The following is a 46,165-nucleotide window of genomic DNA, read 5'->3' as shown; positions in this document are numbered from 1 at the left end:
GAGCGGTAGTTCAGTTGGTTAGAATACCGGCCTGTCACGCCGGGGGTCGCGGGTTCGAGTCCCGTCCGCTCCGCCAAATAAGAAAAAAGCCTCTACAGAAATGTAGGGGCTTTTTTCTGTTCAAAAATCAACAGAATGTGTTATTCAGCCTAGAATGCAATACCTGCTAGATTATCAAATTTCAGCTCATTAGTGTTATTCCATCGCAGATCAATAGAAACCGGCCTGTCACGCCGGAGGTCGCGGGTTCACTGTCTTAACATCAGTAAAATTGCTGTTTTAGCCTAGCCAATAATGTGGTACACATTACTGGCCATATGCTTTATGACTTATAGCTGATTAACTAGAACGCGTAACTGACATTCAATTCGAGTGAGCGACCCGCACCAGCGATTTGTTGAAAACCGTTACTGTTATCAGCCTTATATTCAGCAATACTGATACCGCCAAGTGGCAATTGATAATACTCATCAAGCAGATTTTTCACTGCTATAGTCATTGTGGCATCTTGCCATTGGATACTGCTGCTTAAGTTAAGCAGTGTGTAACTGTCAGTTGTGTTTTCTAAACGCTGTTCATCCACGCGGTCTTTACTCGCAACCCATAGCCAACTGAGACTATTTTGCCAATCGCCTAGCTGTTGTTGTAAAGCTAGCTTAGTTTGCAAAGGTTTTATTTGATACAGCGCTTGGTCATTGTCATCTCTTTCGCCGCGCGTGGCACTGATATTAGCGTTAAGGAGCCATTTACCACTGCGGTTTTCTGTTATTTGATATTCAGCATCTATGCGTGCACCAAACAAGGTCACGTCCACATTTGCAAACTGTAAAATATGACGACGATTACTATCGATGCTTGTGCGATTAAAGCTGCTGACCACATTAGCATCAATATAATTATTGATGTCGCTATACCAAGCTGTTGCACTAAATGCTAAATCATCTTGTACTCGCTTGTAAGCCATACTCAATGTATGTGCAGTTTCTGCACTAAGGTCTGGGTTACCTATGTAGCCGTTTGCATCGCCGTACCAGCCAATCATAGTCGTCGACATGGTGCTTTGGCCCCAACTGTATCGCTCATATAAATTTGGGGCGCGGTTCTTTCGGGCTAAACCAAGTTCTATCACTTCAGTATCACTGAGTTGATAGCGAGCTAGAAGGGTGGCATCGATGTTATTGTCATTGTGCTTTCGATATAGGCTATTAAATTCATCTGCGGCCATGGCATTAACATTGGTCATGCCCATCATACTCATAGTGTTATAAGGTTGAACCTCACCTGTGCTGGTTGATACGTATTCATAACGAACACCTGCAGACAGCCACCAACGAGTATTAAGTGTTTGTTGCCACTCGCCATAAAGTGCAGCACGTTGGCGTTCGCCATCATTGATATTGACGTAGTCATTGGGGCCCATCATGGTAGAACCTTCAATCGCTGGCCATGTATCATCAAGCTGATAAACATAATATTCTTGGCCAATTAATAATGTACTGTCTGAACTGATTGGCAGCAGCCAATGCAGTTGGTAACTGTAATCTTTACCCTTAGTTTCCATTGGCATCATGCCGGTTTTTTCATCGCTAAAGAAACCCATCTCATGCTCGACATTGTGCCAGTTTACTTGGGCAGTGAACTCGCCTTCATTTTCCAGCGTTCGTTGATAGCGCACTAATGCGCCATAACTGTCATTATTCGTCATGTCCATATACTGGTTAGCGAAACCTTGAAAGGGGATATGTTGATGGGTCAATTTGACAGCAATTTGTTGGTTGTCATCTTGCCAAGCAGCAACTAATGCATGATTTTGTGATTGGTATAAGGTGTCTAGTACTTTATCGCCGTGGCCGTCGGTATAGCTGTTAGCGTCTTCAAATGCTCCTTGGTAACTAAAGCTTAATGTTTTATTTGCAACAGTGGCATTTACACCTGCGAGAATAGCGTCGTTGGTACTTCGGTAACCACTAGATATGTTACCACTTTGCCATGTCACATTGTCACTCTCGGTAAATACAGGGGTTAAGCTATTGACGTTAATTACGCCAGCAATGTTATCGCCACCGGCGCTCACCGGAGAGACTCCAGCAACCACTTGGGTCGAACTAATGTGATTGGCTGACACATAAGAAAGTGGCGGGTTCATCTGGTTTGCACATGATGAGGTAATATCACTGCCATCAATGAGCACCTTAATGCGATCGCCCATCATGCCATTTAAAATCGGTAATGCCGATACGCCACCTGCTTCAGAAAAGTCTACTCCTTGCTTTTCAAGTAAGCTTTGGGCTGAGCCGAGTAAGTCTTTGTTAGTCGTGTTTTGTCCATGTACTTCAACCCGCTCAATGCCTTCACTATTTTGCTTATCGTACTGCTCAGCCATTACTTGAGGTGTAATAGCAAACATTACAGCCAATGAAATTGATGAGTAAACCCATGGGTAATTTGTATTTGATTTAATGGTTTGGATTGCTTTTTTTACCAACGTCATCACCTTTGTTATTATTTTATCAACCTTTGATGAATATATTTCAAAGGTTTTTATCAGTTTTTTGAAATTATAACCTGCTAATAAATATGATGAATGCGACATAGTGTCGCACCTTGATGAATAGCTGTCTGTGGTGATGAATGAATCATGGAGATATCAATGACACTGCATCAGTTTCTGACATGTGGATTGATAACTTTTGTATGAAATGATTATTTTAGTGCTTGTTATTTAGCGAAAAACTTGCTTATACTGCGTGACATCTTGTCGGAGTGCCATTATGGCTGAGACCGTTTATTCGGGATCCGTTGAACCTGATCAGGCTAGAACCTGCGAAGGAAACAAGCGTAATAATCATGATAGTTGGGAAGATAAATAACGTATTAACAAGACCGTAAATGGACGTTTACCTCCGAGTTTTTTATCGGTTTATATATCCAGTTACGTTATTACTTTAGTATTTTTCTATGTGATTATTGACGTAAGCAATAGTATTTTTTATTGTTTACTGCTGCTATCAACACCTCTCCAGACAAGCAACTCTACTCTTAATATTGAGGTTGCTAATGTCAAATCCAAACCGTCGTCAAACTCGAGCTAACGCTCAACAATTTATTGATACCCTTAAACCGTTACAACATCCTAATTCTGAAAAAGTCTATTTAACGGGTAGTCGAGCTGATATCAACGTCGCTATGCGTCAGGTTAATCAAACTGAAACCGTGATTGGCGGCACCGATGCAAAACCCATTAAACAAGCCAATCCGCCTATTATGGTCTACGACTGCGCGGGTGCTTATTCTGATCCCCTTGCCGATATTAATGTGCGTGAAGGCTTACCTAAAATCCGACAAGCATGGATTGATGAGCGCCAAGATACAGAGCAATTAACCGGTGCAAGTTCAGGCTTTACCCAACAGCGACTAGCCGATGATGGACTCGATCATTTACGCTTTGATGCCCTTGTCGCGCCTAAACGTGCCAAGTCGGGCAAATGCGTGACCCAAATGTATTATGCACGCCAAGGTATTATTACCCCTGAAATGGAATACATTGCCATTCGTGAAAACATGGCTCGTGCTGAAGTAACCGACACCGTATTAACCCAAAAAGCGCCTGGAGAGGCTTTTGGTGCTCATATTGGTCAGCTGATCACACCTGAGTTTGTCCGTGATGAAGTCGCTCGAGGTCGAGCGATTATTCCGTTGAATATTAACCATCCTGAAACCGAACCTATGATTATTGGGCGTAATTTTTTGGTGAAGGTGAATGCCAATATTGGTAATTCAGCGGTGACATCTTCGATTGAAGAAGAAGTTGAAAAACTGGTGTGGTCAACCCGTTGGGGTGCAGATACGGTCATGGACTTGTCGACCGGGCGTTATATTCATGAAACGCGTGAGTGGCTTATCCGTAATTCGCCAGTGCCAATTGGTACCGTGCCGATTTATCAAGCATTAGAAAAGGTTAATGGCGTTGCCGAAGACCTCAGTTGGGCAGTATTTAGAGATACATTGATTGAACAAGCCGAGCAGGGCGTAGATTATTTTACGATTCATGCTGGGGTGTTATTGCGTTATGTACCCATGACCGCTAAACGCCTTACCGGCATTGTGTCACGTGGCGGTTCAATTATGGCTAAGTGGTGTTTAAGCCACCATCAAGAAAGTTTCTTATATGAACATTTTCGTGATATTTGCCAGATTTGCGCCCAATACGATGTGTCATTGTCGTTAGGCGATGGTATGCGCCCCGGTTCAATTGCCGATGCCAATGATGAAGCGCAATTTGCGGAATTAGAAACCTTAGGTGAATTGGTCAAAATTGCATGGGAATATGATGTGCAAACCATCATTGAAGGCCCTGGTCATGTGCCAATGCAATTGATTAAAGTCAATATGGAAAAGCAATTGGCCCTTTGTGACGAAGCACCATTTTATACCTTAGGCCCACAAACAACCGATATTGCGCCGGGCTATGATCACTTCACCTCTGGTATCGGCGCTGCCATGATGGCTTGGTACGGCGTGGCGATGTTGTGTTACGTCACCCCCAAAGAACACTTAGGTTTGCCAAATAAAGAAGATGTAAAACAAGGCTTAATTGCCTACAAGATTGCAGCTCATGCTGCTGATGTCGCTAAAGGTCATCCAGGTGCGCAAGTACGTGATAATGCGTTATCAAAAGCCCGCTTTGAATTCCGTTGGGAAGATCAATATAACCTAGGTCTTGATCCTGATACCGCTCGTGCTTACCACGACGAATCGTTACCACAAGAATCGGCAAAAGTGGCTCACTTTTGTTCAATGTGTGGACCTAAATTCTGTTCGATGAAAATAACCCACGAAGTGCGTGAATATGCCGCGAATCTTGAACAAGCTGAAGCACTTAAGATTGAAGTATCTTCCGCTAGTGCTTATCAAGCTCAACATACGGCTCAAGCCATAAATCCGGCGGAAGCGATGGCACAAAAGTCGGCAGAGTTCAAAGCGTCGGGATCGGCGCTTTATCATGACGTCAAATCTGTCGCACAAGTTGATACTGACTTAACGGTTGAGGTGGAATAATCGCCATGAATTCATCGACATTTGTCAGTGAATCCATAACGCAAACCCCACCCATTGTCTGGACCATAGCGGGTTCTGACAGTGGTGGTGGTGCAGGGATTCAAGCTGATTTATTAACTTTGCAAGACTTGTCGTGTCACGGGTGTAGCGTAATAACCACATTAACCGCACAAAACTCAGTTAGTGTGAGTCTTGTTGAAACCGTTTCTGAATCCATGTTGTTGGCTCAGTTCAACAGTTTACTCGTGGATTTGCCGCCAGTGGCGATTAAAATTGGCCTGTTGGCATCCCAAGCACAGGTGGACATATTAGCTGGCTGTTTAGCTCAAATGCGTGCTACTCAGATGATGGTACCTTTTGTGGTGCTTGATCCTGTCATGGTCGCCAGTAGTGGTGCGCACTTTAATCCTATCGATCTCGATTTTAGTCCTCTCATTGGCTTAATTGATTTACTAACGCCTAATCAGCACGAATTGAAACGTTTATGTTCTCAGTATGCGTTAGCGCAATATTGTGATGTCGATAACAAGGTTGCTCAGCAACAGCAAATGATCTGCGATGCCAAATTGTTATCCGATACATTTAAATGCAATGTGCTCGCTAAAGGCGGTGATGCTCAGTGGCAGCAACAATATGCAATAGATGTATATGTGAGTAAAAACGTTAAAGGTGCCAGTATTACACACAGTAATGCGGTGTTTATGCTAAGTAGCCAGCGGATAGCAACCACCAATAATCATGGCAGTGGTTGCACATTATCATCTGCAATAGCGTGTTTTATTGCCCATGAGTTCGTTATTCATGATGCTATTGTGCTGGCAAAAGCCTACGTCAATAAGGGACTCACTTTAGGCGTAAGCCTTGGTCAAGGACCTGGTGTCTTAGCCCGTACTGGTTGGCCTGATGATTTAGGAATGATGCCATCAATCAAGTTGGTATCTTCTGAGCATCTCGCTGATGATTCGTGCAAGCAAGCTGCACCGAATGGTTTTAAATCGCTGCATCAACCCTTGGGGATTTATCCTGCTGTAGCTGATATCGATATGCTTAAAAAATTGTTAAAAGCGGGCTGTAAGACGGTTCAATATCGTGCCAAGTTAGCTATTAATATCGATACTGATGACAGCCATGTAGTAGAACGATTAACGCTCGAAGCCAATATCATTGAGGCCATCAAACTCGGTCGCGAATATCATGCTCAGTTGTTTATTAATGATCATTGGCCACTGGCGATTAAACACGGTGCGTTTGGGGTTCATTTAGGCCAAGAAGATATGGCAACTGCAGATTTAACCGCGATAGCGGCAACAGGAATGGCGTTAGGGTTATCGAGTCACAGTTATTTTGAAGCCTTATTAGCCCACCAATGTTCGCCTTCATATATTGCTCTTGGGCATATTTTTGCTACCACGACCAAGCAAATGCCTTCCGCGCCTCAAGGGCTCAGTAAACTTAAACGTTATGCCAGTTTATTTGCGCGCCATTATCCTACCGTTGCTATTGGCGGGATCGATCTCAGTAATTTGGCGTTGATTGCGGATACCGGCGTTGGTGATGCTGCTGTTGTTAGAGCGGTGACTACTGCTGACGATCCGGCGAAAGCTTATCGAACGTTGCATCATAAATGGTTGCAGCTTACCCGACCTTTACCTAAAGCCAATTTATCTCAGGAGGGCGTATGAGTACTTTATCTGATCGAGATTATATTCAGTATTCGCGCACCATGTTACTGAGCGATATTGGAGAAGCTGGGCAGCTTGCCATTATGAATAGCGCTGTAGTGATCATCGGTGTTGGAGGCTTAGGGCATTTAGTGGCGCATTATCTAGCTGCCGCGGGTGTTCAGAAAATACTGTTAATTGATCATGATGTGGTTGAACTATCCAATCTACCAAGGCAACTCCTGTTCAGGGCCGCTGATATTGGCAAAGCCAAAGTCAGCATTGCAAAAAATGTGCTTAGTAGCGCTTACCCTGAAATCACCATCGATGTGCTAGCACAACGAGTTACATCAGCGCATTTTAATCAGCTTCTTAAACGATTTGCGGTAAAACCTGTGGTGTTTGATTGCACTGATAATGTGAGTGCGAGGCAACTGATAAACCAAATGTGTGTACAGCATCAGTTAACCTTGGTTAGTGGTGCTATTAGTGCATATCAGGGGCAATTATTTTGTATCGATTTTTCCCACACACATTCGCATTCATACAGCGGTTGCTATTGTTGTTTATATCCACTTGATACCCCCATTATGCAAAATTGTACTCAAACTGGAGTGCTAGGGCCTGCTGTGGGTATTATCGCCAGTATGCAAGCGCTGGTGGGCCTTCAGCACATCTGCAATACCTTTACCCAATACGGTGTTCTACATCGATTTAATGGTAAGGATTTACGCTGGCAGCATGCCCAAATGAGTCAAGACCCACAATGTGAAGTATGTCATCAATATCCATTAACTGATCATCAGGAGCGGTCTAATGTCACAAACTGATCCCCTCGAGCTAATAACCCTGCACCTTAATGGTGTCGAGCAACATGTTCGGGCCAATTTGAATTTGGCTGAACTACTTCTACTCAGCGATTTACCCACTCAAGGAGTGGCTATCGTGGTCAACGATACTGTTGTGCCTCGAAGTCGTTGGATGCATATAGTGTGTCAAGCCGATGACAATATCACCGTCTTTTCTGCCGTTGCTGGAGGTTAATGATGTTAACGATAGCCGATCATCAATTTTCGTCTCGGTTACTCACCGGAACGGGAAAATTTTCAGATCACAATACAATGTTACAAGCGATAGCAAGTTCTGGGTCGCAGTTAGTCACCTTAGCGATGAAGCGGATTGATTTGACTCGCGGCCATGACAATTTACTCGGTCCTTTGCAAAGTATGGGGGTTAAATTATTACCCAATACCGCTGGTGCGCGTAATGCCAAAGAAGCCATTTTTGCTGCTGAACTCGCTTATGAAATGTTGGGCACTAAATGGATTAAACTTGAAATTCATCCCGATCCCAAATACCTCATGCCCGATCCAATTGAAACATTGATTGCGGCTCAATACTTATGCGAACAAGGCTATATTGTTATGCCTTATGTGCATGCCGATCCAGTATTGTGTCGTCGCTTAGAAGAAGTTGGTTGCGCTGCGGTTATGCCACTCGGCAGCCCAATAGGCAGCAATCAAGGCTTAGCGACGGAAACATTCTTAAGCATTATTATTGAACAGGCCAATATTCCGGTAATAGTAGATGCCGGCATTGGCGCACCTTCACAAGCTTGCAGAGCTATGGAAATGGGCGCTGCAGCAGTATTGGTAAATACCGCGATTGCAAGTAGTGCCAATCCCCAACAAATGGCTAAATGTTTTGCTGATGCAGTTGCAACAGGAAGACAAGCATATCTTGCTGGATTAGGGGCAGTGAACAACCATGCTAACGCGACCAGTCCTTTGACCGGATTCTTGTCAGAACCATCAATCAATTCGCTTGCAAAGTCAGTGAATGGTAAGGGGGGGCTAGCATGACGTATTCAAGCGTGTTTTCGCAATTAGCCCCCGATGCGTTATCGATGAAGCTGTATTCAACAACCGCCAAAGACGTAGAGCTGGCTTTGAAAAATCCAAGCGGTAATCTTGATAGCTTGTTGGCATTATTATCTCCTGCCGCAATGGCATATATTGAACCGATGGCGCAGCAAGCGGCTCAGCTGACTCGGCAGCGATTTGGTGCCAATATCGGTCTTTTCTTACCCTTATATTTATCAAACTTATGCGCCAACGAGTGCGATTATTGTGGCTTTAGTATGAGTAACAAGCTCAAGCGTAAAACCCTTAATAGTGATGAACTAGCAGCCGAAATGACGATTATTAAACAACGAGGCTTTGATTCGATATTATTAGTGTCTGGTGAGCATGAAACTAAAGTTGGAATGGGGTATTTTGAGTCGGTGTTACCACTCGTTAACACGGCTTTTAATTATGTAGCAATGGAAGTTCAACCATTAGAAACTGAACAATATCAGCGTCTTGGGAAATTTGGCGTTGATGCAGTTATGGTATATCAAGAAACCTATCGTCCACATACTTACGCTCAACATCATACACGCGGTAAAAAACAAGATTTTATCTATCGTTTAGATACCCCAGACAGAGTTGCTCAAGCGGGAATTGATAAAATTGGCCTAGGTGTATTACTTGGGTTAGATGATTGGCGACTCGATGCATTGTTAATGGGGCATCATCTTGATTATTTGGAAAAAGCCTATTGGCGCAGTCGCTACAGTATTTCATTACCTCGTTTACGTCCGTGTACTGGCGGTATTACACCAAAAGTTGAATTAACCGATGCAGGATTAGTACAAATGATCTGTGCGTTTAGGTTGTTTAACCCCCAGCTTGAAATCAGTTTATCAACGCGTGAGCTGCCGTCGCTGAGGGATAATTTACTGCCATTAGGGATTACCCACATGAGTGCAGGAAGCTCAACTCAACCTGGTGGTTACATGGCACCTGACAGTCAACTTGATCAATTTGAAATCAGTGATAACCGCTCTGTTGAACAGGTTATTTCACAAATTAAATTACGAGGGATGAATCCAGTATGGAAAGATTGGGAGATGGGTTGGGTTAACGGCTAACTTTTGTTTGAAAACTGTACATATTAGTCGGTTTAGGCCATAATAAATCGACTTTTTTAAATCAGGAGCAGTATTATGCAAGTTCAATCAGCCTATGCGTCAGGTATGCAGGGATTGCAAAGTGCTCAACAAGGTTTAGCGCAAGCAACAACATCTGTTGCGATGCCAGATCAACAAAAACCGGCTGTGTCTATTTCACCAAGCCAAGATACTGTGACCTTAAGTTCTCGTGCTGTTGGGCAAACTGACACAACATCAGCTTTAGTGTCTGCGACTGAATCATCCAACCAAGCTCAAGCATCTGCTAAAGTGATTGAAGTAGCTTCTGAGACTGTTGGCAGTTTGATTGATATTGAAGTGTAATCATGAATGCGGCGATGGTTTCTGCAAACACTGGGGCAGTTAATAATACTGCCCAACTTAACCACCGCAATTCATTGTCCACGCCGCAAGCTCAACCACATACACAAGCAATCAATAGTGCTCAAACAACAAATAGCATTCAAGCCAGTAACCCTCGATCTGCCCCTACAATTGCTGTAGACATTCAATCTGGAAATATCCAGTCAGGTTCAGTTAAAAACAGCTCGCTCAAATCCAGTTCATTTCAAACTACGGTCTCATCAACAGCGGCGTTTAAGGTACCGATAGACCTTAAACCCACTATAAGCACAGATACTCAGCATAACTCTACATCTAGCTTAACTGCGAGCAATGAAACCAAGTCTCAAAAAATTATAGTTGCTGATACATTCAATAGTTACAGCTTAAAAAGTGGTCCACTTAATCTTACTGGAGTATTAAATCGTTCACCTACTCCAATCCAGGCAACTGATACCGTTGCTGGGACATTTGTGAGTACCGATACACCAGCCGCAACGAGTCATGGTGGAGCCGTTAATGCTCAACAGCCAGTAGTTAATATCTTTAATCAACCCTCGGATGCTTCAGCGACAGAAACAAATACTTCAGCTGTAGCGACAAATAGTACGGACCAAAATTCAACAGTGGATGATCCGTCAGTCAATGCAGAATCTCAAACATCAAACCGTCAAGCTGAAACAGCAGCTCAACAAGTTGAGCAACAGGTAAAAGACAAACAACAACAAATTGAACAAGCTGAAATTAAACAAATTGATCAACTGGCACAACGAGATACCGAAGTTAAAACCCACGAACAAGCCCACGCAGCAGTGGGAGGCAGTTTGGCACAAAGCCCGAGTTATCAATATGAAAAAGGCCCCGATGGACGTCGCTATGCGGTGGATGGTGAGGTCAATATCGATGTGTCTACTGTTGATGGTGATGCGCAAGCAACGTTAAGTAAAATGCAGAAAGTGTATGCCGCTGCGATGGCGCCAGTACAGCCGTCAATGGCTGATATTCGTGTGGCGGCGCAAGCATTACAAAACATGAATGAAGCAAAGAAAGAGTTAATAACAAGTAATTCAGATGCTTTGTCATCAACAACAACGAATACTTCCATATCGCAAAACAGTCAAACTTTAACCAATGATCCTCTTAATGCTGATGATTCAAACATGAGTTTATTGTCTCCAAATCGTTCATTATCAGCAGAACAGCGTCATTCTACTATGGCAAACGACACTGCAGCAGTTGACGGTTCAACTAGTCAGTCTCTACCTTCCCCAGAACGTTATTCACAACAGCATCAATCCATCGAAATCTACGTGTAGTTTTTTTCGATGTCTCTGCAGTATGCATTCAACACCAACTAAATTCGATAATTTAGCGATGGTAAATTATCTGAACTCGATATTAACGACTTAATCAGAACTTGGCTGAATGCATCCTAGTATCGCAAGCCAAATCATAATGCCCTATGTATATTTTGCCAAATGAGCTAATTTATATGGATGCTAAGATGTTTAATTGAAAGTGCAGGGAACAATGATTTTTCAGCGATTTGTGCAAGATAAGGATTCACGAGCATGTTGATTAAATATCTACAACACCAAATCTAAGTAAACTTTTGTATACTGATAATCAGCCATTAAAAGGTAAGTTATGCTGTTTTAAAATTAAGCTTTCTAATAACTTACAAGCAGGGCCTTGCTGATCGCGATTAGGGACAACCAGATTCAATATTGCTTTTCGATTATTACCTCCACGCAAATGAAGACGGATGAGTTGTTTATTTTGCAGTTCTTGCTGCACAACAAAGTTCGGGATCCAACAAAAGCCTATGTTACGCGCTAAAATCGATTTTGCTTCATGAAAGTTAGATACCGTCCAACGTTGTTCCGCTTTTAGCCAACCAATATCATTGGTTGCATTTATTCCCGTATCTTTAATCACAATTTGTAAATGCTGGGCTAACTGCTTGTCATCATCAATGCGTTCTAATTGCGCAAGCGGATGGTCTGGATGACACACAAGTTCAAAATTTAATTCACATAATGGCTCTGCAATATGGCCTTTGGGTGGTGTAGCGCAAATAGCAATGTCGACTTCATTATTAAGCACCAGTTCATGAGTACCAGTGATCACCGAGTCGATAATCGTTACCCTTGTACCACGACTTTGAGGTAAAAATTCGTCTAGAGCTGCCACTAGAGTGTCCATCGGATAAATGATTTCTCTGGCAATAGTAAGGTTAGGTTCCCAACCTTGTCCTAAATTTGAGGCTAATTGTTCTAGCTCTTCAACCGATTGAGTTAAATGACGAGAACGACGTAATAACACTTCTCCTTGCTCGGTTAAATAGGCTTTGCGGCCTTTTACTTCGAGTAAGTTAATCCCCAGTTGATACTGCAACTTGGCCACCGCATGGTTTAGTGACGATTGGCTCTTGTTGAGCTTTTCTGCAGCCTGAGCATAGCCTCCAAAATCAACAACAGCTTGGACAATTCGCCATTGTTCTAAGGTTGATTTAGCTCGGCTCATTAAGTGTTCTCTTTATTGTTGAGTAAAAATGACGGAAAATCATAGCATTGTTTGAAATAAAAAAGGCAAATGCACTGCATTTGCCTCAAACGTATCACTGCTAATATTTAGTGTGATTTAGCATCGTTCATAGACGCTTTAGGCTTAACAAGTTTTGGTAAGTATTTCTTGGTACTAGAAATATTATTTAAATATGGTCCTTTATGTAACGTTTCAGGCCACTCTAATAACATCATTGCTAATACGTTTCTGTGTTCACCAGAAGATAATTCAACTTTGCCATGTGGTGAGGGGATCATCATCGTTTTAGGATCGTAAGCCGCAATCACATGCTTTTTCACTTTCTCTACAACTGGGTTATCGCCGTTACCAGTAATTAAGAAACTAATACCCACTTCAGTAATAATATCTTCAGTAGTATCGGTTAAAATGCGATCAATGTTGTTTTCAAAGTAATCTAAAATCCACTGATACTCTTTTGGATCGACTGGATGTTGATAATACTCGCTAGCTGAAAAAATAAAGTGAGTCATACCATAAACTTTGTTTTTATATTGGCCTTTTTTGAGCTTATCATCATTACTATCTGGATAGGTTTTAATGAAGGCTTGTTTGTAAGCTTGGTAATAGTCGCCAACACCGATTTGCTTGGCCCAATATACATAGTTGATTAACTGCGCGGCCCAAGCTTTGATCATTTTTGGATCAGTGAAAGCAGGTTCTAAATTAGCACTTTTTAGGGTTTTTATCATTAAATCATGACAAGGTCCGGTAAAGCCAAACTCATCGACTCGACTGGCATAGCGCAATAGCACATCGGTATATAACATAAAGTTAGGGTAGGGAGCGATGGCTTCCTTACGGGCGGTAGCCCGTGGGCCAGAGCCTAATTTATCCGCTTCAATTTTTGATTCACTTTTAATAAAACCGGGTTTATCCAGATTACAAGAATAGTATGCTTGGCGCTCTGCAATGGTGAGCAAATCGATTAATGAACCGTTAGCGTATTTTGCTTCCCCAGTCATGCGGAATTGACGTATAGCATAATGGCCTTGTACACGAGGCGGTAATGAATAAAGATTGGTTTCTAAATTGGTTTTAATGCCTTGATAAACTTGGTCAGCCGTTAACTTATGTGGTGTTTTTTCAACGGACTCTTTTGCGAACGCCACACTACTAAACAACGTAGCTGATAATAGTAAGTACGAGAGTGTTTTACTCTTGCGTAGTTCCAGCATGTTTAAATCTCCTGATAAGTGAATGTGGGTCTATTGGTGGGCCAATAAGCTGCTCAAGTTGATCGTCTAAAGTTAAATGTGTTTCGTTTACAACCAATAAATTAAATATCGCGCGAGTCGATATATTGGTCGGTGTGTCAGCAATGATTAATTGAGTCAATGCGGTTTGCCATAAAGGAAGATAATGATTAATTCCTTCATTAGCAATAGCTTGATAACTATATATTGCGTCCGTTGCATTTGGCCATGGTAGGCCAAAGCTTTGCTCAAAAGCCACTGATAGTGGTTGATTATGACTTAACCAAATATCCTGCTGTGTACCTTTGAAATTACCTTTATATTGATAAAAAGCCAGTGAAACCTTTGTCCTAAATACCCATAATTGCTGTTGATATTGTGCTGCTAATTGGTGTCTTTTAGGCAATTGGGATAAGTTCAGCTGTTGTGTAATGTAGTGTGCTAACCACTGTGTTGCAATCGCATGGGCATCAGTGTTTTGTGCTCTATTGGTAATAAAATAAAACTGCCCACCTTGCGCCAAGGATACTATTGCTTGGCTTAATCTGTTAATTAATTTTTGTTGTTGTTTCACATGGATTAATTGCGATGGAAAACTTAGCGAATATTGGCCAAATTGATGACCGACAACAGTTTGTTTTATCAATTGACCATCTATATTTAATGGATTGTGCTGCTTATCTTGTGGGTAGGTGAAAATTTCACCCAGTAATCGCTGTTGGTGCCAAACGCGGATGAGGTGTGCCTCACTTAAGCTGCTATGTTGACTGTCTGCAAGCGATGTCGTTTTATTTATTTTATCATCGTCTATTTTATCATCGTCTGTTGTGATCAGTTCAAACTTGAGATCTAAAGCTTTAAGGCTTTCGAATATTTGCTGTAAAAATGCATCCGTAGTAATCGATTTTATAGCCGATGAATTACTTACCCGACTAAGGGCATGGGCAATATTCCATGGCGCGATACCAAGATTACTTGTTTGGCTGGCTAAGAATTGCTCTAACAACTGCGGGGTTAGCCCATGAGATGAGAGTTGTGCCTGTGCGCTATTATCATAGTCTTGAAGAATTGCGTGCTGCTGTTGTAATTGATGGATCAATGCAAGCGCTGGAGCTTGTTTGTCTTTTGCGCGAATTTGATAGGCAAGCCAAACCTGTTTTCTACAGTGTTCATTGGGTTGTGTAATTAAATATTTAGCAATACGAATATCAATATTAGTATTGCTGCTCTCTGAACTAAGTTCATTGGATATTACACAGTCTTGCTGATTAAATTGCATGCTGAAGAGTCGTTGAGACAATGCTTGATTATTACTTGCCTGGGCGCTGTGCAGTTTTGACTTTTCGATTAGCTCCCACTGTGATTGTCTTATGGCGACTAAGCGTTGTCCTAATTGATCATAAGGCGGTCGAAGCTGTAACAACTGATCAATTAAGCGTTGGGTATTGGCTGCTGTAGCTAACGCATAAAGTTCATCGGCAAGGTGTAATTGGCACCATAATAAGCCTTGCCTATTTAGGCTGTCGTTGGCGAAAGGGCGGTAATATTGAATTCTGTCGTTGATATTATTTAACGCAATTGTGCGCTTTTCAAATTCAACAGCTTGTTGTTCAACAGACTGAAAAGAAACAAGCTTGTCTTGTCCTAAATCAGGTTGATATTGTAAGCACTGTTCGACGAACAGTGCTAAGGGATTAGCCACAGCGCTTGCTGTGGCTAAAAGATTAAAAAATAGGGTTGCTACAAAAATGCTTTTTAGCATAAGCCACGCGTTCCTCAACTGACATTGTTGAGCTTTTCATCGCTTCTACATGCTTAAGTCGAGGTAAAATCCCTCTACCATTGGCAATTTGAATGGTTAGACCAGGACGGGCATTCAATTCAAGTAACAGTGGGCCTTTGTTTTTATCTAACACCATGTCAGTACCTAAATACCCGAGCTCACACATTTCATAGGCACTTGATGCTGTGTGGAGTAAGGTTTCCCAATGAGGAACTTTGATGTTCGACAGTGGAAAGTGAGTATCAGGATGCTTATCAACGGGTAAGTCAAATTGCACAGCATGCAAACTGTGTCCGGTAGCGATATCTAAGCCAACACCTACAGCGCCTTGGTGTAAGTTAGCTTTACCATCTGATGCAGCAGTTGATAAACGTAACATTCCCATGACAGGAAAGCCTTTAAACACAATTAAGCGGATGTCTGGGACACCCTCATAACTTAAGCCTTCAAAGACGGGGTCAAATTCAATTAACCCTTCAACAATTGCGACATCAGGCTTACCGCCGAGAGAGAATAAACCACTTAAAATGTTAGATACATGGCGATAAATTTCGCTATGAGTCACTTCGTGGCCATTGGGCTTGTAATAACAGCCATTACTCACTCTGGTGATCACCATAATGCCTTTACCGCCAGAACCTTTTGCTGGCTTTATCACAAAACCGCTACGGTCGAGGACCATAGCTGGGATTTCTTGGATTTTATGTTGTTCATGAACAACCCCAATTAAATCGGGAACGGCTATGCCATTAGCAAGCGCAAGTTGCTTAGTAATTAGTTTGTCATCAACGCGTTTATAAAACTTACGCTGATTATAACGACCAATATAGCTAATATTGCGCCTGTTCATGTTGAGTACACCGCTACGGCTCAATTCCCAGGGCCAGGCGTACTTCATTATTGCTCTCCAACTAATGGTTTAAAGCGTTTCAATTCAGTTAAACGGTAACCTGTGTACTGTCCCATCACTAATACCAACGCTAAAATCACTAAGTGAATGCCTAAGAAGTTGAATACCCAATGCTGAACTAATTGGTTGTCCATGGCTAAGTACGCCAATGTGGCCACAAATAAGCTACCGCCACCTGATACAAAGACTTTCTTAGGGCCTTCTTCTTCCCACAGAATAGACATGCGCTCAATGGTCCACGCAAGAATGATCATCGGGAAGAAGGTAATCGTTAAGCCTTCACTTAAGCCTAATTTGAATGAAATTAAGGTAAATAAGCCGATAATAAAAATAACCACAATAATTACCGCCGATATTCGGGATATGAGCAGTAAGTTAAGCGTCGACAGATAGGAACGGATCATTAAACCAAAGGCAACAATAAGCAAAAAGCCAATTAAGCCGGTTAGTAGGGTCGTTTGAATAAACGCTAGAGCAATCAATACCGGCATAAAAGTACCAGATGTTTTGATGCCGACAATGACGCGTAAGAACACCACGACTAATACCCCAATTGGGATTAACAGAATGCCCTTAAATGTGCTTTGTTCTTCAAGCGGTAACTGATACAAAGAGAAATCCATTGCATCGTCATTCATCATCATGTCGATAGAGGTGGCTAATGCTGAACGAGTATCTTGCAGCATTGAGAAGTTAACTAATGAGCTAGTTCCTCCCATAACATCAAGTACTGAGTGGCCAGTGTATTCCCATAATACTAAAGTATTGTCACGGCCTTTTTTGTTGTTTGGAACGTCAAAAAGTTCCCATTGACCGTTATTGTAAACTTGAACGTATGATGTGAGCTGCTGACGACGTCGTTGATCTTCAAGTTGCAAACCGTTAACAATACGTGCAGGTACCCCTTTTGAGTGCAACATGTGCACAAACAAATTGGTTGAGGTGTTAGCCGATAATAACAACGCCATATTTTGGCTCTGATCATTATCGTTAATCAAATTCATTAACTGCTGAGCAAACGACAGGTTAGTAGCACTGCGAGCCCAGACTTCTTCAATGACTTGCTCTGCTGCTGATTTCTCTGTTGCAGGCCATGAATATAATTCTGGCGTGGCAGGTTCTTCGACGGCTTCAATATTAAGCTTGCCTGTGGGTACCAAAGTGACTCGGTAATACAATGCTTGTGAGCCAGAAGCCTCACGAATAGACCACACGGCGCGACGGTTATTAGTATCTTCTGAAATATTTAAGCCATAACCTGGTGATGATGCATTTTCAACTAAGATGTCAAATGCAGGATCGTTAGGTAATGAGAAATTGACCTCAGCAGGTTGATTCTTTCCATTAAAACTGATTTTGGCATCAACGGCCCAACTTTGTACCTGGTCCCCAGGTAAAAAAGGCACATTGTGTTCGATACCACGATATATGCTGGTGCTGATCCCGATGATAAATAGCAACGCAACGAATATGTAAAACGGTTTACGAGAATGCATTACGGATCCTACTTAATTAACGTGGTAATTTGGTTTTTGGCTTTACCATGAATGTAGATTTGGCCTACATCAACAATGGCAATATCTTTCATAAACTTGCGACCTAGTAATAAAGGATAATCTAGGTGGCTTCGATCCGTTAGGTTTAAATCTGTTTCGGCGGCATATTTACCTATTTTTAAATGGGCATGGATTACTGGACGACGATCATCAGCCGTATCTGCATCTTGTTTAATACGAACAAAGCGTTCAACTTTAGATTCAAAGGTGTTTGCAGGTTGTTCAGTGTTATTAGTTATCACATCATAGCGAACCCACTGTACGCCTTCTCGTTCAAATAATACGATATTGCGTGCGTCTAGAGATGATGACTCTGCACCAGTATCAATGCGTGTGGCAAACTTTAATTTTACTTCATCTATGTAGACACTTTCGACTTCACCAAGTAGAAACTTCTCACCAATAATGGCTTCAGGACATTGCTGTGGGACCGCCACAGGCTTTGGTGTAGGTGGTTGAACAATAATTGTTTTTGGTTTTTGACTCATTGCGGTGCTTACCTGAGTCTTCAACTTTCTAATTTCGTCAGAAAGCGCACTAATGTCATTTGTCTGCTGACTATTTTGTACATTGATGGCATCAATAATGACGGTTTGCGAAACTTGCAAACTGCTATTCAAATCAGCATTGGTCAGCGGTGGTGTTATTGTTTTTTGGGTGGCGGTACAACCCGATAATAGTGCCGCTGCAACGGATAGAGCAATTACCTGCTTTAACATGTCAATTCCTGTTGAATAGTAATATTTATACTAAATCGTGATTCGGTTGGTTCTTTGTTGCAATGATGATAGCCCTCTTAGGCGCGGGATAACCTTCTACGGTTAAACTCACATCATTTGGATCGAGATAATCGACTAGAGATTCATTTTTCATCCAGTGGGTGCTGCGTTGTTCTGCTAGTGAGGTGATATCGATATCTACACAACGAATATCAATAAACTCACATTTCTTTAACCATAACATTAAGGCTGCAACTGATGGTATAAACCAAACGTTGTTCATTTTGCCATATCTATCTTGTGGAACAAGTACCGCATTTTCATCGCCATCAATCACCAGTGTTTCAAGTACCAATTCACCACCCACTCTTAATTGGTCACGTAATTGTAGTAAATGATCTATCGGAGAGCGACGATGATAGAGTACGCCCATCGAGAATACGGTATCAAAGGCATCTAATGCGGGTAATTCCTCTATCCCTAATGGCAGCAAATATACCGGGTGCTGATTACCTGCAACTCGCTTGATAGCTTCAAATTGACATAAAAATAATGGCGAAGGGTCAATCCCTACAACACGAGTTGCGCCATCACCTAACATCCGCCACATGTGATAGCCACTACCGCAACCAACATCTAACACTGTGCGATTTTTTAACGGTGAAATAAAATTTTTAACTCGGTCCCATTTCCAATCACTGCGCCATTCTGTATCAATTTGAATACCATGAACGGAAAATGGACCTTTACGCCATGGTTGAAACACCGCCAGTAAATTAGTCAGTTTTTCGACTTGTCCTAGGCTGAGTTGTTCCCCGGTTCCAATTGTTACACTGCTGCTAAAATCTATTTTATCCGGTTGAGGATAATGTAATTTATTGAGCACTTTTTCCCATTTAGGTAAATTGCCGTGTTTATGATCTCGTTGCCATTTACCTAAAATTGCCGGTAATGTTTCCAACCAGTGTTGTAGGTTTGAATCAGCAATGTCTTTATAAAAAGAGCTAAAATTGATCATTTAATGGCTACCATAGATGCAAAGTTAAAACATTGAAACCAGACTGAGAAGTGACTAAAGCCGTTTTCAGTTAAGCGTTTTTGGTGGACATTTAAGCTGTCTGGACGCATAACGTTTTCTAATGCACTGCGTTTTTGACTTATTTCGAGCTCACTATACCCATTTGCACGCTTAAAATCTAAATGCTGTTCATCTAATAACTGTTGAATTTGATTATCTTCAAAGAATAATTTTTCTGAAATGACTAAAATTCCACCGGGTAACATACCGTCGTAAATACGTTTTATTAGGGCGTCGCGATCATGGGTCGGTAGAAATTGTAGGGTAAAGTTGAGCACCACCATCGACGCATTCTGGATGTCGATATCTCTGATATCAGCACACAATAAATTGACTTGAATGTCGCTGACATACGCAGCAAGATTTTCAGTACAACGCTCAATCATAGACTGACTATTGTCTACCGCATAAATTTGACATCCGCGCCCTTCAATTTGACGACGAATACTTAATGTAGCTGAGCCTAACGAACTACCGAGATCGTATATATTGCTTTGGGGCGTGACAAAGCGATTAGCAAAATCACCAATGGTATTGATAATTTGTGCGTACCCAGGAACAGAGCGGCGGATCATGTCATTAAATACACCAGCAACACGTTGATCAAATTGAAAATCAGTAATTTGGTCGGTCACATGAGCGTATATCTTATCTTGTTGAGAGTTCATCAGCTGTAATGTGGAAAAGTTAGAAATGTATTTTAGCTAATGATGGTGAACTGCAGCAAGTATCTAGCTAATAATTTGTGAGTTTTTTTTCAAATAGTTGACAATGTTGTTAATGGGACAGGTTTTGAATGCTTATGAATGCTGGTATTATGTGCATAAGCTTCAGAATATTAATTTCTATTCATAAAATTAGCATGACTCAAGACTGAATAATGATATTATTTATTCTTGTAACAAAGTAGCAACAAAGCTGTTTTTTAAGCCATTGCAATCATTTTTTTCTAACAGCTAAAATATTTATGGCTTGGAAAACGGTAGTTAATTTACCCCAAAATGGCAATGAACAAGCTTATTTAATAAATAAGTATAAAAAGTGAAAGTATTAGGGAAAAAACTTGAAATTTATACCTTGGATATTAGCAATATTATTTGCGTGGATATCATTACCTGCGCAGGCAATACATTCAGATAAAGCCAATACGTCAGTACGCCAACTTCCCTTAGTTATCGTGATGGGAGAAGATACTTATCCATTTGAATATTTGGATGAAACGGGAACTCCTGCAGGTATTTTGGTCGATTTGTGGCGCGAATGGTCCATTATTACTGATACCAAAGTGCAATTTGTGTCTCGGCATTGGCAACAGTCACTCGATCAGCTTGAACAGAAAAAAGCAGATGTCCACATTGGCATGTCTCAAAACCAAGCTAGGTTAAAAAAGTTTGATTTTGCCAAGCCCTTTACTTCACTCAATACCTATTTATACATTCATAAGTCGCTCAGCAGTAAAAAACAAATTAGTGATTTAGTGCCCTATCAAATTGGTATCGTGAGTGGCTCATCCCATGAAGCAACATTATCAGCGCTAGAACCTAAGCTTAGTTTTAAGCGTTATCAAAATCGTGAACAATTATTACAAGCAGCCGTTAAAGGTGAGTTATTTGTTTTTGCCGGTATTGAAGGATATCAACGCAATTTAGCACTTGAACAAGACATTGCCGCCAATTTTTACAGCTCATCGCGCATACTCATCAAAAAAATCAACTTAGCCCCTGCGGTGGTCAAAGGGGATTTAGAGCTTCTCAACAAAATTAACAATGGTTTTGAATTAATGCCGGCGAAGGTTATTCAGCAAATAGAGCGGCGGTGGTTAGGCTATCATCGACAAACTGCGGGAGTCATTATTGCCATGCAAAATGGTGTCGAGCCTTATGCCGATATCGGTGCTGATGGCTTGCCACATGGAATGTTAGTTGATTTGTGGACTTTATGGTCTGAAAAAACCGGTATCAATATTGATTTTGTTGCGGGTGACATGAGCAGTTCCATTGATGATGTTAAACGTGGTGTTGCAGATGTTCATATTGGTTATCCTGAAAGCCAAGATATGCGCACTGGCTTAAAGCAAGCGTGGCATATTATTTCGGTTAAAAGTCGCTTTTTTAGTTCGAACTTAGCGTTAAATAGCATTGAAAATACGGCTATGCGGATCGGGGTTTTCCCTACCGCGCCTTATATTAGTGATATTAAAAAAGCCTTTCCTAAGGCGCAGTTACGTTTTTATGATTCATTAGACGGCATGGTTAAAGCGGCACGTAAAAATGAAATTAGCGGTTTTGTTTCATCTGCAGCAATGACGTCTCATTACTTATTAGCCAATAAGTTGTGGGCAGAGTTTCGTCAATATACCGATATCGAATTTTCAACAGATATGTATGTTTTAACGCGCATTGATGACAGTGGTTTAGCGGATCGGATTCAAGCTGGATTTAATTTGATTTCTGTCGAAGAACAAATTCAAGTTGAGCGTAAATGGTTAATTAACCCAGACGATCGTTTTTTTGCTAATTCTGCCAATAAAATCAAACTAACAACTCAACAAAAGCAATACGTTAGTAGTCTAGGGGCCATAAAAATGGGTTACCTGAGAAATTGGGCTCCTATGGAGTTTCAAGGTAAAAACGGTGAGTTTTTAGGGGTGAATGCAGACATCAAAAACTTATTGGTTACCCAACTCAATTTAACCATTATCCCGGTGGCTTACGATGATTTTGGCAACATGATGAGCGACTTGGTTAAAGGTGAAATTCATTTAGTAGCCAGTATGGCTAAAACGATTGAGCGCGAAAATACACTGGCATTCTCATTAGCATATTGGCCGTCACCTTGGGCGATAGTCACGTCGTTAACTCAGCCTCCCATTTTTAATATCTCCCAAGTTACCGGTAAACGATTGGCTGTTGTTGATGGCTATCACATTGTCGATCAGCTTCGCCAACAATACCCAGGTATAAAATTAGTGCCTGTTGCAGACACTAAGCAAGGTATGGCAGCGGTTATCACGGGTCGTGCGGATATGTTTGTTGAACAAGTAGCTACATTGGCGACTACGTTAAAAGGTGGCCAATATCCGAGTTTAAAAATGTCTTTATTAGCTGAGTTAACTGAGCAGCATAGCCATATAGGCTTATTTCCGGGCGTCAAAGGTTTAGTGCCTTTGATTGATAGAGTCATTGCGACCATTGATGAAACCGAACAACAGAACATGTATCAAAAATGGGTTTCGCTAGATCTTAATAGTGACACATTACGTTACCAACGTTGGTTGAAAATATTAGTGATTGGTTTGCTAATTATCACCTTAATTGCCATCGTGGTTTTAATGTCGAATCGACGTTTAAATGTCGAAATTCAAAAACGTCTTAAAGCTGAAGAGAACCTTCGATTTATGGCTAATCATGATAATGTTACGGCATTGCCAAATCGCAGTTTACTTGACGATAGATTAGCGCAAGCCACTTTGACTCATCATCGGGATAAATCGAAGTTTGCACTGTTATTTATTGATTTAGATGGTTTTAAAGCAATAAACGATCGGCATGGTCATCATGTGGGGGATAAGTTGCTACAACGTATCGCCTTATTATTAAGCCAACATGTGCGAGATTCTGATACGGTTGCCCGTTTTGGTGGTGATGAGTTTGTGGTGTTATTAAATCATATCGAAGCCAAAGAAAATGCTCGTCAAGTGGCTGAAAATATTTTATTGGGATTAAAGAAACCGTTACTAATCGATGATATCAATGTCACTATTTCGGCCAGCATCGGTATCGCTATTTTTCCTGATGATGCCGATACCGCTGCTTCATTATTGAAAAAATCAGATCAGTTAATGTATCAAGCTAAAAAAGTCGGTGGCCATCAACATAAAATGAGCTAGTTTTTGGTTGATGGTTTTTCCGTCAGTCGATTGAGTTTATTCGCTGTAGGTCTGGTTAATTGCTGCAATCTGATTGATACTTCAATGCATAAGTTTGAGTCACGGTATATAATGCCGTTTTTATCGTTTTCGATTTCCAAAATACCGCTTTGTGGATAAAGGATAGAGTTCAATGCGCAGTCATTATTGTGGAGACATTAATACGTCTCATCTAGGTCAAGAAGTTACTTTAGTTGGTTGGGTTAACCGTAGTCGCGATTTAGGCGGAGTTGTGTTTTTAGACTTACGCGATAGAGAAGGGCTAGTTCAAGTTGTTTTTGACCCAGATCTAAAAGACGTTTTTGATATAGCCAGCACATTGCGCAGTGAGTTTTGTGTTCAAATTGAAGGTGTTGTGCGCGCTCGTCCTGATAGCCAAGTCAATTCACAAATGAAAACCGGTGCGATTGAAATTTTAGGTACGCAACTGACAGTGATTAATGCTTCAGCGCCTTTACCTTTAAGCATGGATAATTATCAAAATAACAGTGAAGAACAACGCTTAAAATACCGTTATTTAGATTTACGTCGCCCAGAAATGGCCGAGCGTCTTATCTTCCGCGCTAAGGTCACCAGTTCTGTTCGTCGCTTCTTAGACACCAATGGCTTTTTAGATATCGAAACGCCTATTTTGACCAAAGCCACTCCAGAAGGTGCGCGTGACTATTTAGTCCCAAGTCGCACTTATAAAGGTCAATTTTTTGCTTTGCCTCAATCACCACAGCTGTTCAAACAGTTGCTAATGATGTCTGGTTTTGACCGCTACTATCAAATTGTTAAGTGTTTTCGCGATGAAGATTTACGTGCAGATCGCCAACCTGAATTTACTCAAATTGATATTGAAACCTCATTCATGTCTGCCGAACAAGTCATGGAAAAAACTGAGCAAATGATGCGCGGTTTGTTTCAAGATTTATTGAATGTGGATTTAGGTGATTTTCCTCGCATGACCTACGCCGAAGCAATGAAGCGTTATGGTTCTGATAAGCCTGATTTACGTAATCCACTTGAATTAGTTGATATTGCTGATTTGGTTAAAGATGTTGAGTTTGCGGTATTTAATGGCCCTGCAAATGATGTCGAAGGTCGCGTTGCGGCACTACGTATTCCAACAGGTGCGTCATTATCTCGTAAACAAATTGACGATTACACTAAATTTGCCGGCATTTATGGTGCTAAAGGTTTAGCGTGGATGAAAATTAATGACTTAGCTGCAGGCATGGATGGTATTCAGTCGCCTGTACTTAAGTTTTTAACTGAATCTATTGTTAACGACATCATCAGCCGTACAGGTGCACAAACCGGCGATATCATCCTATTTGGTGCAGACAAAGCCAATGTGGTTGCTGAAGCATTGGGCGCCTTGCGCTTAAAAGCTGGCGAAGATTTCAAGTTACTTGAAGGACAGTGGCGCCCAATGTGGGTTGTCGACTTCCCAATGTTTGAGAAAATTAACGGTGGATTCCACGCGGTTCATCATCCATTTACTGCGCCTCGCGGTATTAGCCCTGCAGAATTAGCAGCAGATCCAGCAGCAGCTATTTCAGATGCCTACGATATGGTATTGAATGGTTGTGAATTAGGTGGCGGCTCAGTGCGTATTCATAACGCCGAAATGCAAAGTACAGTATTCAGTATTTTAGGTATTGAAGCTGAAGAAGCACAAGAAAAGTTTGGCTTCTTACTTGAGGCGTTACGTTACGGTACACCTCCACACGCGGGTTTAGCGTTTGGTTTGGATCGTATTGTCATGTTGATGACCGGCGCAAGCTCGATTCGTGACGTAATGGCATTCCCTAAAACGACTACCGCGGCATGTCCATTAACTAACGCTCCTGGTTTTGCTAACCCAGTGCAGTTAACGGAATTGGGTATTGCGGTGATTGAAAAGGTTAAAACTGAAGAGTAAACATTATTGTTCAGCGTAATACGCTCTTAAATAGGGCACCACATACCGAGGCTGCTGCCTCGGTATGTTTTTGACAAGTATGGTTTTTTACTTGAATTATCCAATTGGATAAAGGAGCTTAAGATGGCAGGACACAGTAAATGGGCCAATATAAAACATCGTAAAGCCGCACAAGATGCTAAACGCGGTAAGTTATTTACCAAATTTATTCGAGAGCTTACTGTAGCAGCTCGCGAAGGCGGTTCAGATGTTGATGCTAACCCCAGATTACGCGCTGCAGTTGATAAAGCCTTATCCAATAATATGACCCGTGATACCGTTGAACGCGCCATAAAACGCGGTGCCGGTGAGATAGATGGTCAGCAACTAGAAACCATTATTTATGAAGGCTATGGTCCAGGTGGTACTGCGGTCATGGTTGAAACGATGACAGACAATCGTAATCGCACCGTTTCTGGGGTGCGTAATGCGTTTAATAAGTCGGGTGGTAACTTGGGTACCGATGGTTCAGTGGCCTATTTATTTACTAAATCTGGCATTATTTCCTACGACACCGATATTGATGAAGATAGCCTAATCGACAGTGCATTAGACGCAGGCGCCGAAGATGTTATCACTCATGATGATGGTTCAATCGATGTATTCACCACTCCAGAGACCTTTGGCAAAGTCAAAGATGCACTTGATAGTGCTAGTTTTGGTTCTGTTCATGCTGAAGTGACTATGGTTGCATCCTTAAAAGCTGAACTTGATGCAGATACCGCCGAAAAATTTTTACGTTTAATCGATACCTTAGAAGACCATGATGATGTACAAGAGGTATATCATAATGCTGAGATATCAGATGACGTTATGCAAGCGTTAGACAACGCATGAGGCATCAATGGCCATTATTTTAGGAGTCGATCCCGGCTCCCGCATTACAGGCTACGGGGTGATCCAATGCCAAGGCCGTCAACAGATTTACCTTGGTAGCGGCTGTATTCGAACCTCTGCCGATGAATTACCACAACGATTACAACAAATTTATGCAGGCTTATGCGAAATCATTACCCAATATCAGCCGGATGAATTTGCTATTGAACGGGTATTTATGGCCAAAAATGCTGATTCAGCCTTAAAGCTTGGCCAAGCCAGAGGCGCGGCAATTGTTGCCGCTACGTGTGCTGGACTGCCCGTTGCGGAATATAGCGCAACCCAAATAAAAAGTGCTGTAGTGGGGACAGGCCGAGCTCAAAAAACGCAAGTTCAACATATGATTAAGCAACTACTCAAACTACCTGCTTCACCACAAGCTGACGCGGCTGATGCATTAGGAGTAGCAATATGCCATTTTCATACTTATCAAAGCCTTATCGCTATGGGTGGTAAAGCTAGCAGCAGAACATATGGAAGATACAAATGATAGGTCGTTTAAGCGGTATTTTAGTTGAAAAACAAGCGCCTGAAGTGGTGCTTGATGTCAATGGCGTTGGTTACGAATTACAAGTGCCGATGACCAGCTTTTATGAATTACCAGGGTTAAATCAAGCTGCGATGTTATTTACTCATTTTGTGGTGCGTGAAGATGCGCAGTTACTTTATGGTTTTATCACAAAACAAGAGCGTGCATTATTCCGATTATTGATTAAAACCAATGGCGTTGGCCCTAAACTGGCATTAACGATTTTGTCGGGTATGACTGCATCTGAGTTCGTGTCATGTGTTGAACGAGATGACATTGCCACCTTAGTTAAACTGCCAGGTGTCGGTAAGAAAACCGCAGAGCGTTTAGTGATTGAAATGCGTGACAAGCTTAAAAGTTTACTTGAAGCTTCTGCAGGCTCGGAGCGCGAGTTTATGCTGCAAAGTAATTATACTCCAGCTGCCCCAGTTGATAGTGCAGAAGAAGATGCAATTTCAGCTTTATTGTCGTTAGGTTATAAGCCTGCTCAGGCCAGCAAATCGGTTTCTGCGGCTTTTAAAGAAGGCATGAGCTCAGAAACGCTAATTAAAGCTGCATTAAAATCAATGCTATAAATATGATATGCATAAACAGGGTACGTAAAAATGATTGAAGCTGATCGCCTAATCCAACCGCAGGTACAAGGTCAAGATGAACTGATTGATCGTGCTATGCGCCCTAAAATGTTGGATGAGTATACCGGTCAAGATGATACTCGAGCGCAGCTTAAGGTTTTTATTCAAGCAGCGATAAATCGCCGTGAAGCCCTCGATCACATGCTGATTTTCGGTCCTCCCGGATTAGGTAAAACAACGTTAGCGATGATTGTGGCTAATGAAATGGGCGTGAACATCAAATCCACTTCTGGCCCTGTGCTTGAAAAAGCCGGTGATTTAGCGGCATTGTTAACCAATCTTGAAGAAGGTGATGTGCTGTTTATCGATGAAATTCATCGTTTAAGCCCTGTAGTGGAAGAGATCCTTTATCCGGCGATGGAAGATTACCAACTGGATATTATGATTGGTGACGGCCCTGCAGCACGTTCAATTAAGTTAGATTTACCGCCATTCACGCTTATAGGGGCGACCACTCGTGCTGGAGCACTAACATCACCACTGCGGGCGCGTTTTGGTATTCCACTGCGTTTAGAGTTTTACAATGTCAAAGATCTTACCACTATCGTAACACGCTCAGCGAATGTGATGGAGCTTGAGATTGATCAGCAAGGTGCGATTGAAATAGCCAAACGTTCACGAGGCACCCCGCGAATTGCTAATCGTCTATTACGCCGCGTTCGCGACTATGCGGAAGTCAAACATGATGGTAAAGTCACCCAAAAAGTTGCCGAATATGCGCTTGATTTACTTGATGTTGATGAGCAAGGTTTCGATTATTTAGACCGTAAACTCTTGCTGGCAATTATTGATAAATTTATGGGTGGTCCAGTAGGATTAGATAACCTTGCCGCCGCGATAGGTGAAGATAGAGAAACGATTGAAGATGTATTGGAGCCTTTTTTAATTCAACAAGGCTTTATTCAGCGCACACCTAGAGGACGTATCGCTTCTCAAAGAGCCTATGATCATTTTAGTTTGGTTAGACCTGAAAAAGCGTAATCTGTTTATTAGCTATTTTAGTCCCACACTAATGACTTGTAGATATATAGCCTAGCGCAGTAAAATTTTGTACGAAATCTCTGTCATCAAAATGATAAAACCAGCTTTCGCTGGTTTTATCATATCTAACGAATTTAAAGTGTACTTTCAAGCGCACCTATTTTTGCTACTTAGGCAATATTAGCCAAGTGCTTCAGTTGCTGATTTTTTTTGAATTAATTCGATTTTGTATCCGTCTGGATCTTCGACAAACGCAATTTCAGTTTTGCCGCCAGCAACAGGGCCAGGTGCTCGAGTGATTTTACCGCCAGCAGCAGCAATTGCTTCGCAGCGCGCATAAATATCGTCTTCGCCTATGGCCAAATGTCCAAAACCATTGCCTAAATCGTATGTATCGGTACCCCAGTTATAGGTTAATTCGATAACGGCTTGGCCTGTGGTTTCTTCACCAAAACCAACAAAGGCTAGGGTGTATTTATATTCTGAGTTTTCAGATTGACGCAGTAGTTTCATTCCCATCACTTGGGTATAAAATTGAATGCTGCGATCTAGGTTGCCTACACGGATCATCGTATGAAGTAATTGCGACATGATATGCTCTCTTATAAAAATTTATCTAAGTTTAACAAGTTCAGATGACAATGAAAATATTAGCGGTTGATACCAACAAAATTTTGCTTTAGCTCACATTTGTGAGGATATTTTTTGGGTTAAACGCTAAAAAGCGTTATTGTTGCCATATACACATTTGGAGGCAAGACAATGAATACAGAATTGAAAATGGCATTAGGCACTACAGTTATTATTGCGATTTGTTTTAGTGCATTTTTTGTGTCGTTGTTTTAAGCGTCAGCAAAAAATAGATAGTCCCATTTGAGCCATCACTAAAGATGTATTGCATATTAATTGATGAGTTAATATACAATACATTAATATAAAACCCCTAAAGTGCCTTCGGTGCTTTGGGGGTTAATTTTCTGGGTATATCTTGTCTTTAAAATCACAAGTCTTCAATTATACAGCAGTCGCATCGTGGTTTTCTCGATAAGCACCGTTCGCTGGTCTTGGTGTATTCGACTGTTTCAGATCCAAAAGTGACATTTCATCGGTTGTGATCTCGCCAATTTCTGTATGCCTAATTCAGTTTGAACTGGAATATAACGAAGAGAATGGTGTTAACCAAACTTGTTTTCATGATGTTTTAAGGTTAATTCTACCCGTTCCAATGCTGTCATGATCATCGCCGCAATTGATGGAGATTGGTTTTTAATAAATAATGTTGACGAATGAGCCGCACACAACACTTCAGCACCGCTCCATTGCTTCGCTATATCCGTGGCCCAAAGCCGAAAATCATCAGCAGCTCCTTTGCGTCGTTCCAATGTTTTCGACAGTGTCATATGAAAAGACAATTCTGGACTTTTTAAAAAACGAAGTATACCGGGTAATTGAAGGTACATTAATGTGTCGTCAACGTGAATGGTTTTTGATTCTTTGTGGTAAGCAAGCACCGATGAAAAATGTAGGCGCTCGTTTTTGGAAATAAAATCGACCCCTCGGGGCACTGAAAATTCAAAATCGTCTGAAAACAAAGCGGCAAACTCGTTTGAATTAGTTAACTCTGTTTGCCATGTTAGATTGGGCAATTTATCGATATGGCGCTGTGTGCCATAGAGTTTTGCGTTTGGATAATCCCCATGTATTTTTTCAATATGTACGGTGTGGAATGGATGCAAATTAATAATCGCTTCAATGTTGACTCCATTGTTGGTCAGCGAATCGATTTGCTGTTTAACGTCGTCTTGCATCTCATAAGCGTCAAGCAATACAAACATGCCATTACCGCGCTTTACTAAAGAGGCGTGGGTGCCAATATTTAATAAATCGAAAACGTTAAACTCACCACGAATATTCCAAAACTTATCTGAAATTTTTAATATTTTGTCAGTCATAGTTGATACTCATCGTTTGTTTCACCTCAGGATAATTCGCCAAGTATAAAGAGAGTGAAGTAAATTTTTATTTACTTCACTCTGACGGCTTATGCCCTAGATGCTAGGCTCTTATCTCGTATCTAAAATTCCGACACAGAGACCGTAGAGCAAATGGATTTACTGAGAAATGACAACATAAGCACTCAGGCAACGGATCCTTCCGCTGTACCATTTGTTCTCTGGTCCGACAATCCGTTCGAACCCGCATGCTAAAAATGGCTCTCCAGTGTTGGCTTACAATTTAAGTGGTTAAACAGTAGACACTAAGCTGCTGTGATGCTGAACGTTGACCATGCCAGTTTGCATATTGCTCCTGTCCAATAGAGCGGCTGTCTGGTTAGAGCGGCTGCCTAGTGGGGCGGATGATAATTTCGTTGACATCAACATCTGTCGGCTGCTCAATGGCATAAGCAATTGCTCGCGCAATCGCATCAGGGTCAATGGCCATCTCGTACATTTCATCAACACCCTTGGCAGTATCGGGGTCGCTGATTTTACTGGTCAGCTCGGTCGCCACGGCCCCAGGCGAAATATTGGTGGAGCGGATTTCCCCATTGCCTTCCTGACGCATGCCTTCTGATATCGCCTTCACGGCAAACTTGGTAGCGGAATAAACGGCGGACGCGGGAAAGACCTTATGTCCGGCTATCGACGAGAGATTAATAATGTGGCCGACATGCTGCTCGCGCATGGTCGGCAGCACCGCGGCAATGCCGTAGAGCACGCCTTTGATATTGACGTCAATCATCTTCTCCCACTCGTCGACCTTGAGTTCATCGAGGGGCGATAGCGGCATCAGACCAGCGTTGTTGACCAGCACGTCGATGCGGCCGTAAGCTTCCTTCGCGGCCTTGGCCAGCGACTCGACCTGAGCGCGGTCAGTGACGTCGGTAACCTGATAAATAGCTTCACCACCCTGATCCTTAATCGTGTCACGCAGCTCCACAAGGCGTTCCTCGCGGCGGGCAGCAAGCACCAGTTTGGCGCCACCTTTTGCCAGGCGTAGTGCTGTGGCTCTACCCAGACCACTGCTGGCACCGGTAATGATAACGACTTTGCTATTGATCTCTGACATGGATTTTCTCCTGTTGAAATGAATGATTGAATTTTACAAGTTAACGGTCCAAGCCTGGTGTTACGCCAGTGACGCGACGGTCAGGCTGATTGCATATTCTGCACCATACCGTCGTAACGGCCTGTAGTAGCGGCCTCCACCAGTACATGGGCCACATCCGCTCGAGATGCTTTGGCCGATTTGTCGACGTCCTCACCTAGGATCACATCCGTGCCGCGGCTCTTGTTGGTCAATGCCACAGGGCGCAGGATCGAGTAGGTTACTCCGGAAGCCTTGAGGTATTCGTCTGCTTCGTGTTTGGCATTCAGGTAAGGGGCCATGTCGCCGGTGGGATTGGATTGATCTGCGCCGATCGAGCTGAGCATCACGAAACGCTTCACGCCAGATTCCTTCGCCAGATCAATCAGTCGCTTAGCGCCGTCCCGATCCACTTTTTTGGTCATTTCAGGGCCCGTGCTTCCTCCCGAGCCAGCGGCAAAGATCACCGCGTCCATGCAGTCGCACAGGCCGGTTTCCAGGTCGGTCAGGTCACCATGGCGCAGGTCTACGCCTTGGGGCAGTGAACTGGTATCCGAACTTTCGCGAACCAGCGCTATCGGCTTATGGCCCTGTTCTATCAGGTACTGGGCCAGAAGCTGGCCCGTTTTGCCGGTGGCACCGGCGACAAGAATGTTCATGCTCATAGAGAAATCCTTAATGTTGGATGAAATGGGCGAAATTTTGGGTGTAAAGCGAGGTCAGGGCAGAAAAATCGACTTTACGTTGACGAATTCCTTCATACCAAAGCCACCGTGTTCACGTCCGTACCCAGAATTCTTGACCCCGCCAAATGGCATATTCGGATCAGCAGCCCCAAACGAATTAATACGGATCATGCCTGTGTCGAAGTCATCGCGCGCCAGTTTGAGGGCACGCTCCTCGTCCTTTGAAAAGATCCCACCGCCGAGTCCATAGCGGCTGTCATTAGCCAGCCGCATGGCGTCCTCATCATCACTGGCGCGGATAATCGACGCGACAGGTCCGAAGATTTCATCGTCGTAGGCCGGCATTCCTGGCGTGAGGTCTGCTAGCACAGTGGCTGGATAATAGGCACCCGTGCGGTTTGGTACTTCACCACCGCAGAGGATTTTTGCACCCTTGGCGACGCTGGCATCCACCTGCTCCTTGACGGTGTCAAACTGCTCCTGGCTGGAAAGCGGGCCAAGCTGGGTATTCTTATCGGTGGGGTCACCCATGTTGATCTTTTGCATTTGGGCGACGAAAGCCTCGACAAAGTCGTCATAGACCTTATCGGTCACGATGAACCGCTTGGCAGAAACGCAGGTCTCTCCGTTGTTGTAAAGTCGACCCATTACCGAAAATTTTACGGCGGTTTCGATATCGGCATCCTCAAGCACCAGGTAAGCGTCATTCGAGCCCAGTTCGAGTACCGTCTTCTTTAATTCTTTGGCGGCCACAGCACCGATGTGTCGCCCAGCGCCATCGCTGCCGGTCATTGTGACACCACGGACCTTAGGGTGGGCTATCAGCTTGTCGCTGGTGTCGTGGTCAATCACCAAAACCTGGAACAGGTCCTCGGGCAAGCCGGCCTCAATGCATAATTCACGCAAACGTAGACCGGATCCGGTGCAGATGCTAGCGTGCTTCAGAATACAGCCATTACCAGCCATCAGATTGGATGCCAGTACACGAACCGGCTGGTAAAGGGGAAAGTTCCAAGGCTGAATTGAATAGATAACGCCGATGGGCTGATAACTGATGACGCCGCGTTTACCGTTGAGTGCTTGCTCGCGATCTTCATCGGCCAGCACGTCGGGTCCATTTTCAGCGGTGTAATTAAAGATAGCTGCACAGAGTTCGACCTCAACGTGTCCATCCTTAAGGAGCTTGCCGGTTTCGTTGGTCATCAAAGCGGCCAATTCATCGGCATTGTCGAGCAACTTTTGAGCGATCATCTTGAGGTAGGGGGCCCGTTCCTGATGGGTCAGTTCGCGCCATTGCAGAAATGCCCCATGGCAGGACTCAAGCCGATCCGTCGCCTGCTTTTCGGTCATGATGTCGTAGGTATGGATTTCTTTTTCGGTCGCGGGATTAATGGTGGTGATTGTCGACATGGTTGCTCCTTCCTAATCTGATAGGCTAACGCCGTTGACGCTAGCTAAGGTGGATTATCAGTGTATTGGCGGGATCTGTCTGTTCGCTTGCCAACACTACCGCGTTGCAAACATCGCCGAGCTCCTGCTGGTAGTGGATAAATGGCCCAAAGAAAAAGTATAAAAAGAATAAACCACATGCTTGATCTATTCATCATGGTCTGATGTTGTTGGGTTGAGGGTCATTGAACCCACAGTTGGAACAAGTCAATGGATGAGGAAGTTAGGAATTGTTAGTGCTAGGTATCAATTTTATTCGATAAATCGACAAAAAAGTGCTAGGTAGGCATGTCGACTTCCCCCCTTTTTGTAAGAATGCTTGTAAGAATGCGGGACCAGTGAACAAATTTGTTGGTGCTAATCCCCTAGGCGATATCTTGTTGTTAGATGGCTCGTATTGACCCACTTGCTGTAATGGCAGCAAAATAGTTTATCTTTGAACGCTTGATTTGTTATTCCTGTATGGCAGGACATGATTAAGTGAACCACTGGACTCACGAAAGTATTTAGTCAATTATTATGCTATATGTCGGATCAGTAATGCTATATGTCGGATCAGTAATGCTGTATGTGAGATCAGTGATGCCATCTGTGCGCATTCGATGAGTCAGAATAAGCGTATTCAAGCGGTGTTATATATCAGAGAGAATTTGAACGTCGGCTAGCTAAGTGTTACCGACCTACAAGCTGCCTGGAACAATACGCGTACTAGTAGCAGAATGCCGATGGTTGGCTCTTTTTTCCAGAATTCCATGTCCGATCAGCCAACCTTCAAAAATGTTTTGATAGTCTAATTAAATTAGACCAATGCGACAAAGCTGACGTTTAGTTCATGAAAGTTTCTCTGATCCCAGAGGTTACTTTTCATTTTCAGACGATGATGGCTTCTGTGAGTCTGCTGATTCTTCTTCTGACTTTTCTTCTGACTTTTCTTCTGACTTTTTTTCCGGCAACATGGTATTGAGCTTCTCACCGCCTTTGGCGCCAAAATCCAATGTTCTGATAGGAAATGGAATTAAGATATCCGCTTTTTCTAGCGCTTTTTTAATTTCTACAACCGCCGTATGTCGAGCTTTCATAAAGCCAGTGTCACCTGGGTAATCGATCCAGAACCAGACTACTAAGTTTATACAGCTGTCTGCAAACCCCTCAGCAAACACGGCAGTTTGTTCTTTTTTGATAACAAAATCACAAGCGTTTATCGCTTCTTCAATAACTCCAGCTGCCTTCTCTGGGTCGTCTGCGTAAGAAATACCCACGGGTACTACGATGCGCCTGACCCCTGTAACCGTATAATTTGTGAGTACGTTTCGAAACAAGATTTTATTTGGAATAACTTCTATTTGGCCAAAAAACGTTTCGACTAATGTGTTACGCAAATTAATGGTTTTTACGGTGCCAAACACATCTCCTGCCTCAACCACATCGCCAATTTGAAATGGCTTACGAATACCCATCGCAATACCAGCAATAAGATTCTCTGCCATGTCTTGAAAAGCAAAACCAAGTGCTAGGCCAATAATACCTGCGCCAGCTAAGAGTGACGTTACAGTACCGGTTAATCCTAAAAACTCTAGGGCGATAAATAGCCCTGTCAACAGCACCAGCATCTTGATAATTGATGAAAGTAGATCGGCAATTTGTTCAGATTCTAAGGTTTTATGAAGCACTTTTCGAACGACTCTACCAACATATTTAGCCAGTAAGCCAAAAAACATGGCTAATAGAAAGGCGACTATAAAATTCGGCAAGTGTTTAATGCCAGCTTCTAGCCAGCCTTGTAATTTTTCGTCAATTAGCTGCCAGAATTTGTCTAATACAGAGAGGTCCATTAATATTATTCCCACTATTATTTATCATCGTTCTTCAATGCAGATTCAGCCCGTGTATTGAGCTTCTCTAGTGTCGAGGATAGGTAAAATAAAACGTCATTTTTCACAAAATGAAAATCCATGTAGCCTCATATTCTCCATACTAACATCTCTTTACTATCCTTGAGGGAGTGAAAGTCAGCGCACTGTTGTCTACTACTTAAAAAAGCTCAGCATATACTGCGGACAACAGAGCTTTCTGCACCGTCATCACCCGATGTTATTCGCTCAACGTTAAAGATGTCACAAGTTGACTTTGCGTGGTGACTGGCGTAACGGTGGGAACGTTGATCTTCCTCAATTGCCTCGGGAGAATTTGGGACGATTTTTTTAGCTAAAAATAGGTGTATCAATGGCAATAGTGGGCTAGCCAAATATCGGAGTATCGCTGTTGATAAAACCAATTCTATCATTGCGAAAGAGTAGGTGAGTGCCATAAGCACAAATAGTTAAGTTAAGTTAAGTTGAGTTAAACCTAGCATTTTTGGTTCTTTTTCTTTATGTCTTTGCTTCTTGAGGCAGTCCAGTTTCGCGCAATGCTTTTGTATCTTTTAATGGATATGCACCCAAAAACGGCAGTATTCCCAACTGAATTGAGAGGGGCTCTCGTAGCCAACTTTGAATGTCGTTGTCACATCTAAGTTGTCGGTTAACATTAAACGACGAGCTTCGTTCAAACGTAAAATTTTCGAAATTGCAGAGGCGTCACTGAACGAAAATGACTGTAAGATAAGTATAGATATATGCCTATTTGGTGTTGGACTCTTACGCTCAGGGCGGCGAATTGTCAGTGAAATGGTAAACAATACACCATACCAATAGGTTTGGAACTTTTCCCTCTTTATCCCGCAACAGGACAAAAGAGAGAACAGACATGACACATATCGACGTCAACAAGGTGATAGACTATTCAGTTTTATCTTTAAACTCACACAGGTCTTCGATAATACAAGAACCGCAACGGGGTTTTCTGGCTAAGCAAGTGTAACGTCCGTGAAGAATAAACCAATGATGTACATCCACTTTAAACTCGCTCGGCACCACTTTAAGCATATTCAGTTCAACTTGGTCGACATTTTTGCCAGGAGCAAACTTCGTTCGATTTGCTAGCCGAAAAATATGCGTATCAACGGCAATAGTGGGCCAGCCAAAGGCGGTATTGAGTACTACATTGGCCGTTTTTCGTCCCACGCCAGGTAAAGCTTCTAATGCTTCTCGATTCTCGGGTACTTCGCCACCATGTAAATCCACCAGCATTTTACAGGCGTTAATCACATTAACGGCTTTGTTATTGTATAAGCCAATGGTTTTGATGTATTGCTTAAGCCCGTCAACGCCTAAGTCATAGATTGCTTGAGGCGTATTGGCAACAGGAAACAACTTATCAGTTGCCTTGTTGACACTGACATCGGTTGCTTGTGCTGATAGCGTGACAGCAACTAATAACTCAAATGGACTAGAAAAGTTCAGTTCAGTTTCAGGCTTAGGATTATTGTCTCTTAATCTGTTGAGTATTTGTTGTCGCTTATCTTTATTCATAATAATCGGTCATTTTATCGTTAAGTTAACGGTCTCAGTAGTTTAACTGCAAAGTCTTGTTAGTTGACTTTAGTGATCCGCGCACGCGTTACGCTAACACTTTCTACCTTAGGTTGCAGGGCGTTAACTCGGCTATCGATGACATTTTTAAGGGCTATTAATAATCCCATGCCAATAAAAGCACCCGGCGGCAACATAGCCAATAAAAATGGCGTGTCCACATGCCATACATGAATGGTTAACACACTTGCCCAATCACCTAATAGTAAATCTGCACCGCCAAATAACGTTCCTTGGCCGAGCAATTCGCGGCTAGCACCTAAAACAACCAGTACAGCGGTAAAGCCTAAGCCCATCATTAATCCATCGAATGCCGAATGCGCTAATGAGTTACGCGAGGCAAATGCTTCTGCGCGGCCGATAATGACGCAGTTGGTTACAATCAGCGGTAAGAAAATACCCAATGACAAATATAAATTATAGGCATAAGCATTGATCAGTAATTGCACGCAAGTAACAAGCGCGGCAATGATCATGACAAACACGGGGATACGAATTTCTTTAGGCACAAAATCACGTACCAAGGAGACTAAAATATTGGATCCAACTAATACCAACAACGTCGCGACGCCCAAACCCAATGCATTGGTGATTGTTGCGGTAACGGCTAGTAGCGGACATAACCCTAATAATTGTACTAATCCCGGGTTATTTTTCCATAGTCCTTGAGCTGCAATCTCACTATATTTACTCATGGTTGGCCTCACAGACATAATGACTTTGATAAAGTGCTTGGCGATGTTGTTCAACAAATGTCAGTGCATTGGCAATCGCTTTAACGTAAGCGCGTGGAGTAATAGTGGCACCCGTAAATTGGTCAAATTGACCACCATCTTTCTTTACTTTCCACATATTGCTGTTGTCTTTAAATAACTTACCACTGAAATGAGTGACCCAATCCGATTTTCGCAGTTCAATTTTATCACCAAGCCCCGGGGTTTCTTGATGGGAAAGGGTACGAACACCTAATATTTTACCTTGGTTATCTACACCAATAATGAGTTTTATTTCTCCGTTATAACCATCTGGTGCAATAGCTTCAATCGCGATGGCTACGGGGAGTTCATTTTTATAAGCAAGGTATGCTGGTAAGTCAGCTTTAGTGCCTAACAGTTCCGGGGAGTTAACCAAAATGCATTGTTCACTGAGTACATTATCGTATAACTCAGTCGGCACAATTTGGTTAAGCGTTAAGGTTAATTGTTTTTGTTGTTGCAATAATATGGTGTCACTGGTTAACGCGTTCACTAACGCAACTAGGCCAGTGCAACATAAGGCAAATAGGCCAAGTAATAGGCCATTTTTAATCATCGGGTTAGTTGTTAAAATAGACATTATTAATTTCCTACTCGATGACCATAACTGCGTGGACGAACATAATAATCGATAAATGGCGCGCACATATTGGCTAATAAAACGGCGAAAGCGACGGCGTCAGGATAACCACCAAATGTTCGTATTAAGTATATGAGTAAACCGATCATGGCGCCAAAAATAAGTCGACCTCTAGGACTTGCTGCTGCGGTAACGGGATCTGTGGCAATGAAAAATGCCGCCAGCATGGTTCCTCCTGAAAATAAATGCATCACAGGGCTAACGAAGGTATCTGGGCTGATCAAAAAACCAATACTGGCACAGACAAACAAAGTCAGCACAATAGCGCCGCTAATATGCCAGCGTATCACCTTAAGCTTTAGCATCACTAGGCCACCAACAAAATAGGCCATATTGACCCAAAACCAACCTTCGCCGACACTGCCAGAGAAGATGGTTTTAGTCATACTTTCTGTTGTGGTAAGCCCCATAGAAAGGTCTGTTTTTAATGTGTCGAGCGGCGTTGCCATGGTGGTGCCATCAATCGCCAAATGGAAAAAATCTGCAGCATATCCCGTGTTTAATTCAAAGATACTGTTGAAGGTATGCAACATATCTGCGTAATTGACGGTTAAGGTTTGAGGGGCAACCCATGAAGTCATTTGTACCGGAAATGATATCAGCAGCAGTACATAAGCGGCCATTGCAGGATTAAAGACGTTATTACCTAACCCACCATAGAGTTGTTTAACAATAACGATAGCAAATAATGTTCCGATGACGATTAACCACCAAGGTGCTAATGGCGGGATCGCGACCGCAAGTAAGCTTGCGGTAACCAATGCGCTATTATCAGTTAAGGTAGCGACAATATTTTTATTACGCAGTTTCATTACTGCAGCTTCTGCTAAATAAGCCACCGTAATTGCGAGTAATAATTGAACTAACGTGCCGTAACCAAAATAATAGCTTTGTACTGCAATACCTGGAATAAGGCATAGTGCGACACGCTTCATTACCGTATTGGTGTGCAATGTTGTGCTGACATGTGGAGATGAGGCAATTTTAAATGCCATAGTTATAGTTCCTCTTGCTTAGCACTGTTAGCGAGTTTCTTGGCTTTCGCTTTGGCAACCGCGGCAGCAATTTTAGCTTTTTTTTCATCGACAGGGATTGCTGCAATGGTTATATCAATTTCGATTGCTGGGTTCACTTCGTTTACCGTATCGCGAGGCTGATCGTCGCCCACGTCATTTGTCGCGCTAGAATCAACAGCTAATGCCGCTTTCTTGGCTTTTGCTTTGGCAACCGCGGCAGCAATTTTAGCTTTTTTGTCATCGACAGGGTTTGTTGCAATGGTTGTATCTGTTTGGCTTGCTGAATTAACCTCGTTTGCGGTATCGCGAGGCTGATCGGCGCCCACGTCATCTGCCGCGGCAGATTCATTGGCTAATGCTGCTTTCTTGGCTTTCGCTTTGGCTACGGCCGCAGCAATTTTAGCTTTTTTGTCATCGACAGGGCTTGCTGCAATGGTTGTATCTGGATTAACTTCGTTTGCCCAATTATTAGCCTTATCGTCGCTCACATCATCTGCCACGGCAGATTCATTGGTTAATGCTGCTTTCTTGGCTTTCGCTTTGGCTACGGCCGCAGCAATTTTAGCTTTTTTGTCATCGACAGGGCTTGTTGCAATGGTTGTATCTGTTTGGCTTGCTGGATTAACTTCGTTTGCGGTATCGCGAGCCTTATCGCCGCTCACATCATCTGCCACGGCAGACACATTGGCTAATGCTGCTTTCTTGGCTTTAGCTCTAGCAACTGCAGCAGCAATTTGTGCTTTTTTATCATTAACGGGGTCAATGTTCTCGTTAGTTATATCCGTTGTGACCGCAGCTACATCACTTTGATTATCTACTTTAGACTGAGCTGCAAAGGCGGCTTTTTTAGCTTTCGCACGTTCAATAGCGGCATTAACTGCTGTTTTCTTCGCGCTGGTACTGTCTATTGCTGCTTTTGGTGCATCATTATCAGATGTTGTTACAGCAGTATCAGCAGTTATGCCTTCTGCAGCCAGGGCTTTTTTAGCGGCGATACGTGCCATAGCAGCGGCTACCGCATCTTTATCACCCGACTTCATATTTGCTTGGCGTTTGGCAGCTGCTTGTTTTGACTTTTCTTCTCGAGCATTTTTTTCATCTTCAAGTCGTTGTAAGCGTGTTTCGAAACGAATTTTTGCTTTTTCAGCTTGTAGTTTTTCTTCTGCGGTATTCTTCAACGCTGATTTCGCGACCCGATAATATTCAACTAAAGGAATGTCACTTGGGCATACGTAGCTGCAACAACCGCATTCAATACAATCTTTTAAGTTAAAACTTGCCGCTTTGTCGTATTCCTCCGCTTTGGCGTGCCAGAATAGCTGTTGCGGTAACAATAACGCGGGGCAGGCGACTGCACACTCACCACAACGAATACAGGCTTTCTCATCTGGATCAGGAGCTATTTCTGCTTGGCTTGGTGCCAATAAACAGTTGGTTCCTTTTGATATTGGCACATCAAGATCACTCAACGCGTATCCCATCATCGGACCGCCGACAATGACTTTTTGTGAACTCTGCGGTTCAAAACCGACTTGGCTGAGGGCATCAGCTACTGTAGTGCCAATTCTCAGCCAATAGTTTCCAGGTTTACCGATGGATTCACCGGTTAACGTCACTACGCGTTCAATGAGTGGTTTACCCTGTAATACCGCTTCTTGAATGGCATAGGCGGTACCGACGTTATGCATAACAATACCAAGTTGAGCAGGAATGGCTCCACTGGGCACTTCTTTGCCGGTAATAATTTGAATAAGTTGTTTTTCGCCGCCTGACGGGTACTTTGTCGGAATAACGGTGACACGGATCATATCGTTAGGTAATGAGCTGCGACGAATAGCAGACTCCATTGCTTGAGCCGCTTCAGGTTTATTATCTTCAATAGCGATAATAATACGTTGTGCGTTAAGCAAATGCTGAATGATACTAATACCAGTTAATATTTCATCACTGTATTCACGCATTAATCGATCATCAGCACTAATGTAAGGTTCGCACTCCACCCCATTAATAATGATTAAATCGATTTCACTCGCGGGGTTGAGTTTTACATGACTGGGAAACGCTGCGCCGCCCATTCCTGCAATACCTGCTTGCCTTATTTTGGCTAAAATATCGGCTTTGGACAGTTGTTCAATCTGATTTGAGGTAAGTTCACACCAAGTATCATGTCCATCGGCTTCGATAATGCAACTCAGCACAGGCAATGAAGAGGGATGATTGCTACCGTGTTGCTCTATCGCGACAACGGTCCCGGAAGTAGGGGCATGGACGGGTAAATAAATAAAACCAGCACCTTCAGTGAGTGGTTGTCCTTTTAATACCTGGTCTCCGACCTTGACACTCAAGGTCGCTTGTTGACCAACAAGAGGAACCGGTATCACAAATCGCGATTGCAGTGGCAAAGGTGATATGGTGCTTTGGTTGGAAAGTGATTTAAGTTCAGGTGGATGGATCCCGCCAGGAGAGCGCCACAAAGTACCTTTATCTAATTGCTCTAATAACGTTAGCACCGTTTGTCCTCTTGCTCTGTATTGATCACGTTGATAGGGATCGCGCGTAATTTCCAATCCCAATTTTGTATTGTGGTTTCAACTGGGATCATATCAATGCAATCGACAGGGCAAGGCTCAACACATAAGTCACAGCCGGTACAATCTTTGGCAATAACGGTATGCATTAATTTACCAGCACCTAAAATGGCATCAACTGGGCAGGCTTGAATACATTTGGTACAACCAATACATTCATCTTCACGGATATAAGCTACTTTTTTAATACTGGCTTGTGCTTCTTCGCCTAATGCTTCAGGTTCAACCCCCATAAGCTCGGCAATCTTTTCCATGGTAGCAGTACCACCAGGAGGGCATTTATTGATTTTGTCGCCGTTAGCGATAGCCTCAGCATAGGGGCGACAACCAGGATAACCACACTGACCGCATTGAGTTTGCGGAAGCAGGGTTTCAACTTGATCAATAATAGGATTACCTTCAACTTTGAATTTTTTTGAAGCAAAACCTAAAATGACGCCAAACACTAATGCTAAAACGCTTAATACAGCAACAGCAATTAATATATTAGATACCATTAGCTAACTAGCCCCGCAAACCCCATGAAGGCTAATGACATTAAACCGGCGGTGATCATGGCAATTGCGCCACCTTTAAAAGGCAAGGGCACGTCTGCAGCGGCTAATCGCTCGCGCATGGCCGAAAACAAAATTAACACTAATGAGAAGCCAACTGCAGCACCAAAACCATAAATAGCTGATTGAATAAAGTTATGGTCTTCATTGACGTTAAGTAAAGCGACGCCTAATACAGCGCAGTTAGTCGTGATAAGTGGCAAGTAAATGCCCAGAGCACGATGTAAAGATGCACTGGTTTTTTGCACAACCATCTCGGTAAATTGCACTACGACGGCAATAACCAAAATAAAGCTCATTGTACGTAAGTAGTTGAGGTCAAATGGCTGCAGTAAAAATTCATTGGTGAGATAACTCAGAATAGAGGCTAGGGTCAACACAAACGTGGTTGCCATCGACATGCCAATTGCTGACGCCAATTTGCTCGACACCCCCATAAAAGGGCATAGACCTAAGAATTTTACCAGAACGAAGTTATTCACCAGCACTGTGCCGATCAACAAGAGAAGATACTCTGTCATTGCTACAATTTTTTGACTAATACATCCTAGTATTATCTTAGGTTTGGCGCCGATAAACAACGGATAAAAAATAAGGTTAAACATAAAATGTTTAACCTTGACATAAAATCGTTATTTTTACCGTTTGTTAACGTTGTTTTTACTGTTTAGTTAACAATACTTCAGGTTTAGCAATATAATATCCTTGTAGTCCATCCACTAAAAGTTTTTCAAGGGTGAGTTTTTCATCTTGTTTTTCAACACCCGTGGCAATGACTCGAATACTAATGCGTTTGGCGATATCAACAATCATCCGGATAAAGAATTTATTGTTGTTATCCTGTTCAATATTATCACTATAACTGCTGTCCAATTTGATAAAGTCAGGACGGACCTCGCGGAAAAATTTAAATGAGGTAAAACCTAGACCAAAGCGTTCGACAGCGACTTTTGCGCCAACTTTATGGATCTCTGTGACAAATTTATGACTAGACTCTAAGTTAGCCTGCATTCCAGACTCATTGAGTTCAAACACTAATCTAGCCGCAGTACCACGGTGTTTAGATAATATATCCTTCAACCACACGGTAAAACTCTCTTGCAGAGCAGAAGAAGCACTAATGTTTACCCCCATTTGGCCTGAAATACTGGGGTTTTCACTTAACACTTTAATGGTTTGAGTGACTATCATTTTATCGAGTTCTACACTCATACCATAACGCTCAGCCATCGCAATCACAGTGGTTGTGGGTAAAGGTTTACCTTCGGAGTTATAAAATCGAGCCAAAAGTTCACGGTAAACTTCGGTGTCATTATTACAGGGCTGAATAGGTTGTTGATAAAATTTAATACTTCGACGGTTAATTAAGTCGTCAATGGTCACTTTCCAATGGTTATTACCAAATTGTTCATTCGCGGATAATTTTTCTAATTGATAGTAGCGATTGGGTCCGAGCGTTTGTGCCACACTGACAGCGGTATCGGCTAATGCCATCAAGGCCAATGGTTCATTTCCTTGTTGGTAAGGCACCATACCCGCATGAGCAATAGAGTCACTCTTGATACTCTGGGCATATTCATCAAGATGACGCTTAAGTTGCTCTAAAAATCGTTCACCCTCTTTAAGAGTAATACTTTCAATGAAAACAGCAAAATCACCGCTAGATACCCGAAAACACTCACTCAATCCGAGGTTTGTAACTGACTTTCGAATACAAGTAGCCAGTTTAGCTAAATAATCATCACCAGCAGCACGGCCATGTAGTTGGTTAATCGTTGCCAGTTCTGCGGCCTTAATAACAACGAGGACACCATGCTGTTGTTTATCTGTTTTGCTTATAGTGTCAATATGTTGTGTAAAGCGTTGTCGAGTAGAAAAGCCACTCACGGGATCTTGATATGCCGCTTTAGTTAATTGTTCATTTTCTTTGCGTACGCGATCTAAACTGAGTTTTAATTGGCTACGACATGTTTCTAATGCTTTGCCGATGGGATGGAGCACACCTGGGAAGCGAGATTTCTCAATGGCTAGGAACGATAAGTCTGGAATATGAGTAATGTATTCGGCGGCATAGTTAATTCTTTTACGATGTAATTGCATTAACACCGCAAATAACAACATCAAAGCAATATAAGCGGTAATCAATAACGTCGCAGTTTGCTCTAAGTCATTAAAACTAGGGGACAACACACTCGCGGTGTCTAATCTAACTTGTAAACGCCCGTCAGGAAAATCATGCACATGGCCTAATTCAATATTAAAAATCTCGCTGGCAAAATCATCAGAAGGGCGAAGTAAACTGCCATGAGTATAATTTTCATTGCTGTCAGTATTATGGATATATTGGAAAAATTGAAAAGAAAACGCTGTAGACATACGTTGGTATAGCGCTTCTCCGCTACCCTGCCATTGATCAATGGTTTGCACGTATTGCTGGTAATTAGCTCGTGCTATTTCACCTTGTTCTTGTACTTCGTTGTTTTCGACCGTGTAAATTCGAAAAATTAATAAACCGAACACGATAAAAAGGACAAGCTGAAAGGATTTCGATAAGCCCATAAAACAACAATTCCTATGAGTGTATGGCTAAATTTGCTCGGTCTTGCACAAATGTCGTGCTGTAGATGTTCGACCGTGGTATTTAATCAATAATATAATGCTTTAAGTAATAATGCTTTAAGTAGTTTATATAATAACCAATATCATCATAGCAGAAATGAGATTAAATGATTACTAATCTAAGGTATTATTTATAATAGAAAAACTAGCGATTTAGTACTAACTAATACCGATGAATAAGCGATTATAGTTAAGGTAAATTAAACTATTGATTAAAATATTGAAATTATAGGGTAGGTTGAGCAAGAGTGTGTTTTGCAGATGATAACGTTGCGGGATTTCTGTGGCTATTGTTGCGTTTCATGTTGCGTTTAATAATGGCTCCCCAGACTGGACTCGAACCAGTGACATACGGATTAACAGTCCGCCGTTCTACCAACTGAACTACTGGGGAATTAATTATTACTATAAATACTTAATTTGAAATGGCTCCCCAAACTGGACTCGAACCAGTGACATACGGATTAACAGTCCGCCGTTCTACCAACTGAACTATTGGGGA

At 42.4% G+C, this 46,165-nt stretch carries 37 protein-coding genes, 2 tRNA genes and 1 riboswitch; of the genes, 14 read left to right on the top strand and 25 right to left on the bottom strand.

Translation table 11 applies throughout. From position 1 onward, the window contains the following. Positions 1 to 343: 343 nt before the first annotated feature. Complete coding sequence (locus AAEY94_RS19830; protein WP_350979767.1) at positions 344 to 2,491, bottom strand: TonB-dependent receptor plug domain-containing protein; 2,148 nt, start codon at positions 2,489 to 2,491, stop codon at positions 344 to 346. Between the two features lie 258 nt (positions 2,492 to 2,749). Beyond that, positions 2,750 to 2,849, top strand: a riboswitch (TPP riboswitch). Between the two features lie 208 nt (positions 2,850 to 3,057). Between AAEY94_RS19830 and thiC the strand changes: the two genes are divergently transcribed. From thiC to AAEY94_RS19790, 8 genes are all read left to right on the top strand, one after another. Then, positions 3,058 to 5,058, top strand: a complete 2,001-nt coding sequence (gene thiC, locus AAEY94_RS19825) for a phosphomethylpyrimidine synthase ThiC (RefSeq protein WP_162023267.1) — start codon at positions 3,058 to 3,060, stop codon at positions 5,056 to 5,058. 5 nt (positions 5,059 to 5,063) lie between these two features. Continuing rightward, positions 5,064 to 6,740 carry a bifunctional hydroxymethylpyrimidine kinase/phosphomethylpyrimidine kinase gene (locus tag AAEY94_RS19820; protein ID WP_350979764.1) on the top strand — a complete coding sequence of 559 codons (1,677 nt, stop codon included), beginning with the start codon at positions 5,064 to 5,066 and terminating at the stop codon, positions 6,738 to 6,740. Beyond that, positions 6,737 to 7,549, top strand: a complete 813-nt coding sequence (locus tag AAEY94_RS19815) for a HesA/MoeB/ThiF family protein (protein WP_350979762.1) — start codon at positions 6,737 to 6,739, stop codon at positions 7,547 to 7,549. Before AAEY94_RS19820 ends, AAEY94_RS19815 begins: the two co-directional genes overlap by 4 nt. Beyond that, positions 7,536 to 7,763 (top strand): sulfur carrier protein ThiS, encoded by a 228-nt coding sequence (gene thiS, locus AAEY94_RS19810; protein WP_192115025.1) that lies wholly within the window; start codon positions 7,536 to 7,538, stop codon positions 7,761 to 7,763. Before AAEY94_RS19815 ends, thiS begins: the two co-directional genes overlap by 14 nt. Positions 7,764 to 7,765: 2 nt before the next feature. Next, positions 7,766 to 8,581, top strand: a complete 816-nt coding sequence (locus AAEY94_RS19805; RefSeq protein ID WP_350979766.1) for a thiazole synthase — start codon at positions 7,766 to 7,768, stop codon at positions 8,579 to 8,581. Further along, on the top strand, positions 8,578 to 9,693 hold the full coding sequence (gene thiH, locus AAEY94_RS19800) for a 2-iminoacetate synthase ThiH (RefSeq protein WP_350979759.1): 1,116 nt from the start codon (positions 8,578 to 8,580) through the stop codon (positions 9,691 to 9,693). The genes AAEY94_RS19805 and thiH overlap by 4 nt, the downstream gene beginning before the upstream one ends. Positions 9,694 to 9,768: 75 nt before the next feature. Further along, on the top strand, positions 9,769 to 10,056 hold the full coding sequence (locus AAEY94_RS19795; protein WP_101087013.1) for a chemotaxis protein: 288 nt from the start codon (positions 9,769 to 9,771) through the stop codon (positions 10,054 to 10,056). Positions 10,057 to 10,058: 2 nt separating this feature from the next. Beyond that, positions 10,059 to 11,390 carry a putative metalloprotease CJM1_0395 family protein gene (locus AAEY94_RS19790; RefSeq protein ID WP_350979757.1) on the top strand — a complete coding sequence of 444 codons (1,332 nt, stop codon included), beginning with the start codon at positions 10,059 to 10,061 and terminating at the stop codon, positions 11,388 to 11,390. A 310-nt stretch (positions 11,391 to 11,700) separates the two neighbouring features. On the opposite strand, the gene AAEY94_RS19785 is transcribed toward AAEY94_RS19790, so the two are convergent. The 8 genes from AAEY94_RS19785 to cmoA form a co-directional block, all read right to left on the bottom strand. Further along, on the bottom strand, positions 11,701 to 12,600 hold the full coding sequence (locus AAEY94_RS19785) for a LysR family transcriptional regulator (protein WP_350979755.1): 900 nt from the start codon (positions 12,598 to 12,600) through the stop codon (positions 11,701 to 11,703). Between the two features lie 107 nt (positions 12,601 to 12,707). After that, positions 12,708 to 13,838, bottom strand: coding sequence for a DUF3541 domain-containing protein (locus AAEY94_RS19780; protein ID WP_350979753.1), 1,131 nt, complete (start codon positions 13,836 to 13,838; stop codon positions 12,708 to 12,710). Further along, on the bottom strand, positions 13,816 to 15,618 hold the full coding sequence (locus AAEY94_RS19775; RefSeq protein ID WP_101087017.1) for a hypothetical protein: 1,803 nt from the start codon (positions 15,616 to 15,618) through the stop codon (positions 13,816 to 13,818). Before AAEY94_RS19775 ends, AAEY94_RS19780 begins: the two co-directional genes overlap by 23 nt. Continuing rightward, a complete protein-coding gene (locus tag AAEY94_RS19770) occupies positions 15,581 to 16,537 on the bottom strand; it encodes an alpha-L-glutamate ligase-like protein (RefSeq protein ID WP_101087018.1) in 957 nt (318 codons plus the stop codon). The genes AAEY94_RS19775 and AAEY94_RS19770 overlap by 38 nt, the downstream gene beginning before the upstream one ends. Beyond that, complete coding sequence (locus AAEY94_RS19765; RefSeq protein WP_101087019.1) at positions 16,537 to 18,045, bottom strand: inactive transglutaminase family protein; 1,509 nt, start codon at positions 18,043 to 18,045, stop codon at positions 16,537 to 16,539. The genes AAEY94_RS19770 and AAEY94_RS19765 overlap by 1 nt, the downstream gene beginning before the upstream one ends. A gap of 8 nt (positions 18,046 to 18,053) precedes the next feature. Continuing rightward, the gene (locus tag AAEY94_RS19760) at positions 18,054 to 18,824 is read right to left on the bottom strand and encodes an ATP-dependent zinc protease family protein (RefSeq protein WP_101087020.1); all 771 of its coding nucleotides are present in this window, start codon (positions 18,822 to 18,824) and stop codon (positions 18,054 to 18,056) included. A gap of 25 nt (positions 18,825 to 18,849) precedes the next feature. Then, the gene (gene cmoB / locus AAEY94_RS19755; protein WP_350979750.1) at positions 18,850 to 19,842 is read right to left on the bottom strand and encodes a tRNA 5-methoxyuridine(34)/uridine 5-oxyacetic acid(34) synthase CmoB; all 993 of its coding nucleotides are present in this window, start codon (positions 19,840 to 19,842) and stop codon (positions 18,850 to 18,852) included. Further along, positions 19,839 to 20,570, bottom strand: a complete 732-nt coding sequence (cmoA, locus tag AAEY94_RS19750) for a carboxy-S-adenosyl-L-methionine synthase CmoA (RefSeq protein ID WP_101087022.1) — start codon at positions 20,568 to 20,570, stop codon at positions 19,839 to 19,841. The genes cmoB and cmoA overlap by 4 nt, the downstream gene beginning before the upstream one ends. A gap of 395 nt (positions 20,571 to 20,965) precedes the next feature. Between cmoA and AAEY94_RS19745 the strand changes: the two genes are divergently transcribed. From AAEY94_RS19745 to ruvB, 6 genes are all read left to right on the top strand, one after another. After that, positions 20,966 to 23,791 carry a diguanylate cyclase domain-containing protein gene (locus tag AAEY94_RS19745; protein ID WP_350979748.1) on the top strand — a complete coding sequence of 942 codons (2,826 nt, stop codon included), beginning with the start codon at positions 20,966 to 20,968 and terminating at the stop codon, positions 23,789 to 23,791. 172 nt (positions 23,792 to 23,963) lie between these two features. After that, positions 23,964 to 25,739 carry an aspartate--tRNA ligase gene (aspS, locus tag AAEY94_RS19740; RefSeq protein WP_350979746.1) on the top strand — a complete coding sequence of 592 codons (1,776 nt, stop codon included), beginning with the start codon at positions 23,964 to 23,966 and terminating at the stop codon, positions 25,737 to 25,739. Between the two features lie 123 nt (positions 25,740 to 25,862). Beyond that, complete coding sequence (locus AAEY94_RS19735; protein ID WP_101087025.1) at positions 25,863 to 26,615, top strand: YebC/PmpR family DNA-binding transcriptional regulator; 753 nt, start codon at positions 25,863 to 25,865, stop codon at positions 26,613 to 26,615. A gap of 7 nt (positions 26,616 to 26,622) precedes the next feature. Continuing rightward, positions 26,623 to 27,144 carry a crossover junction endodeoxyribonuclease RuvC gene (gene ruvC / locus AAEY94_RS19730; protein WP_101087026.1) on the top strand — a complete coding sequence of 174 codons (522 nt, stop codon included), beginning with the start codon at positions 26,623 to 26,625 and terminating at the stop codon, positions 27,142 to 27,144. Further along, positions 27,141 to 27,758 carry a Holliday junction branch migration protein RuvA gene (gene ruvA / locus AAEY94_RS19725; RefSeq protein ID WP_101087027.1) on the top strand — a complete coding sequence of 206 codons (618 nt, stop codon included), beginning with the start codon at positions 27,141 to 27,143 and terminating at the stop codon, positions 27,756 to 27,758. Before ruvC ends, ruvA begins: the two co-directional genes overlap by 4 nt. Positions 27,759 to 27,788: 30 nt before the next feature. Beyond that, on the top strand, positions 27,789 to 28,799 hold the full coding sequence (gene ruvB, locus AAEY94_RS19720) for a Holliday junction branch migration DNA helicase RuvB (RefSeq protein ID WP_101087028.1): 1,011 nt from the start codon (positions 27,789 to 27,791) through the stop codon (positions 28,797 to 28,799). A 180-nt stretch (positions 28,800 to 28,979) separates the two neighbouring features. Here the strand turns inward: ruvB and gloA are convergent, their stop codons facing one another. The 16 genes from gloA to AAEY94_RS19640 form a co-directional block, all read right to left on the bottom strand. Next, positions 28,980 to 29,390: a lactoylglutathione lyase gene (gene gloA, locus AAEY94_RS19715; protein WP_162023257.1), complete on the bottom strand. Its 411-nt coding sequence runs from the start codon at positions 29,388 to 29,390 to the stop codon at positions 28,980 to 28,982. Positions 29,391 to 29,974: 584 nt separating this feature from the next. Next, positions 29,975 to 30,751: a hypothetical protein gene (locus AAEY94_RS19710; RefSeq protein ID WP_350979742.1), complete on the bottom strand. Its 777-nt coding sequence runs from the start codon at positions 30,749 to 30,751 to the stop codon at positions 29,975 to 29,977. Between the two features lie 379 nt (positions 30,752 to 31,130). Beyond that, entirely contained in the window at positions 31,131 to 31,868 is a 738-nt protein-coding gene (locus AAEY94_RS19705; protein WP_101087030.1) for an SDR family oxidoreductase, read from the bottom strand. A gap of 80 nt (positions 31,869 to 31,948) precedes the next feature. After that, positions 31,949 to 32,551 (bottom strand): SDR family oxidoreductase, encoded by a 603-nt coding sequence (locus AAEY94_RS19700; protein ID WP_335693013.1) that lies wholly within the window; start codon positions 32,549 to 32,551, stop codon positions 31,949 to 31,951. Positions 32,552 to 32,605: 54 nt separating this feature from the next. Further along, positions 32,606 to 33,982 carry an NAD-dependent succinate-semialdehyde dehydrogenase gene (locus AAEY94_RS19695; RefSeq protein WP_101087031.1) on the bottom strand — a complete coding sequence of 459 codons (1,377 nt, stop codon included), beginning with the start codon at positions 33,980 to 33,982 and terminating at the stop codon, positions 32,606 to 32,608. An 896-nt stretch (positions 33,983 to 34,878) separates the two neighbouring features. Further along, positions 34,879 to 35,853, bottom strand: a complete 975-nt coding sequence (locus AAEY94_RS19690; RefSeq protein ID WP_350979740.1) for a mechanosensitive ion channel family protein — start codon at positions 35,851 to 35,853, stop codon at positions 34,879 to 34,881. Between the two features lie 945 nt (positions 35,854 to 36,798). Next, positions 36,799 to 37,431 carry an endonuclease III gene (nth, locus tag AAEY94_RS19685; RefSeq protein WP_101087033.1) on the bottom strand — a complete coding sequence of 211 codons (633 nt, stop codon included), beginning with the start codon at positions 37,429 to 37,431 and terminating at the stop codon, positions 36,799 to 36,801. A gap of 59 nt (positions 37,432 to 37,490) precedes the next feature. Further along, the gene (locus tag AAEY94_RS19680) at positions 37,491 to 38,186 is read right to left on the bottom strand and encodes an electron transport complex subunit E (protein WP_101087034.1); all 696 of its coding nucleotides are present in this window, start codon (positions 38,184 to 38,186) and stop codon (positions 37,491 to 37,493) included. Further along, entirely contained in the window at positions 38,179 to 38,826 is a 648-nt protein-coding gene (rsxG, locus tag AAEY94_RS19675; RefSeq protein WP_243756173.1) for an electron transport complex subunit RsxG, read from the bottom strand. The genes AAEY94_RS19680 and rsxG overlap by 8 nt, the downstream gene beginning before the upstream one ends. A gap of 2 nt (positions 38,827 to 38,828) precedes the next feature. Continuing rightward, positions 38,829 to 39,881 (bottom strand): electron transport complex subunit RsxD, encoded by a 1,053-nt coding sequence (gene rsxD, locus AAEY94_RS19670; RefSeq protein ID WP_162023254.1) that lies wholly within the window; start codon positions 39,879 to 39,881, stop codon positions 38,829 to 38,831. Positions 39,882 to 39,883: 2 nt separating this feature from the next. Continuing rightward, on the bottom strand, positions 39,884 to 42,412 hold the full coding sequence (rsxC, locus tag AAEY94_RS19665) for an electron transport complex subunit RsxC (RefSeq protein ID WP_350979737.1): 2,529 nt from the start codon (positions 42,410 to 42,412) through the stop codon (positions 39,884 to 39,886). Further along, positions 42,406 to 42,987 carry an electron transport complex subunit RsxB gene (gene rsxB / locus AAEY94_RS19660; protein ID WP_101087038.1) on the bottom strand — a complete coding sequence of 194 codons (582 nt, stop codon included), beginning with the start codon at positions 42,985 to 42,987 and terminating at the stop codon, positions 42,406 to 42,408. Before rsxB ends, rsxC begins: the two co-directional genes overlap by 7 nt. Further along, the gene (rsxA, locus tag AAEY94_RS19655; RefSeq protein WP_101087227.1) at positions 42,987 to 43,565 is read right to left on the bottom strand and encodes an electron transport complex subunit RsxA; all 579 of its coding nucleotides are present in this window, start codon (positions 43,563 to 43,565) and stop codon (positions 42,987 to 42,989) included. Before rsxA ends, rsxB begins: the two co-directional genes overlap by 1 nt. Positions 43,566 to 43,704: 139 nt before the next feature. Beyond that, entirely contained in the window at positions 43,705 to 45,603 is a 1,899-nt protein-coding gene (locus tag AAEY94_RS19650) for an EAL domain-containing protein (protein WP_101087039.1), read from the bottom strand. Positions 45,604 to 45,981: 378 nt separating this feature from the next. Continuing rightward, a tRNA-Asn gene (locus AAEY94_RS19645) sits at positions 45,982 to 46,057 on the bottom strand. 32 nt (positions 46,058 to 46,089) lie between these two features. Further along, a tRNA-Asn gene (locus AAEY94_RS19640) sits at positions 46,090 to 46,165 on the bottom strand.

This window comes from Shewanella sp. AC34-MNA-CIBAN-0136 (genome assembly GCF_040309945.1).
GTDB lineage: Bacteria > Pseudomonadota > Gammaproteobacteria > Enterobacterales > Shewanellaceae > Shewanella.
Note: the sequence above shows the minus strand (reverse complement) of the source record. Positions and strands in the feature narration are given on the sequence as shown.

Coding starts and splice junctions, on each gene's coding strand:
- nth (WP_101087033.1), bottom strand. CDS start 37,431: ATGAATAAAGATAAGCGACAACAAATACTCAACAGATTAAGAGACAAT.
- AAEY94_RS19795 (WP_101087013.1), top strand. CDS start 9,769: ATGCAAGTTCAATCAGCCTATGCGTCAGGTATGCAGGGATTGCAAAGT.
- AAEY94_RS19765 (WP_101087019.1), bottom strand. CDS start 18,045: ATGCATTCTCGTAAACCGTTTTACATATTCGTTGCGTTGCTATTTATC.
- AAEY94_RS19760 (WP_101087020.1), bottom strand. CDS start 18,824: ATGTTAAAGCAGGTAATTGCTCTATCCGTTGCAGCGGCACTATTATCG.
- AAEY94_RS19650 (WP_101087039.1), bottom strand. CDS start 45,603: ATGGGCTTATCGAAATCCTTTCAGCTTGTCCTTTTTATCGTGTTCGGT.
- AAEY94_RS19770 (WP_101087018.1), bottom strand. CDS start 16,537: ATGAAGTACGCCTGGCCCTGGGAATTGAGCCGTAGCGGTGTACTCAAC.
- cmoB (WP_350979750.1), bottom strand. CDS start 19,842: ATGATCAATTTTAGCTCTTTTTATAAAGACATTGCTGATTCAAACCTA.
- ruvB (WP_101087028.1), top strand. CDS start 27,789: ATGATTGAAGCTGATCGCCTAATCCAACCGCAGGTACAAGGTCAAGAT.
- AAEY94_RS19680 (WP_101087034.1), bottom strand. CDS start 38,186: ATGAGTAAATATAGTGAGATTGCAGCTCAAGGACTATGGAAAAATAAC.
- AAEY94_RS19815 (WP_350979762.1), top strand. CDS start 6,737: ATGAGTACTTTATCTGATCGAGATTATATTCAGTATTCGCGCACCATG.
- AAEY94_RS19820 (WP_350979764.1), top strand. CDS start 5,064: ATGAATTCATCGACATTTGTCAGTGAATCCATAACGCAAACCCCACCC.
- AAEY94_RS19705 (WP_101087030.1), bottom strand. CDS start 31,868: ATGTCAGAGATCAATAGCAAAGTCGTTATCATTACCGGTGCCAGCAGT.
- rsxA (WP_101087227.1), bottom strand. CDS start 43,565: ATGACAGAGTATCTTCTCTTGTTGATCGGCACAGTGCTGGTGAATAAC.
- AAEY94_RS19775 (WP_101087017.1), bottom strand. CDS start 15,618: ATGCTAAAAAGCATTTTTGTAGCAACCCTATTTTTTAATCTTTTAGCC.
- cmoA (WP_101087022.1), bottom strand. CDS start 20,570: ATGAACTCTCAACAAGATAAGATATACGCTCATGTGACCGACCAAATT.
- rsxB (WP_101087038.1), bottom strand. CDS start 42,987: ATGGTATCTAATATATTAATTGCTGTTGCTGTATTAAGCGTTTTAGCA.
- AAEY94_RS19805 (WP_350979766.1), top strand. CDS start 7,766: ATGTTAACGATAGCCGATCATCAATTTTCGTCTCGGTTACTCACCGGA.
- AAEY94_RS19695 (WP_101087031.1), bottom strand. CDS start 33,982: ATGTCGACAATCACCACCATTAATCCCGCGACCGAAAAAGAAATCCAT.
- ruvA (WP_101087027.1), top strand. CDS start 27,141: ATGATAGGTCGTTTAAGCGGTATTTTAGTTGAAAAACAAGCGCCTGAA.
- AAEY94_RS19785 (WP_350979755.1), bottom strand. CDS start 12,600: ATGAGCCGAGCTAAATCAACCTTAGAACAATGGCGAATTGTCCAAGCT.
- ruvC (WP_101087026.1), top strand. CDS start 26,623: ATGGCCATTATTTTAGGAGTCGATCCCGGCTCCCGCATTACAGGCTAC.
- thiC (WP_162023267.1), top strand. CDS start 3,058: ATGTCAAATCCAAACCGTCGTCAAACTCGAGCTAACGCTCAACAATTT.
- AAEY94_RS19780 (WP_350979753.1), bottom strand. CDS start 13,838: ATGCTGGAACTACGCAAGAGTAAAACACTCTCGTACTTACTATTATCA.
- AAEY94_RS19790 (WP_350979757.1), top strand. CDS start 10,059: ATGAATGCGGCGATGGTTTCTGCAAACACTGGGGCAGTTAATAATACT.
- rsxG (WP_243756173.1), bottom strand. CDS start 38,826: ATGTCTATTTTAACAACTAACCCGATGATTAAAAATGGCCTATTACTT.
- gloA (WP_162023257.1), bottom strand. CDS start 29,390: ATGTCGCAATTACTTCATACGATGATCCGTGTAGGCAACCTAGATCGC.
- rsxD (WP_162023254.1), bottom strand. CDS start 39,881: ATGGCATTTAAAATTGCCTCATCTCCACATGTCAGCACAACATTGCAC.
- AAEY94_RS19700 (WP_335693013.1), bottom strand. CDS start 32,551: ATGAGCATGAACATTCTTGTCGCCGGTGCCACCGGCAAAACGGGCCAG.
- AAEY94_RS19690 (WP_350979740.1), bottom strand. CDS start 35,853: ATGGACCTCTCTGTATTAGACAAATTCTGGCAGCTAATTGACGAAAAA.
- AAEY94_RS19830 (WP_350979767.1), bottom strand. CDS start 2,491: ATGACGTTGGTAAAAAAAGCAATCCAAACCATTAAATCAAATACAAAT.
- AAEY94_RS19710 (WP_350979742.1), bottom strand. CDS start 30,751: ATGACTGACAAAATATTAAAAATTTCAGATAAGTTTTGGAATATTCGT.
- aspS (WP_350979746.1), top strand. CDS start 23,964: ATGCGCAGTCATTATTGTGGAGACATTAATACGTCTCATCTAGGTCAA.
- thiH (WP_350979759.1), top strand. CDS start 8,578: ATGACGTATTCAAGCGTGTTTTCGCAATTAGCCCCCGATGCGTTATCG.
- AAEY94_RS19735 (WP_101087025.1), top strand. CDS start 25,863: ATGGCAGGACACAGTAAATGGGCCAATATAAAACATCGTAAAGCCGCA.
- thiS (WP_192115025.1), top strand. CDS start 7,536: ATGTCACAAACTGATCCCCTCGAGCTAATAACCCTGCACCTTAATGGT.